37 protein-coding genes are annotated in these 41,869 nt (G+C 73.9%); 16 read left to right on the top strand and 21 right to left on the bottom strand.

The window, feature by feature from the left end:
- Positions 1-79 precede the first annotated feature (79 nt).
- Entirely contained in the window at positions 80-283 is a 204-nt protein-coding gene (locus ACFVS6_RS25660) for a cold-shock protein (RefSeq protein WP_030228921.1), read from the bottom strand.
- A 227-nt stretch (positions 284-510) separates the two neighbouring features.
- Positions 511-1,173, bottom strand: a complete 663-nt coding sequence (locus tag ACFVS6_RS25655) for an NADPH-dependent F420 reductase (RefSeq protein WP_389707242.1) — start codon at positions 1,171-1,173, stop codon at positions 511-513.
- Between the two features lie 220 nt (positions 1,174-1,393).
- Between ACFVS6_RS25655 and ACFVS6_RS25650 the strand changes: the two genes are divergently transcribed.
- The gene (locus tag ACFVS6_RS25650; RefSeq protein WP_389707240.1) at positions 1,394-1,852 is read left to right on the top strand and encodes a hypothetical protein; all 459 of its coding nucleotides are present in this window, start codon (positions 1,394-1,396) and stop codon (positions 1,850-1,852) included.
- A gap of 122 nt (positions 1,853-1,974) precedes the next feature.
- Here the strand turns inward: ACFVS6_RS25650 and ACFVS6_RS25645 are convergent, their stop codons facing one another.
- The 4 genes from ACFVS6_RS25645 to ACFVS6_RS25630 form a co-directional block, all read right to left on the bottom strand.
- Positions 1,975-3,336 (bottom strand): FAD-dependent oxidoreductase, encoded by a 1,362-nt coding sequence (locus tag ACFVS6_RS25645; RefSeq protein ID WP_389707238.1) that lies wholly within the window; start codon positions 3,334-3,336, stop codon positions 1,975-1,977.
- Positions 3,337-3,441: 105 nt separating this feature from the next.
- Positions 3,442-4,626, bottom strand: a complete 1,185-nt coding sequence (locus ACFVS6_RS25640) for a YncE family protein (RefSeq protein ID WP_389707236.1) — start codon at positions 4,624-4,626, stop codon at positions 3,442-3,444.
- On the bottom strand, positions 4,623-5,261 hold the full coding sequence (locus ACFVS6_RS25635; RefSeq protein ID WP_389707234.1) for an ankyrin repeat domain-containing protein: 639 nt from the start codon (positions 5,259-5,261) through the stop codon (positions 4,623-4,625). The genes ACFVS6_RS25640 and ACFVS6_RS25635 overlap by 4 nt, the downstream gene beginning before the upstream one ends.
- Before the next feature lie 158 nt (positions 5,262-5,419).
- Complete coding sequence (locus ACFVS6_RS25630) at positions 5,420-5,953, bottom strand: GNAT family N-acetyltransferase (RefSeq protein WP_389707232.1); 534 nt, start codon at positions 5,951-5,953, stop codon at positions 5,420-5,422.
- 153 nt (positions 5,954-6,106) lie between these two features.
- Between ACFVS6_RS25630 and ACFVS6_RS25625 the strand changes: the two genes are divergently transcribed.
- Positions 6,107-7,393: a sulfite oxidase gene (locus tag ACFVS6_RS25625; protein WP_389707230.1), complete on the top strand. Its 1,287-nt coding sequence runs from the start codon at positions 6,107-6,109 to the stop codon at positions 7,391-7,393.
- A 23-nt stretch (positions 7,394-7,416) separates the two neighbouring features.
- Here ACFVS6_RS25625 and ACFVS6_RS25620 read toward each other — a convergent pair whose 3' ends face one another.
- The 3 genes from ACFVS6_RS25620 to ACFVS6_RS25610 form a co-directional block, all read right to left on the bottom strand.
- Positions 7,417-8,595, bottom strand: coding sequence for an alpha/beta hydrolase family protein (locus ACFVS6_RS25620; RefSeq protein ID WP_389707228.1), 1,179 nt, complete (start codon positions 8,593-8,595; stop codon positions 7,417-7,419).
- A 121-nt stretch (positions 8,596-8,716) separates the two neighbouring features.
- Positions 8,717-9,682 carry an isopenicillin N synthase family dioxygenase gene (locus ACFVS6_RS25615; protein ID WP_389707226.1) on the bottom strand — a complete coding sequence of 322 codons (966 nt, stop codon included), beginning with the start codon at positions 9,680-9,682 and terminating at the stop codon, positions 8,717-8,719.
- A gap of 141 nt (positions 9,683-9,823) precedes the next feature.
- Positions 9,824-10,360, bottom strand: a complete 537-nt coding sequence (locus ACFVS6_RS25610; protein ID WP_389707225.1) for a cupin domain-containing protein — start codon at positions 10,358-10,360, stop codon at positions 9,824-9,826.
- 329 nt (positions 10,361-10,689) lie between these two features.
- Here ACFVS6_RS25610 and ACFVS6_RS25605 point away from each other — a divergent pair, with 329 nt between their 5' ends.
- Together ACFVS6_RS25605 and ACFVS6_RS25600 are read left to right on the top strand one after the other, a co-directional pair.
- Positions 10,690-11,259: an HPP family protein gene (locus ACFVS6_RS25605; protein WP_389707223.1), complete on the top strand. Its 570-nt coding sequence runs from the start codon at positions 10,690-10,692 to the stop codon at positions 11,257-11,259.
- A gap of 96 nt (positions 11,260-11,355) precedes the next feature.
- A complete protein-coding gene (locus tag ACFVS6_RS25600) occupies positions 11,356-12,144 on the top strand; it encodes a VOC family protein (protein ID WP_389707221.1) in 789 nt (262 codons plus the stop codon).
- Between the two features lie 72 nt (positions 12,145-12,216).
- Here ACFVS6_RS25600 and ACFVS6_RS25595 read toward each other — a convergent pair whose 3' ends face one another.
- A complete protein-coding gene (locus ACFVS6_RS25595; RefSeq protein ID WP_385691140.1) occupies positions 12,217-13,056 on the bottom strand; it encodes a class II glutamine amidotransferase in 840 nt (279 codons plus the stop codon).
- A gap of 98 nt (positions 13,057-13,154) precedes the next feature.
- Between ACFVS6_RS25595 and ACFVS6_RS25590 the strand changes: the two genes are divergently transcribed.
- Positions 13,155-14,192, top strand: a complete 1,038-nt coding sequence (locus ACFVS6_RS25590) for a PHP domain-containing protein (protein ID WP_389707219.1) — start codon at positions 13,155-13,157, stop codon at positions 14,190-14,192.
- A 34-nt stretch (positions 14,193-14,226) separates the two neighbouring features.
- On the opposite strand, the gene ACFVS6_RS25585 is transcribed toward ACFVS6_RS25590, so the two are convergent.
- Positions 14,227-15,165, bottom strand: coding sequence for a UbiA family prenyltransferase (locus ACFVS6_RS25585; RefSeq protein WP_389707217.1), 939 nt, complete (start codon positions 15,163-15,165; stop codon positions 14,227-14,229).
- 88 nt (positions 15,166-15,253) lie between these two features.
- Between ACFVS6_RS25585 and ACFVS6_RS25580 the strand changes: the two genes are divergently transcribed.
- Genes ACFVS6_RS25580 through ACFVS6_RS25570 form a run of 3 tightly spaced genes read left to right on the top strand, consistent with a single transcriptional unit; the run spans position 15,254 to position 17,902 of the window.
- Positions 15,254-16,315 carry a type III polyketide synthase gene (locus ACFVS6_RS25580; RefSeq protein WP_389707215.1) on the top strand — a complete coding sequence of 354 codons (1,062 nt, stop codon included), beginning with the start codon at positions 15,254-15,256 and terminating at the stop codon, positions 16,313-16,315.
- Between the two features lie 13 nt (positions 16,316-16,328).
- Positions 16,329-16,877 carry an isoprenylcysteine carboxyl methyltransferase family protein gene (locus ACFVS6_RS25575; RefSeq protein WP_389707213.1) on the top strand — a complete coding sequence of 183 codons (549 nt, stop codon included), beginning with the start codon at positions 16,329-16,331 and terminating at the stop codon, positions 16,875-16,877.
- Positions 16,874-17,902 carry an NAD(P)/FAD-dependent oxidoreductase gene (locus tag ACFVS6_RS25570; RefSeq protein ID WP_389707211.1) on the top strand — a complete coding sequence of 343 codons (1,029 nt, stop codon included), beginning with the start codon at positions 16,874-16,876 and terminating at the stop codon, positions 17,900-17,902. The genes ACFVS6_RS25575 and ACFVS6_RS25570 overlap by 4 nt, the downstream gene beginning before the upstream one ends.
- A 78-nt stretch (positions 17,903-17,980) precedes the next feature.
- Here ACFVS6_RS25570 and ACFVS6_RS25565 read toward each other — a convergent pair whose 3' ends face one another.
- On the bottom strand, positions 17,981-19,192 hold the full coding sequence (locus ACFVS6_RS25565; protein ID WP_389707209.1) for a hypothetical protein: 1,212 nt from the start codon (positions 19,190-19,192) through the stop codon (positions 17,981-17,983).
- Positions 19,193-19,420: 228 nt separating this feature from the next.
- On the opposite strand from ACFVS6_RS25565, the gene ACFVS6_RS25560 reads away from it, so the two are divergent.
- Positions 19,421-21,163, top strand: a complete 1,743-nt coding sequence (locus tag ACFVS6_RS25560) for a carboxylesterase/lipase family protein (protein WP_389707207.1) — start codon at positions 19,421-19,423, stop codon at positions 21,161-21,163.
- A gap of 4 nt (positions 21,164-21,167) precedes the next feature.
- Positions 21,168-22,322: a serine hydrolase domain-containing protein gene (locus ACFVS6_RS25555; RefSeq protein ID WP_389707205.1), complete on the top strand. Its 1,155-nt coding sequence runs from the start codon at positions 21,168-21,170 to the stop codon at positions 22,320-22,322.
- 22 nt (positions 22,323-22,344) lie between these two features.
- Here the strand turns inward: ACFVS6_RS25555 and ACFVS6_RS25550 are convergent, their stop codons facing one another.
- Positions 22,345-23,694 carry a M64 family metallopeptidase gene (locus tag ACFVS6_RS25550; RefSeq protein WP_389707204.1) on the bottom strand — a complete coding sequence of 450 codons (1,350 nt, stop codon included), beginning with the start codon at positions 23,692-23,694 and terminating at the stop codon, positions 22,345-22,347.
- Between the two features lie 151 nt (positions 23,695-23,845).
- Here ACFVS6_RS25550 and ACFVS6_RS25545 point away from each other — a divergent pair, with 151 nt between their 5' ends.
- On the top strand, positions 23,846-25,222 hold the full coding sequence (locus ACFVS6_RS25545; protein ID WP_389707202.1) for a tetratricopeptide repeat protein: 1,377 nt from the start codon (positions 23,846-23,848) through the stop codon (positions 25,220-25,222).
- Positions 25,223-25,249: 27 nt separating this feature from the next.
- Here ACFVS6_RS25545 and ACFVS6_RS25540 read toward each other — a convergent pair whose 3' ends face one another.
- A complete protein-coding gene (locus ACFVS6_RS25540; protein ID WP_389707200.1) occupies positions 25,250-26,908 on the bottom strand; it encodes an MFS transporter in 1,659 nt (552 codons plus the stop codon).
- A gap of 108 nt (positions 26,909-27,016) precedes the next feature.
- Between ACFVS6_RS25540 and rpmG the strand changes: the two genes are divergently transcribed.
- Positions 27,017-27,181 carry a 50S ribosomal protein L33 gene (gene rpmG, locus ACFVS6_RS25535; protein ID WP_389707199.1) on the top strand — a complete coding sequence of 55 codons (165 nt, stop codon included), beginning with the start codon at positions 27,017-27,019 and terminating at the stop codon, positions 27,179-27,181.
- Positions 27,182-27,289: 108 nt separating this feature from the next.
- Here rpmG and ACFVS6_RS25530 read toward each other — a convergent pair whose 3' ends face one another.
- Both ACFVS6_RS25530 and ACFVS6_RS25525 read right to left on the bottom strand, forming a co-directional pair.
- Positions 27,290-27,532 carry a DUF6158 family protein gene (locus ACFVS6_RS25530; RefSeq protein WP_389707197.1) on the bottom strand — a complete coding sequence of 81 codons (243 nt, stop codon included), beginning with the start codon at positions 27,530-27,532 and terminating at the stop codon, positions 27,290-27,292.
- A 66-nt stretch (positions 27,533-27,598) separates the two neighbouring features.
- Positions 27,599-28,669 carry an AI-2E family transporter gene (locus ACFVS6_RS25525; RefSeq protein WP_389707195.1) on the bottom strand — a complete coding sequence of 357 codons (1,071 nt, stop codon included), beginning with the start codon at positions 28,667-28,669 and terminating at the stop codon, positions 27,599-27,601.
- A gap of 112 nt (positions 28,670-28,781) precedes the next feature.
- Between ACFVS6_RS25525 and ACFVS6_RS25520 the strand changes: the two genes are divergently transcribed.
- The gene (locus tag ACFVS6_RS25520) at positions 28,782-30,089 is read left to right on the top strand and encodes an MFS transporter (RefSeq protein WP_389707193.1); all 1,308 of its coding nucleotides are present in this window, start codon (positions 28,782-28,784) and stop codon (positions 30,087-30,089) included.
- A gap of 22 nt (positions 30,090-30,111) precedes the next feature.
- On the opposite strand, the gene ACFVS6_RS25515 is transcribed toward ACFVS6_RS25520, so the two are convergent.
- A complete protein-coding gene (locus ACFVS6_RS25515; RefSeq protein WP_389707192.1) occupies positions 30,112-33,516 on the bottom strand; it encodes a CARDB domain-containing protein in 3,405 nt (1,134 codons plus the stop codon).
- Between the two features lie 208 nt (positions 33,517-33,724).
- Here ACFVS6_RS25515 and ACFVS6_RS25510 point away from each other — a divergent pair, with 208 nt between their 5' ends.
- On the top strand, positions 33,725-34,462 hold the full coding sequence (locus ACFVS6_RS25510; RefSeq protein WP_389707191.1) for a hypothetical protein: 738 nt from the start codon (positions 33,725-33,727) through the stop codon (positions 34,460-34,462).
- Between the two features lie 60 nt (positions 34,463-34,522).
- Here ACFVS6_RS25510 and ACFVS6_RS25505 read toward each other — a convergent pair whose 3' ends face one another.
- Positions 34,523-34,864, bottom strand: a complete 342-nt coding sequence (locus ACFVS6_RS25505) for a hypothetical protein (protein WP_389707189.1) — start codon at positions 34,862-34,864, stop codon at positions 34,523-34,525.
- A gap of 143 nt (positions 34,865-35,007) precedes the next feature.
- Between ACFVS6_RS25505 and ligA the strand changes: the two genes are divergently transcribed.
- Entirely contained in the window at positions 35,008-37,095 is a 2,088-nt protein-coding gene (gene ligA / locus ACFVS6_RS25500; RefSeq protein WP_389707187.1) for an NAD-dependent DNA ligase LigA, read from the top strand.
- Here the strand turns inward: ligA and ACFVS6_RS25495 are convergent.
- From ACFVS6_RS25495 to ACFVS6_RS25485, 3 genes are all read right to left on the bottom strand, one after another.
- Positions 37,085-37,315, bottom strand: a complete 231-nt coding sequence (locus ACFVS6_RS25495; protein ID WP_389707185.1) for a hypothetical protein — start codon at positions 37,313-37,315, stop codon at positions 37,085-37,087. The genes ligA and ACFVS6_RS25495 overlap by 11 nt on opposite strands.
- A gap of 141 nt (positions 37,316-37,456) precedes the next feature.
- Positions 37,457-38,125 carry a response regulator gene (locus ACFVS6_RS25490; RefSeq protein ID WP_389707183.1) on the bottom strand — a complete coding sequence of 223 codons (669 nt, stop codon included), beginning with the start codon at positions 38,123-38,125 and terminating at the stop codon, positions 37,457-37,459.
- Entirely contained in the window at positions 38,122-39,339 is a 1,218-nt protein-coding gene (locus tag ACFVS6_RS25485; RefSeq protein ID WP_389707181.1) for a sensor histidine kinase, read from the bottom strand. The genes ACFVS6_RS25490 and ACFVS6_RS25485 overlap by 4 nt, the downstream gene beginning before the upstream one ends.
- Before the next feature lie 277 nt (positions 39,340-39,616).
- Between ACFVS6_RS25485 and ACFVS6_RS25480 the strand changes: the two genes are divergently transcribed.
- Complete coding sequence (locus ACFVS6_RS25480) at positions 39,617-41,815, top strand: MMPL family transporter (protein ID WP_389707179.1); 2,199 nt, start codon at positions 39,617-39,619, stop codon at positions 41,813-41,815.
- Positions 41,816-41,869: the final 54 nt, after the last annotated feature.

Below are 41,869 nucleotides of genomic sequence, written 5' to 3'. Positions count from 1 at the left end.
TCCCGGTACGGACCGCGACGCGCGGGGGGCCCGCACCGATGGTGCGGGCCCCCGGCCCTCGTGCCGCGCGTCCCGGAGGTCAGGCGGGAACGATGTTCTCCGCCTGCGGGCCCTTCTGGCCCTGCGTGACGTCGAAGTTGACCTTCTGGCCTTCCTGGAGCTCACGGAAGCCCTGGGTGGCGATGTTCGAGTAGTGGGCGAACACGTCGGCGCCGCCGCCGTCCTGCTCGATGAAGCCGAAACCCTTTTCCGCGTTGAACCACTTCACGGTGCCGGATGCCATTTGGATTCTCCTTCGGGGCTGTGCCGGGGGCCGCACCGTGCGGACACCGGAGTCGACGTGATGTTTGACCCGTCCGAAAAGCATCCGGAAATAAAAAGTGCGCCCCCCGGCAATCCGGAAGGAGCACTTGAAATATTTGGGAACCACACCCGCAACTGGACTGCACCGTAGCACAGAGAGCCCTGGTGAAAGCGGAGAGTTACCACGTCCGGAGTACGCCGTCGGGCTCAGGCGCGGAATTCTTCGCTGCGGGTCGGGGAGGCCTCGGCCAGTGCGGTGGCGACGTCGTCGGCCCCCGCGCGCAGTCCGTAGACGGGGGTGTTGGGCTGCTGGCGCCAGGAGTCGTCGATCCCGCCGGCGTCGACGGTGTCGAAACCGAGTTCGTCGATGAGGTTCCGGACGGTCTTCTTGGCGTCGTCGTCGTCCCCGGCGACGGGCAGGGCGATGCGCTCGGGGTCGCCGGCGGGCCGGGGCCGCGCGAGGAGGTCCTCGGCGTAGGTCCCGTTGAAGGCCTTGATGACGGGGTGGCCGAGGTGCCCCTCGGTCCAGCGGCTCTCGGTCAGGCCGTCGTCCTCGATGGCCGCGATGCGGCCGTCGCGCTGCTTCGGGTAGTAGTTGCCGGTGTCGATGACGACGAAGCCCTCGGCTGCTCCGGCGAAGAGGCCGGACGGCAGGTCGGGCACGTTCTTGAGGGGGACGGTGACCACCACGACCTCGGCGTCGCGGGCCGCCTCGGCGACGGTGACCGGGGTGGCGCCGGTCTCCTCGGCCAGGGCGGTCAGCGTCTCGGGACCGCGGGAGTTCGCGACGGCGACGTGGTGCCCAAGGGTGGTGAGCCTGCGGGTGAGATTGCCGCCGATGTTGCCGGCGCCGATGATGCCGATCTTCATGAGCTCTCCAGTGCGTACCGGTTCCAATATGACGTCCGTTCGAACCGCGCGGGGATCCCGCGCATTCCTCCCGGGCGGCCTTCCTTTTCCCCGCATCGCCCGAACGAGCGAATTTCGGCCATTTCCCCGGCGGCACGAACCGACGGGTGCGAGTGCCCGTCATCAAGGACAGTGCGGTGACCGCATCGGCACGCACCCGGCACGGGGAAAGGCACCGACCATGTCCATGCTTTCGAAGAAGCGCGTCACTTCCGTCGCCGTCGCCGCCACCGCGGGCGCGGCCGCCCTGGTGTTCGCGGTCGCCACCGGTACGTCGGCGACCGCATCGGCACCCCAGTCCGTCTCGGGCAGCCCGGAGGGGGCCTTCACCCGGATCGCCGACTTCTACGGCTCGTACATCGACGCGGTGTACGAGGGCGACGGGAGGACGGCCGACCAGCTGCGCGCCTTCTACCTCTCCGAGCCCCTCCAGCAGGAGTTGAAGCGGTGGGAGGACGCCAACCACGCCAACGGCGTGCTGCGCGCGCAGAACGTGCCGGCCCGCTGGAAGGTCACGTCCACGGGCAGCGGGACGGGCAAGACCAACGCGACGGTCAGCCTCACCTGGGGCAGCGATACCACCGAGATCCACGTCCGGGCCGACCTGAGGACGAAGAAGATCGTCTCCATCGAGGACTGACCCGACCGCGGGCGACCGAACCGACGGCGGGCGGCCGAACCGCCCACATGTCACAGGACGACAGTGGGGCCCGCCGACGGCGGGCCCCACTGTCGCGCGCCGGGCCCGGGGCCCGGCGGAGGTTACGCGCCGCTCGCGTCGAGCATGCCCTCGCGCTCCACGATCTTCACGCGCTCGCGGCCCTCGGCCTCGCCGAGCGCCTTCTCGGCCGCGTCCAGCCTGTACCAGCCCTCCCAGGTGGTGAAGCGGACCTGGCGCTCCGTCAGGAAGGTCTCCACCGCTGCCGGTTCGGGCGTGGACGGGGTGAGCAGCCGGCCTTCCGCGTGGTCGACCAGCAGGTTGGCGACGGTCTCGTTCGCATCACCCTTGGTGTGGCCGATCAGGCCGATCGGGCCGCGTCGGATCCAGCCGGTCACGTACGTCGAGGCGAGGTGGGCGCCGTTCTCGATGACCCGGCCGCCCTCGTCGGGGACGGTGCCCGACTCGACGTCCCAGGGGAGCTTGGGGAGCTCGTCCGAGAGGTAGCCGACCGCGCGGTACACCGACTGGACGTCCCAGGTGGTGAACTCGCCGGTGCCCTTGACGTTGCCGGTGCCGTCGAGCTCGGTGCGCTCGGTGCGCAGGCCCACGACCTTGCCGTCCTCGCCGACGATCTCGGCGGGGGACTCGAAGAAGTGCAGGAAGAGCTTGTGCGGGCGGTCGCCGATGTCGCGGATCGCCCAGTTCTCCAGGGTCTTGGCGACCATGTCCGCCTGCTTGTTGCCGCGGCGGGTGGTGATCGAGCCCTCGTCGTAGTCGATGTCCTCGGGGTTGACGATGACCTCGATGTTGGGCGAGTGGTCGAGCTCGCGCAGCTCCATCGGGCTGAACTTGGCCTGCGCCGGGCCGCGGCGGCCGAAGACGTGGACCTCGAGGGCCTTGTTGGCCTTCAGGCCGTCGTACACGTTGGCCGGGATCTCGGTGGGCAGCAGCTCGTCGGCGGTCTTCGCGAGGATGCGGGCCACGTCGAGGGCGACGTTGCCGACGCCGAGGACGGCGACCTTCTCGGCCTCGAGCGGCCAGGTGCGCGGGACGTCGGGGTGGCCGTCGTACCAGGAGACGAAGTCCGCCGCGCCGTAGGAGCCATCGAGCTCGACGCCCGGGATGCTCAGGGCGCGGTCGGCGGTGGCACCGGTGGAGAAGATCACCGCGTCGTAGAACGAGTGCAGTTCGTCGAGCGAGATGTCGTTCGGGTAGTCGACGTTGCCGAACAGGCGGACCTGGGGCTTGTCGAGCACCTGGTGCAGGGCGGTGATGATGCCCTTGATGCGGGGGTGGTCGGGTGCCACTCCGTAGCGGATGAGGCCGAAGGGCGCCGGCATCCGCTCGAAGATGTCGATGGACACGCCGGGAGCGGCAGCCGCCTCGGACTTCAGCAGCGCGTCGGCGGCGTAGATGCCGGCGGGGCCGGCACCGACGATTGCTACCCGCAGGGAGCGAGGCATGACTGGGTTCCCTTCGACCGAAAATCAGACTGATCAAGGCAAACCCTAAACTAAGGCCACCCTAACCCAACACCCGCCCCCGGTTTATGACCCCATAAGCCGGGCCTATGGCTTACCAAAGTCTGACTTTGGGCTGACGGTGCCGTCGACGACGGCACCGGTTCGGAGCACGGCGATGCCCAGGGGGCGGTTGCCCGCGGGGAGCCGTCGGGACTCCCCCGTGTCCAGGTCGACGACGGTGATGCCGTTCCAGTGGCCGTCACGGGTGAAGCCGCCGGTCACGTAGGCGGTCCTCCCGTCGCGGGAGACGGCCACGTCCTCGTGCGGGCCCCGCAGCGGGTGGACCCGCTCGGTCCCGTCCGGGGAGCGGACCGTGAGGGAGGGGCCCCGCCCCTCGGACGGATCGACCGCTCCCGTGCCGACGACCAGGAGACGGCCGTCCGGGGTGACCGCGGCCCCGTGCTGGTGGGTGTCGGCCGTCATGGGCTCGACGGTGACGCGACCGGTCCGGGGATCGACCACGGCCAACCGCTCCCCCTCGAAGGGGAGCAGCAACATGCCGTCCGTCGGGCGGACCGCGGTGTAGTGCGGCTTCAACCACGCCCCGAGGCCGCCCTCGGTGCCGTACGGTGCCACCTCGATCCGGCGTGGCCGCAGCGAGCCCGTATCGACGACGGTGACGTCGAAGGAGTCGTGGTTGGTGACGTAGACGGCGCCGCCGTCACCGGAGACGTCCACGTCGAAGGGCCGGCGGCCGACCGGGACGGCCGCGGTGACCGCGCCCGCGGCGGTGTCCACGACCTCCATGACGCCCGGGCCGCCGGGCACGTTGACCCCCACGTACGCGTGCGCGCCGTCCGGGGAGAGCGCGATGCCCATGCCGCCGCCGCGGTACTCGCCGTCCCTGACCGGGCCGGTGTCGGTCCGGTACGGGATCAGCGCGGTCCGGGTGCGGGCCCGGGTGTCGACGACGGCGACGCCCTCGGCGGTGGCCACCCAGGCCCGGCCGTCCGCCCCGACGGCCAGGCCGTACGGGGCCCGGCCGACGGGGACGGAGGCGATCGGGCCGCGCGCGGGGTCCACGAAGGTGACGCTGCCCGCGCCGAAGTCCGCCACGAGGAGGGTGCCCGCCGGCGTCGGGGACGCGGCGGGGAGCGGGGCCGACACCGGGGCCGGCGGTGCCGTCCGGCCGGGGTCCAGGCCGGGGTCCGCGCCGGCGCACGCGCCGAGCAACAGGGCCGCGCCGAGCACGGTGAGGACCGTACGGGGTGTGCGTGCGGGGCGCCTCACCGGCCGGCCCCCGGCTCCGGCCGCGGCCGGGTGTCCGGCGCGGCGGCCGCGGCGAGGAGGCGGGCCATGCCGTCGAAGCCGCGCCGGACGGCGTGCTGGTGGGCGGTGACCCCGGCCAGGTCGGCCAGGGCGGGGTCCGCGCCCGCCGTGAGCAACAACCGGACGATCTCCTCGTGGCGCGGGCCTCCGTCGCCGAGGATGACCGCCTCCAGCAGGGCCGTCCAGCCGAGCCGGTTGACGTGGTTCACGTCGATGGCGGTCTCCGCCAGCAGGGCCCGGACGTAGCCGGTGTGGCCGCGTTCGGCGGCCGGGATGAGGGAGATGCCGCCGAAGCGGTTGAGCTGCTTCAGGTCGGGGTCCGCCGTCAGCAGCAGCCGCATCATGCGCACGCTGCCGGTGACGCCGGTGACCAGCCAGGGGCTGTCCGCGCGGGCGTCGGCCGCGTCCGGATCGGCCCCGGCCGCGAGCAGCGGGCGGGCCGCTTCGAGGTGGTCGCCGATCACGGCGAGGAGCAGCGCGGTGCGCAGTTGGTCGTCTCGCGCGTCCACGGCGGCTCCGGCGGCGAGGGCGGCGCTCACCGCGGCCCCGTCGCCGCGGGCGGCGGCGTCCAGCAACGTTCGGTCGTGCGGGTTCATGGTGTCCTTCCGGCTCCGGGGCGGGAGGTGCTCGTGCCCGTCCCCGGTTCCATGCTGGTCCCGCTCCACCGCTGCGACGGTCCGCCCGGTGGAGGCGGCCTCCCCGCTCTCCGGTGGACCCCAGGGTCATCCGATCGGTCGATGCGCCGCCGGGCGGCTCAGGCCTCGTACTCGGTGAGGTCGATGCTGTGGAGGGAGAGCAGCGCCCCGGACTCGGGGTGGTTGAGGGTTCCGTCCTCGGCCATGCCGAGCTTGCGGATCACGTTCTCCGAGTCCTCGTTGCCCGCGCGGTTGACGCAGATCACCCGGTCGAGACCGCGGTCCTGGAGGGCGAATTCGAGGGTGGCCTGGGCTGCCTCGGAGGCGTAGCCCTGGCCCCAGTAGGAGCGTCCGAGGCGCCAGGTGATCTCGACGGCGGGCATCACCTGGGGCAGGTGTTCGGGAACGGACAGGCCGACGGCCCCGATCAGTTCGCCGGAGGCGAGGAGCTCGACGGCGAAGAGACCGAAGCCCTCCTCGTCCCACTCGTCCTCCCAGCGCTCGATGGCTTCGGCGGTCGCGTCCAGGTCGAGGGTGGAGCCGTCGTCGATCCAGCGCATCACCTCCGGGTCGGCGTGGATCTCCGAAAGGGGGACGAGGTCGTCGTCGCTCCAGCGGCGCAGGATGAGGCGGGGGGTACGGATCTCGGTCATGCCCACATCCTGCCGAACGCGGCCGACCAGCGGTAATCGGGTCCTTCATTGCGGCCGTATTGCGGGTTCGTGGCCATCCGCGGGTGTTCTCCCGCGGGCCCGTGCGGGGTCCTACGGTGCGTGGGGAAACCGTCACGAAGGAGTGTCCCGCCCATGTCCCTCGACGTCTCGGACGAGAGCCGGTACGACCGTACGCGCCTGCGGCAGTGGGCGCGCGGACGCGCCCGTTCCGCCGGAGTGGACCGCCGTCACCTGCTGAAGCTGTTCGCCGCCGGTGCCGCCGCCGCGGGACCGCTCGGACTCGGGGCCGGAGCGGGTACGGCCGGGGCCGCCGAGGCCTCGGGGGCGGCGGGGGCGGCGGCGCCGGGCATCGTCAAGGCCTTGCCGCCCGAGCTGTTCACCGTACGGGGCACCAACGCCGAGACGAACTTCGCGGCCCTTCGGGGTACCGGGCCGCTCACCCCCATCGACCGTTTCTTCGTCCGCAACCACACCTCCACGCCCCGGCCGGCGGCGCGTGACTGGACGTTGCGGGTGTGGGGCGACGGCCTCGCCGGCGGGCCGGTGGAGTTCTCGTACGAGCGGCTGCGCGCGCTCCCGGCGGTCGAGCGGACCCTGTTCATCGAGTGCGCGGGAAACGGCCGGAGCTTCTACACCAGCCAGCAGGGTCGGCCGGTCAGCGGCACGGCATGGACGCTCGGCGCGATCGGGGTCGCGCACTGGCGGGGCGCGCGGCTGTCCGACGTCCTGCGGCGGGCCGGCATACGCCGGGACGCGGTCGACGTCCTGCCGCGCGGGCTGGACGACGAGGTGGTGACGAACGGGGTGAACCTCGGGCGGGTGCGGCGGCCGCTGCCCGTCCCGAAGGCGCTGGACGACGTGATCCTCGCGTACGAGATGAACGGGCAGCCGTTGCCCGCGGACCACGGGGCACCCGTGCGCGTCGTGGTGCCGAACTGGATCGGGATCTCCTCGATCAAATGGGTCGGGGACATCGAGGTCAGCAGCACCCCGCTCTACACCCCGTGGAACACGGACCTGTACCGGCTGTTCGGGCCGGAGCACCCAGCGGAGGGCAGTGCCCCGCTGACCCGGCAGACCCTCAAGAGCGCCTTCGAGCTGGAGCTCGGCGCGAGCGTCCCGGTCCACCGGACGCGGCTGCTGACCGGGCGGTCCTGGTCGGGCGCCGCACCCGTGCACCGGGTGGAGGTGAGCACGGACGGCGGGATCCGCTGGCAGCGCGCCCGGCTGCACGACACCCCGCGCCGGGGCAGTTGGGTCCGCTGGTCGGTGCCGTGGACCCCGCGCACCGCGGGGCCGACGGCCCTGCTGGCCCGGGCGACGGACGCCACGGGCCGTACGCAGCCCGCGACGGCGGTCCACAACACGCAGGGGTACCTGTTCGACGCGGTGGTGCGCCACCCCGTGACGGTGGTCTGACCGGGGCCCGGCCGGCGGGCCGGTCAGGGCCGGTGGAAGCGCACCTCCGGGGCGTCGGCTGCCGGGCCGTCGAGGACCGGCCGGGGCCGGCCCTTGAGGTGCTGGTCGAAGAAGGCGCCGACGTACCGCCGGGTCAGCTCGACCGACCGGGCGCCGGGCAGCGGCGTCCCGGGGTCGGGGATGCCCAGCTCGTCGCCGAGGTGGGGGAAGTCGGTGAAGGTGAAGTGGCCCGAGTCGGCGAAGGTGATCCAGCGCTTCCAGCCGTCGAGCAGGGGCCAGTCCCGGTCCCAGGTGGAGTCCTTGCCGGGTGTCCGGTCCGCCTTGCCGATCAACATGAAGGGCCGACCGCCGAGCCCGGTGGCGGGTACGGGTGTCGCCAGGCCGCCGTCCATGTCGACACCGGCCCGGACCCGGCCGTCGGCCGCCATGGCCGCCGCAGCGGAGGCGCCGCCGATGGAGTGACCGGCCATGGCGATGCGGTGCGGGTCGATCAGCCCGGCGCGGTGCCAGGCCGGGTCGCGTCCGGTGAGCCGGTCCAGCAGGAAGGACACGTCACGGGCGCGGCCGTCGCTGACCGCCTTGTAGCCGGCGTCGCCGCCGGTCTTCTCGCAGGCGAGGCACTGCAACACGCGTCCTCCCGGGAAGGCCGTGCCCGCGCTCTCGTGGGCGTGGTCCACGGCGGCGACGACGTAGCCCCGCGAGGCCAGGTCCTCGGCGAGGGAGGTGAGGGTGGCCCGGGGTACGGAGAATCCGGGCGAGAGCACGATCAGCGGGTACCGGCCGGCTGCGGGGCGGGCCCCGGACCGGGAGTGCGACGCGGTGTCCGCGAGGGTCCGCGGGGACACCAGCCCGTCCAACCCCCGGTCGACGAGCAGCAGTCGGGCCTCCTCCTCGGTGAGGTAGCGCACCGGTCCGCCGGTGCCGCGCAGGGCCGGGTAGCGCATGGTCACCATCAGTTCGCGCGGTCCGGACCCCGACCAGTGGTCGGTACGGGAGCGGTCGACGAGGTGGAGGGTGTCCTGACCGACGGCGAACCGGCCGGTGGGGCGCGGGAGTTCGGGGGCCTTCCGGGGAGTCTGCGCGGCGGCGGGCGCGACCGCCGCGGACGACCCGGCGGCGACCGCGGTACCGGAGGCGACCGGCAACAACGGGAGGACGAGGGTGAGCAGGACCAGGGAGGCGGCGGTTCGACGGCGTGTCATACGGGCGAACCTATGCCGGTGGTCGGTCGCCGGTCGTCCGCTGCACGGACGACCGGCGACCGGCCTCAAGTCGTAGGCACCGGGCCGGAGATCATCCTTGATGGGGACACCTGACCCCGGGTCACCCGACGGTGATCGCGTCGAGTTTCGCCCGCAGGTAGGCGTGCGAGTCCACCGGCGGGTACGCCACCCGGCCGAGCGGCGCGGGCAGGGACTCCACGCGGGTCCCCGCGTCGCACTCGTAGAAGTAGACGAGCGAGACCAGTTCCTCGGCCGGGGCGTGGGCGGGCGGCGGCAGCACCCGGTGGCGGCCCGCCCGCCAGCGGTCCCCGGTCCAACGGGCCAGCAGGTCACCGATGTTGACGGTCAGCGCGGCCGGGTCGTACGGCGCGTCCTGCCAGCCGCCGGCGTCCGTGTGGATCTGCAGGCCGCCCGCGCCGGGCTCGCGGTCCAGGACGGTGACCGTCCCGAAGTCGGTGTGCGCCCCGATGCGGAACTGTCCGGGCAGCGGCTGCCCGACCGTCTCCGTACCGGGGTACCAGTTCAGGTTGAACCCCCAGGTGGGATGGCCGGTGTGCCGGGTGAAGTGGTCGGCGGGCAGGTCGAGGGCGGTCGCGAGGAGTTCCAGCAGCTCGTCACTGAGAGCCCTCATCCGCGCCAGGTACCGGCGCGCCCGCGGTCCGAGTTCCGGCGTCTCGGCGGGCCAGACGTTCGGCCGGAACCACTCGGCGTCCACCGCGGGGTCTCCCGTCGGGTCCTCGGCCGCGCAGGACCATGACTCCTTCAGGTCGGGCGGGGACGCGGCACCCTCCGCGTAGCTGTTGGCCTCGGCGCCGGGTCCGAGCCAGCCGCGCCCGCCGACGCGGACGGCGTACGGCCGCTTGACCGAGGCCGGCAGCCGGAAGAAGGAGCGGGCCTCCTCCCGGATCCGGGCGGGCAGCGCGGGATGCACGCCGTGGCCGGTGACCAGGAGGAACCCGGCCTCCTGGAGGGCCCCGTCGACACGGGCGGCGATGCGGGCCCGGGTGGCGGCGTCGCCCGCCCGCCACGCTCCGAGATCGATCACGGGGACGGGGGAACCGGTCATGCGGGACCTGCCTTCCGGACGGTGGAGGGGCATCCGGGGAAAGCGTAGGGCCGTCCGGGCCGACACGTGGGCGGGCCGGGCCGGCACGTGGGCGGGCCGGGCCGGCACCCCGACCGGTGGGTCGGGCGGCCGGGGCGGCGGTCAGTCCGGAAGTCGCTCCCCGCAGCGCGAGCAGTAGCGGGCGGCGGACTCGGTGGCGGGACGCCCGCAGTCGGCGCAGACGCGGTGGAGCAGGCAGGCAGGCTCCCCGCCCTCCGGCGCCGGGAGGGCGGCGGGCATGGGAGCGGGCCGGTCGGCGGGCGCGCCCGCGGCGGCGGTGCCGATCCCGAGGCCGGGGCGGCGGGTGTGGACGGTCAGGTACGTCAGCCCGTCCGGTCCGGCGGTCAGCGAGCGACGGGCGTTCCGCGCGAGCCACACCGCGGAGTGGGGCCGCAGGTCGAGCGGGCCGTCGTCGGTGTCCATCCGGCCGCCGCCCTCGACGACGACGAGCAGGACGTCGAGCGCCGGCTCCGCGTGCTCCCCGATGACCGCGCGGGGGCGCAACCGGATGAGGTTCGAGTCCAGGCCGCGGCCGCTGCCGGTCAGCCGCCACAGCGCCCCGGTCGCGTCGGCCGGGGCATCGGCGATCACCGCGTCGAGGTCCGTGAGGACCCCGGCGAGGTGGGGGTGCGTCGTCATGCTGGTCCTTCCCTGCCTGCTGCGCGTGCCTTCGCAGTCATACACGATCACGAGCGGTCGTTCGGGCCCGATCGGCGCATTGTTCCTCCACGGTCTCACCCCCACCACGGGGTTCGTACGCGTGCCCGATAAAGTCGTCGGCGGATCGCGTCGGCCCGACCCGGCACGGAGCGCGAAGTCCGGCAGGCGGTGACCACCGCCACCGGCCCTCCTGCCCGTCCCCTCGTCCGCCGCCCCGCCTTCCCACCCCCTTCCCGCCTTACCGCCTGCCCAGCGCGGTCCCGCCCGCCGCACCCGCACCCGCACCCGCACCGGAAACCTGCCCCCGTATGAGTCCCAGCACCACCACCGTCACCGCCGCTCCCCCGCATCCCGACCCGGGTGCGACGGGCCCGCGACCCCGCTCCCGGCTGATGGCGGCCAAGGCCCCCGCCCGCCCCAGCGCGGCCGCCGCCCTCCACAGCGTGAGCGCGGCGACGACCGTCCTGCTGGCCCTGGTCGGCATCGGCGCCATGATCCACGAACCGGTCCTGATACCCCCGCTGGCCGCCAGCGCCGCCCTCGTGCACAGTGCGCCCACCCTGCCCCTCGCGCAGCCGCGCGGCGTCGTCATCGGGCACATGGTGGGGGCCGCCGTCGGATACGCGGCCCTCGCGGTGGCGGGCAGCAGCGCCTGGACGGCGGCCGTGGCGGCCGGACTGACCCTGGCGCTGCTCACCGTCGCCCGCACCCCGCACTCGCCGGCCGTCGCCACCGCCGTCGTCACGGTGCTCCAGACCCCCGCGCCCGCCCGCTTCGTGCCGCTTCTCCTCGGCTCGACCGTACTCCTCGTACTCACCGGGTACGCCGGTTCCCGCATCCGCCGCAAGGCCCCGAGGTACCCCGCCTACTGGTGGTGACCTGCGGGCGCGCCTGCACTGGCCGAGGGGGCCCGGGCGCTACTTCTTGTCCTGGGACGGCGCAGTGGCAGTGGTGGCGGACGAGAGGCGGCACACATGGCGGAGATGACGACGAAGGACGTGTTCGGGGCGCCCTGTTGGGTGAACCTCATGGCCCGTGACATGGCCGGCGCGCAGCGCTTCTACGGCGCGGTCGTGGGCTGGGAGTTCCGCCCGGCCCGTCTCGGCGGCGAGTTCTCGGTGGCCGTGCTGGACGGGGTACCGGTGGCGGGCATCGGGGCCCTCGCCTCCGACCTCGGGGTGGCGGTCGCCTGGACCCCTTACTTCGCCGTCGATGACGTGGACGTGGCGGCGAGCCGGATCCGCGAGCGCAGCGGCACCGTCGCCGTCGGGCCGGTCTCCTTCCCCTCGGGCGGGCGGGCCGCGCTCGTCGCCGATCTGGAGGGCGCGGTCTTCGGGATCTGGGACGGTCCCGTCTCGTCCGGCTGGCGCGTCGGCGTGGGCCCGGCGCCCGCCTGGTTGGAACTGCGCACGCGCAACGCGTTCGACGCGGCGCTCTTCTACGGCGAGGTGCTGGAGTGGGCGACCGGTCGCGCGGGGTGCTGCGAGGTCTCGTACGAGCAGGACCAGGTGGTGCTGCGGCAGGGCGGCGAGCCGGTCGCCCGCTTGAACAGCGGGCCCGTGGAGATGGCCGCCTACACCCCGCACACCCGGCCCCGCTGGCACGTGCACTTCCGCGTCCCGGTGCTGGAGCCGGCCGTCGAGGCGGCGGTCTCCCTCGGCGGGCGCGCCGTCTCCGAGGTCGCCTCGGCCGGCCACGAACGCTCGGTCACCCTGCGCGACCCGGACGGAGCGCTGTTCACGCTGACGACCGCCGTCGAATGACGGCGGCCGTGCCTCCCCGGCGGCGGCGACTGTGGGTGGCTCCGGGCATCACCGCGGCTCACGACATCACGATCACGGCGGTTCGGGGAAGAACGGCAGGTAGTCCTGCCCCGGATCGGAGGGAATGACGGCGTAGCTCGCCTCGGGCAGTTCGTTCCACACCCCGGGCAGGTCGCCGAGCGGTTCCGACACCACCAGCCGGGAGGCGTCGGACAGGTCGCGCAGGAAGTCGATCTCCGGGTGGAGCTGGCGCACGGTCTCGGCCCTGGCGCTGTAGAACAGCGAACGGGACCTGCCCTCGCTGGAGTAGCGGAACGCCCAGACGCGTTCGCCGTCGCTGACGGCGACGGTCATCTGGAGCGGATCGGGCACGCCGTGCTCCTTGCCGAGGCGTTCCACGAGGCCCGCCATCCGTGCCACCGCGCCGGGGACGTCCTGGTCGAGGCCGAAGGTGACGGCCAGGTAGAACATCACCTCCGAGTCGGTCGAGCCCTCGATGGACGGGAAGAGCGCGGGGTCGACGGCCATGCACAGGTCGCGCTGGAGGCGCTGGAAGTCGGTGATCGCCCCGTTGTGCATCCACAGCCAGCGTCCGTGCCGGAACGGATGGCAGTTGGTCTGCTGGATCGCCGACCCGGTGGAGGCCCGGACGTGCGCGAAGAACAGCGACGAGCGGACGTGGCCGGCCAGTTCCTGGAGGTTTCGGTTGTTCCAGGCCGGTCCGATGTCACGGAAGACCGCCGGCGTGCCGTCCCCGTCCGGGCTGTACCAGCCGATGCCGAATCCGTCGCCGTTGGTGGACTCCACCCCCATGCGGGCGTGCAGGCTCTGGTTGATGAGCGAGTGCTCGGGGCGGTAGAGAACGGCGTCGAGCAGCATGGGCGAGCCGGAATAGGCAAGCCAGCGACACATGGGCATCATCCCTTTCACAGCCAGTACCGAGCCTAACGCGGCAGCGGTCGCCGGGCCCCGGTGGCCTTGCGACACTGGGCCCGGGAGGAGGTACGCGCATGGACCCGGTGGCGGCGCTGGACCGGATCGCCTTCCTGCTGGAGCGGGCCCAGGCGCCCACGTACCGGGTCAAGGCCTTCCGTACGGCGTCGGCCGCGCTCGTGCGCATGGGCGGGTCGGAGGTCGCCGAGCGGGCCGCGGCCGGCTCGCTGGAAGCGGTCAGGGGCATCGGCCCCAAGACGGCGCAGGTGGTCCTGGAAGCGCTCGGCGGGGCCGTTCCGCAGTACCTGAGCGCCTTGGAGGACGAGGCGGCCGCGCTCCCCGAAGGTCCGCCGCCCTCCCCCGCGGCCGTGGCGCTGCGCGCCGCCCTGCGCGGGGACTGCCACCTGCATTCGGACTGGTCGGACGGCGGCAGCCCGATCGAGGCCATGGGACGGGCGTCCGCCGCGCTGGGGCACGAGTGGGCGGTGCTCACCGACCATTCGCCGCGGCTGACGGTCGCCCGGGGGCTCTCGCCGGAGCGGCTGCGCGAACAACTGCTGGTGGTGGCGGAACTGAACGCGGCGTGGGCGCCGTTCCGGCTGCTCACCGGGATCGAGTGCGACATCCTGGCGGACGGTTCGCTGGACCAGGAGCCGGAGTTGTTGGAGGAGCTCGACCTCGTCGTCGGCTCGGTCCACTCGAAGCTGCGGATGGAGTCCTCCGCGATGACGCGGCGGCTCCTGAAGGCGGTGGGCAACCCGCTGATGGACGTACTCGGGCACTGCACGGGCCGGCTGGTGACCGGCCGTACCCGCCCGGAGTCCGAGTTCGACGCCGGCGCCGTCTTCGCGGCGTGCGCCGCGTCCGGGACCGCCGTGGAGATCAACAGCCGGCCGGAGCGGCTGGACCCGCCCCGCCGGCTGCTGAGGGAGGCGGTGTCGGCGGGAGTGTTCTTCGCCATCGACACCGACGCGCACGCGCCGGGCCAGCTCGACTGGCAGGTACTGGGCTGCGGGCGGGCCGCGGAGTGCGGGGTGCCGGCCGAGCGGGTGATCAACACCTGGGCAGCGGAGGACCTCCTCGCCTGGACCCGGACCCGGCGCCCGCCCGCGTAGCGGCCCGCGCCGGCGGAGGCCTCCCGCGACGGGCTCACGGTGGTCCCGCGCCGTGCAGCAGGAGCAGCAGGACGTCGGCGCCCGCGACCGCCATCGAGCCCGCGAAGGGGATCCGGCCGTGCGCGCGGGCCGTGGCGGCCAGCAGCCCGGCGGTGACGGCGAGCAGCGTCCAGCCGTGCGGGGTGATCCGTCCCGGCGGTCCGGCGACCAGGCACACCGTCGACGCGGCGACCAGCAGGGCGGCCGCCGCTGCCGACCACCGGGCGCCGAGCCGTTGCGGCAGGCCGCGGATGCCGGTGGCCAGGTCGTCGGCGATGTCGGGCAGTACGTTGGCGAAGTGCGCCCCGGCGCCCAGCAGGGCGGCCGCGCAGGTCAGCCACGGCGGCGGCCAGGGCGCACCGGGCAGGCCCAGCGTCACGAAGGCGGGGAGCAGGCCGAAGGCGAGGGCGTAGGGGAGCCAGGACGCGGCCGTGGCCTTGAGGCGGAGGTTGTACGCCCAGGCGGCCGCCACCCCGACGAGGTGCGCCGCGGCGGCCCCGGGCCCGCAGGCGACGGAGAGCGCGACGCAGCAGAGCAGCGCGGCGAGCGCGGCGGCGCTCACCTCGGCGGGCCGTACCCGGCCGGTCGTCAGGGGTTTGTCGCGGCGGCCGGTGGCCAGGTCACGGCTCAGGTCGGCCCGGTCGTTGCACCAGCCCACCGAGAGCTGCCCCGCGGCCACCGCGCCCGCGGTGAGCGCGGAGCCCGCGGCCCCGCGGCCGGAGGCCGCCGCGAGCGCGGCGGCGAACAGGGTCACGGCGGCGGCCGGCACGGGATGGCAGGCGCGCAGCAGCCCGCCCGCCACGGCGCCGGGCGCGAACCCGGACCGGACGGGCGCGGCGCGGACGGGACCGGAGGGTTCGGGACGGGCGGGCTCGGGACGGGCGGGCTCGGGACGGGCCGAGTCGACTCGGGCAGGTCGGGCACGGGCGGACACCGTTTCACGCTACGCCGTGGCGGCACGTCGGGCCCGCACACCCCGCGTCATTCGTGATGCGGCGTCAGTTCTTCCCTATGTTGGGCCAATGACACGTGTCCTGGCAGTGAGCAGCGTGTTCCCGCCGCACCTGTACCGGCAGTCGCAGATCACGGAGGCGCTCGCCGGGTTCCTCCCGCCGGGCGCCGACGCAGCGTTGCTGCGCCGGGTCCACGCATCGGTACGCGTGGGCTCCCGCCACCTCGCGCTCCCCCTGGAGCGCTACGGCCCGGACCCCTCCTTCGGGGAGACGAACTCCGTCTTCGTCCGCACCGCCCTGGACCTCGGCGCCCTGGCCGTCTCCCGCGCCCTCACCCGGAGCACGCTCGGGGCCGGGGAGCTCGACCTGGTCATGTCGACCACGGTGACCGGGCTCGCCACCCCCTCCCTGGAGGCCCGTCTCGCCTCCCGCGCCGGGCTGCGGCCCGACGTACGGCGGGTGCCGCTCTTCGGCCTCGGCTGCGCGGCGGGCGCCGCCGGGCTGGGGCGGCTGCACGACCACCTGACGGGCCGACCCGCCGACGCGGCCCTGCTGCTGTCGACGGAGTTGTGCTCGCTCACCCTCCAGCCGAAGGACACCTCGATGGCCAACCTGGTGGCCGGGGCGCTCTTCGGGGACGGGGCCGGGGCCCTGATCGCGGTGGGCCACGGGCATCCCCTGCACGGGAGCGGTGCCGGCCCTTCGGTGGTGGCCTCCCGCAGCCGCCTCTACCCGGGCACCGAGCACCTGCTCGGGTGGGACATCGGCGACTGGGGCTTCCGCATGGTCCTGGGACGCGAACTGCCGGAGCTGGTCCGGCTGCACGTGGCGGAGGAGATCGAGTCGTTCCTGGCCTGCCACGACCTCAAACCGGCGGACGTCGACGCCTGGATCTGCCACCCGGGCGGTCCGAAGATCCTCGACGTGCTGAGCGGGGCCCTCGGCCTGCCTGAGCGCGCCTTCGCGGCGAGCCGCCGCTCCCTGGCCGCCGTCGGCAACCTGTCCTCCGCGTCCGTGCTGCACATCCTCGGCGACGTCCAGGCCGCCGGGCCGCCCGCACCCGGATCGGTGGGCCTGATGCTGGCCTTCGGACCGGGCTTCGCCTCCGAACTCGTCCTGCTGCGCTGGTGAGGTACCGATGCCGATGACCCCGTACACCCTGTACCTGATCCTCCTCGCGCTCGTGGCGGCCGAGCGGATCGCCGAGCTCGTCACCGCCCGTCGCAACGCCGCGTGGAGCCTGGAGCGCGGCGGCCGGGAGTACGGCCGCGGCCACTATCCGGCCATGGTCGCCCTGCACACCGCCCTGTTGGCGGGGTGCGCGGTGGAGCCCTGGCTGGCCGGTCGGCCCTTCCTCCCGGCCCTCGGCTGGACGGCCCTCGCCGCCGCCCTCGCCGCGCAGGGGTTGCGCTGGTGGTGCGTCACCACGCTCGGCCCGCGCTGGAACACGCGGGTGATCGTGGTGCCGGAGCTGCCGCTGGTGGCCTCGGGGCCGTACCGGCTGCTGCGCCACCCGAACTACGTGGCGGTCGTGGTCGAGGGGTTCGCCCTGCCTCTGGTGCACTCGGCCTGGTGGACGGCGGTCGCGTTCACCGCGGCGAACGCCGTGCTCCTGCGGGTGCGGATCCGCTGCGAGGACACGGCGCTCGCGGATTCCCGCACGGGGGCACCGCTCGTGGGCGCGGCACCGTGATCGACCTGCTCGTCGCGGGCGGTGGTCCGGCCGGGCTGGCGACCGCGATCCACGCCGCGTTGGCGGGGCTGGAGGCCGTCGTCGTCGAGCCGCGCCCCACACCCGTCGACAAGGCCTGCGGCGAGGGGCTGATGCCGGGTGCCGTGCGCCGCTTCGAGGAACTGGGCGTGGCGGTGGGCGGCCGGGAGTTCCACGGGATCGGGTACGTCGACGCCGGGACGGGCCTGCGGGCGCAGGGGTTGTTCCGGTCCGGCCCCGGGCGCGGCACCCGGCGCACCGATCTCCAGGCGGCCCTCGCGGACCGGGCGGCGGCGCTCGGCGTGCGGACGGTGGCGCGGCGCGTCGGCGAGGTCCACCAGGACGGCGCCGGGGTGCGGGCGGCCGGGCTCACCGCCCGCTACCTCGTCGCGGCGGACGGCCTGCACTCGCCGGTCCGGCGCGCGCTGGGCCTCACCGCGCCGACCGCCCCGGGCGCGCCGGCCCGCTACGGGCTGCGCCGGCACTACGCCGTGGCGCCGTGGAGCGACCTGGTCGAGGTGCACTGGTCGCACGGGTCGGAGGCCTACGTGACCCCGCTGGGGTCCGACCGGATCGGCGTGGCCGTACTGACCTCGGAGCAGGGGCCGTACGACCTCCAGTTGGCCCGTTTCCCGCTGCTGGCCGAACGGTTGGCGACCGGTCGGGCCGGCCCGGTGCGCGGGGCGGGCCCGCTGCGGCAGGGGGCGCGGACCCGGGTGGCGGGCCGGGTCCTGCTCGTGGGCGACGCCGCCGGATACGTCGACGCGCTGACCGGTGAGGGGCTCACGCTGGCGGTGACGGCGGCCCGGGAGCTCGTCCGGTGCGTGTGCGCCGGCCGTCCGCAGGAGTACGAACGGGCTTGGCGGCGACTGTCGTTCGGCTACCGCACCCTGACGGGGTCGCTGTTGTGGGCCCGGCGCCGAGCGCCGCTCGCGGGGCGGATCGTCCCGGCGGCGGTCCGCCTGCCCCGGGTGTTCACGGGGGCGGTGAACCTGCTCGCGCGGTGAGCCGGGCGTGTCCGGCCGGGCGGGCGCGGGAGGGCCCCGGGCGCGCGCGAACGCGCCCGGGGCCCGATGTGCTCCCGGTCAGGTGCCCGGCTCGGAGCGGGCCCGGTCCGGCCGGTACCGCAGGGCCAGCCCGGCGAGGAGCGCTCCGGCGCCGGCGCAGAGCACCGTCGCGATGCCCGCCCAGGTGTGGGGCCCGCCGAGCGCGCCCTCCAGCGGGTCGTAGAGGACGACGCCGCCGACCACGTGGAGCGTGACCACGGTCAGCGCGGTCACGGCCGCGAGCCGCCACACCAGGACGGTGTCGCGCACCGCCAGCAGGGCTCCGACGCCCAGGCAGAGCAGGGAGACCGCGAGGGGCAGCAGGTCACCGGCGGCCGGGGCGGGCCGGTCCGCCAGGTCGCCCGGCAGGTGGACCACGCCGCACAGCAGCAGGGCCGCGGCCGCCGGCCAGCGCAGCAGGTGGCGCAGCGGCCCCTGCGGGCGCTCGGGGGCTCGGACGGGCGCCGGGCGGGGGGCGGTGGGGCGCGGATTGCGTTCGCGCTTCACCTGTTCACCCCACCCGCGTTCCTGCGGGGGCGGCGGGGCCGCCTCCTGCGGACGGTCCGTCCGGGGGGTGCCGTCGGGGCCCAGGATGCTGACCAGCAGGGCCACGTCCTCGATGGACCGGCCGACTGCCGCGGCCCGCAGCGTGATGTCGGCCTCGCCCTCCTCGTGGGGGTGCTCGCCGAGCAGGGCGACCATGTGCCGGACCTCGTGGACGGGCCGGGACACGGCGGCCGCGCGGAGCGCCTCGTGTCCGGGGTTGGGGAGTTGCCCGGTCTGCCTGAGGAGGTTCACCAGCGCGGTGACCTCTTCGACGGGACGGCAGGTGGCCGCGGTCTCCAGCAGGGTCCGTATGGGCTCGGTGTGCGGATCGTCGGCGGGGACGGTGGGATCACCGCTCGGCGGGACGGGGGCGACCGGTGCGGCCCCGGTGGCCGGTGCGACGCTCGGGGGCGCCTCGACCGGCGTGACCGGAGCCACCGGCAGCGCCGGGGTGACGGGGGTGATGGGGGTGACCGGGGCGGGCGCCGCGGGCTGGGAGGTCGGCAGGGGCACCGGCGGTGTCGGCTGCGCCGTCGGCAGCGGACCCGCCGCCACCGCGTCGAGCGGCGGCATGGTGGCCGGAGTCGGATCGGGCAGCCCGGACGGGGCCGCGGCAGCGGGCGGTCCGGTGGTCGGGATCGGTGCGGGGGGAGGCCCGTCGCGGTCGTCGTGTGCCGTCGTCGCGAGGGTGCTGGGGTCATTCATGGAAAGCTCCGTTCGCCGACACGCGGGTCTACACATCGCGCGCCGGTCATCGTGCGTCATGGGAAGCGCACGCTTTGTTACATTCAGCCGGACGTCCGCGCACTGCGCCATTCGGGGCGGGCAAACGGGGGGCCGGCGGCCCGCCGGCGGGACACGCCGCCGGCGACGGGGCCCGGCGACGGGGCTCGCGCAGAGTGGGCGGAGCACCAGCTCGGGAGGGAACCAGTCATGCCGCAGCCCGGAACCGTCCGACCGACGGCCGTCCTCCGGTCGGGGCTGCCGGCAGTGGCGCTGGCCGCGGCGCTGCTGCTCGGCGCCGGCGCGGCCGGTCCCTCCGCCGCACTGGCCCGGGACGCGGACCGGCCCGTCGTCGACACCGCCGAGGGGCCCGTTCGGGGACGCGCCCACGGGTCGTACGACACCTTCGAGGCGATTCCGTACGCCGCCCCGCCGACCGGCCCGCTGCGCTGGCGACTGCCGCGCCCGGCGCCCCGCAGGGCGGGCGTGCTCGATGCCGGGGCGCCCGGCTCGGCGTGCGTGCAACTCCCGCCGCTGGGCCCGGCGACGCCGATCGGCTCGGAGGACTGCCTGTTCCTGAACGTCACCGCCCCGGCGGGCCGGGGGCGGGAGCGGCCGGTCATGGTCTGGTTCCACCCCGGTGGTTTCCGCGACGGGTCGGGGGCCGCCCACCTGCCGGAGCCGCTCGTCGTACGGGGCGACGTGCTGGTGGTCACGGTGAATTACCGGCTCGGTGTCTTCGGCCTCTTCGGGCATCCGGAGCTCGGTGGCGCCCCGAATTTCGCCCTCGCCGACCAGCAGGCCGCGCTGCGCTGGGTCCGGGCGAACGCGGGCGCCTTCGGCGGTGATCCGGACCGGGTCACCGTGTTCGGGGTGTCGGCGGGCGGTCTCGGCGTCTGCGCGCACCTGGTGTCCCCCGCCTCGGCCGGACTGTTCGGGCGGGCCGTCGCCCAGAGCGGGTCCTGCTCCACCACGATGCCCCCGTACGCGCTGCTGCCGACGCAGGGCGCCTACGAGCCGTTCGTCCCGGAGCGGCGCACGGTGGCGGCCGGCGCGGCGGCGGCGCGGGATCTGGGCTGCGGCGCCGGGCCGTCGACCTCCGCGCTCGACTGCCTGCGCGGCCTGGACGCGACCCGACTGGCGACGCCCGCGCTGATGGAGCGGTTCTCCCTCCTGTCGTACGGGAACGGGTCGTTGCCGCGGTCGCCGCGCCGGGCGTTGGAGTCCGGACGGTTCCACCGGGTGCCGGTGGTGCAGGGGACCGCGCAGGACGAGATGCGGCTCTTCCTGTCCCAGGTCCTGCCGTCGTATCCGGTCCCCGACGAACGGACCTACCGTGAGCGGCTCGTGAGGTCCTTCGGCCCGTCGGCACCGGCCGTCGGGGAGGCGTACCCGGCGGACCGGTACCCGACGGCCGCGCTCGCCTGGGCCGCGCTGCTCTCGGACGCCTCGTTCACCTGCCCCGCGCTGCGGGACAGCAGGGCGTTGGCCCGGCACGTGCCGACGTACGGCTACCGGTTCAGCGACCGCGACGCGCCGGTCTTCGTACCGCTGCCGCAGGCCCCGGAGTTCCCGTTCGGCGCGACCCACGGCTTCGAACTCCCCTACCTCTTCCGGGTCGTGGACCTGGCCCCGGCGCAGCGGGCGCTGTCGGAGCGGATGACGGAGTACTGGACGCGCTTCGCCCGCACGGGCTCGCCGAACGGGATCGGCGGGGCCTCCTCCGGCCCCTGGTGGCCCCGCGTGGCCCCCGCCTCCTCCCCCGCTCCGGCGTCCGTGCTGTCCCTGGCCGCGGGGCCGGGCGGGATCCGGCCGGTGGACGCGCGGGCCGAGCACCACTGCGCCCTGTGGGACTCCTTGCCGCCGTTCGGCGGCCCCGACGACGCGCAGGCCCCCGAGGTTCCCGAAAGCTCCGACGGCCCCGGCATCTCCGAGGCCCCCGAAGGAAGGTGATCCCGTGACCGGACTGCGCGAGGTCCTGGAGGCGCACGTGCGCGGCGGGGAACTGCCGGGCGCGGTGGCGCTGGTGGCCCGGGAGAGCCGCACCGAATGCGTCGCGGTCGGTGACGCCGAGGCCGGTGGCGCGACCCCGATGGCCCGGGACTCCCTCTTCCGGATCGCGTCGCTGACGAAGCCGGTGACGGCCGCGGCGGTCATGCTGCTCGTCGAGGAGGGCCGGCTGGAGCTGGACGCCGCGGTGCGGCGCTGGCTCCCCGAGCTCGCGTCGCCGGTGGTCGTGCGCACCCCGCGGTCGCCGGTCGACGAGGTGGTGCCGGCCGTGCGTCCCGTCACCGTGGAGGACCTGCTCACCTTCCGCGCGGGGTACGGGTTCCCGTCGGACTTCTCGCTGCCGGCGGTCGGCCCGCTGTTCGGCGAGCTGAAACAGGGCCCTCCCCAGCCGCAGCACGTACCGCCGCCCGACGAGTGGATGGCGGCGCTGGCCCGCGTCCCGATGCTGTACCAACCGGGTGAGGCGTGGCTCTACCACACCTGTTCCGACATCCTGGGTGTGCTGATCGCCCGGGTTTCGGGGCAGTCCCTGCCGGAGTTCCTGGCCGAACGGATCTTCGTGCCGCTGGGGATGGGCGACACCGGGTTCGTGGTGACCGGGGACCGCCTGGACCGGTTCACGGGCTACTACCGCGGCGGCCCGGACGGCGGCCCGCCGGAGCTGGTCGACGCCCCGGACGGGCAGTGGAGCCGTCCCGTGGCGTTCCCGTCGGGCGGGGGCGGGTTGGTCTCCACCGCCGACGACTGGTGCGCGTTCGGGCGGATGCTGCTCGCCGGGGGCCGGGCCGCGGACGGGCGGGCGCTGCTGACGCCCGGCTCGGTGCGGCAGATGATGACCGACCGGTTGACGCCCGCTCAGCGGGCGGGCGGGGAACTGTTCCTGGAGGGGCAGGGCTGGGGGTTCGGCGGCTCGGTCGACGTCGAACGGCGGGACCCGTGGAACGTGCCCGGGCGCTACGGCTGGATCGGTGGGACGGGCACGGCCGCGCACGTCGTCCCGTCCACCGGGACGGTCGCCGTCCTGCTGACCCAGCTGGAGCTGGGCGGGCCGACCCCGCCCGCCCTGATGCGCGACTTCTGGGCGTACGCGGCCGGCGCCTGACGGCCCGTGCGGTGGATCCGGTTCAGAGGCGTACGTCCCAGGTGGCGGTGGAGGTCAGGGTCCGGGCGATCGCGGGGTCGCGCACGGAGTCGGTGCGGTCCGTGGCGGTCACCGACAGCTTGTGTCGGCGCAGGTCGAACAGCCACAGCTCGGCGACCCGGACCTGGGTGCGGCCCGCGAAGCGGCGCAGTTCCCGGCCGTCCAGGTACCAGCGGACCTCGATCCGACGGCCGTCGCCGGTGGCGAGGTCCGGCACGGAGACCCGTGCGGTGTGGCCCAGGCGCAGGGTGCGGCCGGTCGGCGTGAGCGGGGTGACGACGTTCGCGTGGCGGTGGAAGCCGGCGATCATCGCCTCGACGCCGGGCAGGTTGAAGGGTTTGCCGAGGATCCTCATCAGCGAGTTGTCGGTGGGGCGGTTGAGTCCGGTGGCGAAGTAGCCGCCGCCCTCGTACGTGCCGACGGTGCCGCCGTCGGGTGAGGTCTCGCCGAGCCATCGGTACCACTTGGCGCCCTGGTCCTTCATGCGGACGGCGTCGAGCGTGGAGGTGTTGGGGTCGGTGGGTTCGGGGCCGGTGTACCGCTCGTAGTCGGGGACTCCGGGGTAGAAGTACTCGTCGGCGAGCTTGCCGAGGGAGTGGCCGGTCTCGTGGATGGCGACCTGGCCGGACTTGGGGTGGCCGGCGGAGGCGGTGGAGATGCCCTCGTAGCCGAGGGTGGGGCTGGGTTCGTTGTAACCGGCCCCACCGTACTTGGCGCTGTTCGCCAGGACGATGACCAGGTCCGCCTCGGGGGCCGCGGCGACGTACGCGTCCACCTTCGGCTGGTCGACGCACAGCAGCCGTTCGATGTCCTCGCACCAGAAGCGGCTGCCGAGCGCGGTGTCGCGGACGGAGCCGGGGTCGGGGTCGCCGGAGACCCCCGACTGGGTGGACACGGCGTCCACCGTCCACACGTTGAAGAGGGTCCGGTAGGTGGCGTAGGGCTCGACGGCCTCGACCTCGGCCCATTTGGCCCGGGCGTCGGCGTGGAACGCGTCGAGTTGGTCGGCGGTGTAGCCATCGCCGACGACGACCACGTCGAGCCGGTCCGCGGTGGGGCCGTTGTCGATCATCTTGGTGACCCGTCCGTCCTTGTCGGCGGCCCGCGCCGACGGGGACCGCCGGGGCGCCGCCGGGGCGGGTCCCGCGGCGGGTACGAGGACGTGGCCGGATCCGGCTTCGTCGCCGTGTTCGGGCCCGGGTATCTCGACCTCGACCCGCCCGGGGCGGGGCGGTTCGGCGGCCTGGGCGGGCGCCGGAGCGGTCAGCAGGACGGCGCCGGCGCAGGCTGCGGCGAGGGCCGCCCGCAGGGTCGACCGGACGGCTGTTCTCATCAAGTCCTCCACGGCAAAAGGGAGTTAAGCGAAAAGGTAAATGGACTGAACCGGTTGCTTAAATTAGGTGGCGCGCGGGGCGTGCGCAATGGTCCACAACGGCTGAATACTGGTGCTCGCCCGACAACACGACGTACAGCAGGGGGCTTTCATGGACCAACCGGCCGAGATCGGGCGCCGCGTACAGCGAATGCGCGCGGAACGCGGTTTGACCCAGCGGCAGTTGGCGGAGCCTTCCTACACTCCCGCGTACGTGTCGACCCTGGAGGCCGGCAAGGTCCGGCCCTCGGAGGCCGCCCTGCGCTTCCTCGCCGGGCGGCTCGGCACCTCGTACGAGGAGTTGGCGACGGGTCGCCCGGCGCGACTGGCGACCGAACTGCGGCTGGCCCTCACGGACGCCCAGCGGACCCTGGCCACCGGGTCCGCGGAGGAGGCCGCCGGCCACTACCGGCGGCTGCTGGCCGAGGCGGAGGAGCTGGACCTGGTCGACGAGCGGGCCGAGGCGCTGCTGGGGCTCGGGGACTGCGCGCTGGAGGCGGGTCGGCTGCCGCAGGCCATCGCCCGGTTCGAGGAGGCGGAGGCGCTGCTGGCCGACCAGCCGCTCCCCCGCCGGGCGCGTCCGATCCGGGGCCGGGCCGTCGCGCACCTGCTGGCGGGCGAGCTGCGTTACGCCTGCTACCTGCTGGAGTCGGCCATCGACGCGTTGAACTCGGAGGGGCTCGCCGATCCCGAGGCGTTGCTGCTGCTCCACTCGGCGGTGATCGGGCCGTACATCGACATGGGCGCCCACGCCCGGGCCGCGCACGCGGCAGAGTTGGCGCTGGCGTTGGCCCCCCAGGTCGGGGATCCGGCGCTGGTGGCGGGCCTGCACCGGCAGGTCGCGCGGACCTTCCTGGCGGAGGGGCGGGTGGCGGAAGCGGACGCCTCCCTCGCGAAGGCCCAGGCGGTCTACCGGCAGCTGCGGCTGCGGACGGATCTGGCGCACTGCCACTGGATGCGCGGCTACGTCCAGGCGCAGCACGGGGACCTGGAGTCGGCCGAGCGGGAGCTGCGGACGGCTCGGGAGATGCTGACGGCCAAACGGGCGGCCCTGTACGCCTCGCAGGTGGAGGTCGAGCTCGCCGACGTGCTGCGCCGGCTGGGCCGGTACGCGGAGGCGACCGAGCTGGTGTCGGCGCTGTTGGCGCCGGGCGGCGGACCGGTGGCGGGGCCCGGGAGCGTGCACGCGGGCGGGGCGCACCGGCTGCTCGGCCTGATCGCGGAGGAGCGGGGGCTGACGGAGGAGGCGGAGGAACACTACGTGCGGGCGCTCGCCCTGCTGGAGCGCAGCGGTGCGGGCGGGGACCTCGCCGACCTGTGCCGCCTGTTGGGCGATCTGCTGCGGCGCACGGGGCGGATGGAGGCGGCCCTGGACGCGTACCGCACCGGGCTCGGGCACCGGGCGGCTCCGGGGACGACCACGTTGGGGCCGGCGCCGGCCACGCCCGCGTTCCGCCCGTCGACGACGACGCTCCCGGCGCCGCGGTGAGGCGGCGACGGGAGCATGCGGGGCCGGTCAGTGGTTGTCGGTGGGCCGCAGGTCGCGCGGGATCATCGCCCAGGTGGTGGCGGCCGCGGCGACGGCCAGGGCTCCGGCCATGAGGAACGCCGGGGTGATGGCCAGGGTGTAGGCCTGCGAGGCGGTGTTCATGAGGGCCTCGCCGACGGCGCCGCCGAGCCGTTCGGCGGTGTGCGCCGCTTCGCCGACGGAGTCCCGTACGGTGCTCGCGGTGGGGCCGTCGAGGTCGAGGACGGGCAGGTTGCCGCGGTAGAGGGCGGCGGCCGTGCTGCCGAGGACGGCGACGCCCATCGCGGAGCCCAGTTCGTAGCAGGTCTCCTCGATGGCGGCGGCGCTGGAGACCTGGTCGGCGGGTGCGGCGGAGACCAGGGTGACGGAGGCGACGGTGGTGGCGATGCCCGCGCCGACCCCCATCACGGTCAGCGCGACCGCGAAGGCGGGGTAGCCGAGGCCGGTGAACTGCTGGACGGTCCAGGGCAGCGCCATGCCGGCGGCCAGGACGAGCAGTCCGGCGCCGAGCACGTGCCGGATCGGGAACCGCTGCATGAGGGTGGGCGCCACCATCGAGGCGCAGATCAGGGCGAGGGGGGCGGGCAGGAGGCGCAGTCCGGCCTCCAGCGGGGTGTAGCCCTGGCCGTACTGGAACCACTGGGTGACCAGGAACAGGATCGCGCCCATGCCCACCATCGGCAGGAAGATCGCGGTCGCGGCGACGCTGAAGGCGGGCTTGGCGAACAGCCGGACCTGGAGCAGCGGGTCGTCCAGGCGGAGCTGGCGGCGCACGAACACGGTGAGCGCGACGGCGGCGAGGATCAGCAGGGCCCAGGGCAGCGGATCGGCGACGCCGCTCTTGCCGAGCTGCTTGATGCCGCCCGCGAGGGCGAGCATGCCGACGATCGACTGGCCGACGCCCCACCAGTCCCAGCGGCCCGCTCCGCGCGGAGCGCGCGATTCGGGGAGGTAGCGCAGTCCGGCGGCGACGATGACGGCGGCGACGGGGAGGTTCAGGAGGAACGCGGAGTGCCAGCCGTGGTCCTGGACCAGGAAGCCGCCGACGACGGGTCCGAAGGCCATGCCGCCACCGAACACGGCGGCCCAGACGGCGAGGGCGAAGGCGCGCTCCTTGGCGTCGGTGAAGACGCTGCGCAGGATGGAGAGCGTGGACGGCATGATGGCCGCGCCGCCCATGCCTAGCAGGGCGCGGGCCGCGATGACGTGCCAGGCCTCGGTGGAGAACACGGCGATGAGCGAAGCCACGGAGAAGATGCCGAAGCCCGCCATCAGCAGCCGCTTGCGGCCCCAGCGGTCGCCCAGGGCGCCCGCGGTGACGAGCAGTCCGGACAGGGCCAGCGCGTAGATGTCGATGATCCACAGCTGCTGGACGGCGCCGGGCCGGAGGTCGGCGACCAGCGAGGGGAAGGCCACGTTGAGGATCGTGGTGTCCATCGATATGAGCAGGAGACTGCCGGAGAGGATCGCCAGGACGATCCAGCGACGCGGGTCCGGCGTGGGGGTGCGCATGGGGTTCCGTTCGGTGTGGTGCACGGGTCGGCGGCGGGCGGTGCGGGAGGCGGGCTCAGGGCCCGGGCCGGAGGTGCGGTCGCTCGCGAGTGCTCGCGCCGGAGCGTCCTCCAGTAGCCGTTCTTCATTCACCATGATGAGCCTCCTTCGCCTCGGATGATACAAATTTGTCTCACTCGATGCAAAGGAGGCTCAATTTTGGGAGTTTATTGAAAACGACATCCATTGCCATATACTCGTGGCATGGCTCGCAACGAAATTCGCCCGATCATCAAGCTGCGCTCGACCGCGGGGACCGGCTTCACCTACGTCACCCGCAAGAACCGCCGCAACGACCCCGACCGGATGACCCTGCGCAAGTACGACCCCGTGACCCGCCGGCACGTCGACTTCCGCGAGGAACGCTGACCCCCGGATCCCTCCCCGGCCCGTCCCGGGGCCGATGGTTTGCGCGCGTCCCCGACGGGCACAAGCCGACTGCCGCCCCGCGCATTCGCGGGGCGGACCAGTTTCCGCTCAGTCCTCCGCGGTCCGGGCCCGGGCGCCCGAACGGGTGCGGCCCGCTGTCGGAGCCCGCTGCGGATGACGGCGCAGGTACTCGTCCTCCAGCTCCTTGAGCCGCTGCGTGTGCGTGGCGAGCGCGTCGTCCGACCCGTGCAGCAGCGTCTCGTGGCGCGTGCGGTGGATCGTCTCCAGCTCCTTCAGCAGCCTGCCGTCCTCCAGCTCGCGTGCCGCTGGTCCACCGCCGTGCTCGGCCATCACGACCACCTCCACGTCTTACGGTAGGGAGTCACCCGCCCCCGCGCGCGCGGGCCCGGGCACCGTTCAGCCGCCCTTCCCCGCCGTCGGGGCCGGGTTGAGCGCGGCGTGCGCACGCAGGGCCGTACGCACCGACCAGAGCACGGAGACCAGCGGAACCGCGACCACCGCGCCGACCACCCCGGCGGCGATGGCCCCTGCGACCACGGAGACGGCCACCACCAGCGGATGCAACCGGACCGCCCGGCTCATGACGAGCGGGTGCAGCAGGTGGCCCTCGATCTGGCCGATGACCACGATCAGCGCGACCACCAGGGCAGCGACGAACGGCCCCTTCGCCGCCAGGGCGACCACCGCGGCGACCCCCAGCGCGACCGGCGACCCGACGAGGGGGATGAACGCGGCGAAGAACTCCAGCAACGCGAGCGGCACCGCCAGCGGAACCCCGAGGAAGTACAGCGCCACCCCGACGAGCACCGCGTTCGTCGCGGCGACCAGCACGATCCCGTGGGTGTACCCGGTGAAGGTGCGCCAGGCGGCGCGCCCCGCGACGCCCACCCGCTCGCGCGCCGGCTCGGGGAGCTGCGAGCAGAACCACGACCACTGCCGGTCCCCGCCGTGCAGGAAGAACACCGACGAGAACGCGGCGAGGGCCAGCACCGTCAGCACCTGCACCAGGTGCCCGGCCCCGCTGACCGCGGTGCTGAGCAGCGTCGAACGGTGGCTGGACAGGAACGCGCCGACCTTGGACTGGATGTCGGAGAGCGCCTCGGGGTTCAACCGGAAGGGCGGCCGCTCCAGCCACTCCTCGATGCTGTCCAGGCCGTCGCGGAACTCGCGGACCAAGGTGGTGCTCTCCCCCGCCACCGCCTCGCCGACCAGCGCGAGCACCCCCATGAGCAGCACGAGGGTGCCGACCAGCGTGACGGCGACGGCGACCGGGCCGGGCAGGAAGCGCGTGAGGCCGCGGGTGGGCGGCCCGAGCAGCGCGGTGAGGATCAATCCGAGGAACAGCGCCACGGCGATCTCGTGGAAACGGCCCAGCAGGGCGAAGACCGCGTACACGGCCGCGCCGACGACCAGCAGGCGCCAGGCGTAGGACGCGACCGTACGCAGGAGCGGGGACACCGTCGGCATGGTTCATGGGTGCCACGCGGAACGGAGGCTGCCACGCGGAGACGGCCGATTTCGCCCGTCCGGGGAGAAAATGCGTTGCCGCCGCGCGTCGGGACACGGACGATGGCACGTCGTGAGTACTTCCCGTCTGACCGCCGTGTTGCCCGATCTCGCCCCCTGGCGGTCCAGCCGCGACTTCCGGCTGCTCTTCTACCAGGGCACCGTCACGTTCTTCGGTTCGTTCATGGCGATGATCGCGCTGCCGCTCCAGATCAAGCACCTGACGGACTCGCCGCTCGCGGTCGGCGCCATGGGCGCGGTCGAGCTGGTTCCACTGGTGGTCTGCGGCCTGTACGGGGGTGCCCTGGCCGACGCCGTCGACCGGCGGAGGCTGATCCTGCTGACCGAGGCCGGACTGGGGCTGCTGGCCCTGATCCTGCTGGTCAACGCGCTGCTGCCGGATCCGCTGCTGTGGCCGCTGTACGTGGTGGCGGCCGGCGTGTCGGCGCTGACGGGGCTCCAGCGGCCGGCGCTGGATTCACTGATGGCACGGATCGTGCCGCACGACCAGCTGTCCGCCGCCGCCGCGCTCAACGGGCTCCGCTACCAGTTCGGGGCGATCGCCGGGCCGGCGCTGGCCGGTGTGGTCGTCGCCTGGGCCGGCTACGCCCCCGCGTACGCGGTCACGGTGGCGGGCTTCCTCGTTTCGGTGCTGCTGTGCCTGCGGCTGCGGCCGGCGCCCCCGGTTGGGGGCGCAGTACGGCCGTCGCTGCGCGCCATCGGGGAGGGCGCGCGGTACGCGTGGAGCCGGCCGGTGCTGCTCGGCACGTACGCGGTGGACCTGGCGGCGATGTTCTTCGCCTTCCCGAACGCGATCCTTCCCTTCCTCGCCGACGAGCTCGACGCGGTCTGGGCGCTCGGTCTGATGTACGCGGCCGGCGCCGTGGGCTCGCTGCTGCTGGGCATGACCAGCGGCTGGGTCTCGCGGGTGCGCCGGCACGGGCTGCTGGTGGTCTTCGGCGCCGCCGTCTGGGGGCTGGCCATCGCCGCGGCGGGCTGGTTCTCCGGCATCTGGATCGTGCTGGCCTGCCTGGCCGTGGCCGGCGCGGGCGACATGCTGAGCGGGCTGGGCCGGGCCACGATCTGGAACCAGACGATCCCCGAGGAGCTGCGGGGGCGGCTCGCCGGGATCGAGGTGCTCTCGTACAGCGTCGGTCCGCAGCTGGGCCAGGTCCGGGCGGGCACCATGGCCGGCTGGACCGGGACCCGGCCCGCCTTCTGGAGCGGTGGGCTCGCCTGCGTGGCGTCGGTGGCCGTGCTGGCCGCGTTGCTGCCCAAGCTGATCTCGTACGACGCCGAGACCGACGAGGACGCGCTGCGCCGCCGGGCCGCCCGCGAAGGGGCGGCCCGGCGGGAGGACCCGAGCGGCGCGGTGGCCTGACCCGGGTCCCGTGCGGCGTCCGCTACCCGGCCGAGCCGCGGATCACGAACTGTGATCCCGGCTCGACCAGGACGTCGCCGTCGGCCGATCCGGTGATGGTCACTCCGGTGAGGGTGGCGCTGCCGCGGGCGCCGCCGTGGGCCCGGATGCCGGCCCCGTTGTTCGACCGGTCGATGCGGACGTCGTCGATCACGGCGTTCGGCACGCTGCCGCCGCCGGACTTGAACTGGATGCCGTCGTAGGTGGAGTCGCTGATGTCGGTGTCGCGGATGGTCACCCCGGGGATGTCCTGGCCCGAGGCGAAGAGGGTGATCGCGCCGAACTCCTGGGCCTCGCCCCAGAAGGCGCCGCCCGTGCGGTGGAGGCCGTTGTTCGCGATCAGGGTCTGACCGGAGAACGGCAGCGGGTCGTGGTCGGTGGCGAGCATGATGCCCGGGTAGTTCATGGTGTCGGAGACCAGGTTGTTCTCGATCGTGTTGCCGTGGCCGCCGTAGACGGCGATCCCGTTGGCCCGCCAGGGCAGCTGGACGGTGTTGTTGCGGAAGTGGTTGTCGTGGCCGATGTCGACGGCCGTGTTCTTCACGTAGCGGCTGGACCACACGGCGAGGGCGTCGTCGCCGGTGTTGCGGAACGAGGAGTTGAAGACGGTGGAGTTCTTCGTTCCGTTGGCGAGGTTCACCCCGTCCGCGTACGTGTCGCGGATCCGGACGCCGTTGAACTCGACGCCGTCGCCCGGTCCCCACAGCTCGGGGATGTTGTCGTAGTCCCGGCCGACCCAGGCCCCCACGTTGGCGTGCTCGATCCACACGTTCGTGATCCTGGTGTTCTTGCCGAAGCGGCCGTTGAGGGCCACGCCGCCCTCGGCGTTGCCGTCGCCGCCGCGGATGGTGCCGGAACCGAAGATGGCGATGTCGGAGATACGGGTGTTGTCGTCGATGTCGAAGCCGAAGTTGCCCTCGTGCGGGTGGTTGATGCCGCCCGCCTGGTGGGGCGGGGTGAGCGTGTACAGCTGGGAGTGCCACATGCCGGCGCCGCGCACGGTGACGTCACGGATGCCGACCTGGTTGAACTGGCCCCGGTTCAGCGGGTCGTCGGTGAGGATCTTCTGTTCCTGGCGCCACTGACCGGCCGGGATCCACACGCATTCGATGCGGCCGTCCTGATCGTCGGTGACGGCGCGCTGGAGGGCGTCGGTGTCGTCGATGCCGTCGTTGGGGACGGCCCCGTAGGCGGTGATCGAGGTGCACTCGGCGGGCTTGGCGGCAGGCGGCGCCACCTGTTCCAGGTCGATCAGGTCGACGATCTGGTAGGCGGCGGCGTCGCCGGCGTCCCGTTGGAGCCGGAACTTCGTCCCCGGCGGGTAGCTGCGTTCCAGCAGGGCGTGGGACTCGTCGAACAGTCGGCGCGCGTCGCCCTGGGGCGTGTTCGTGAGGCCTTCCGGGCCGTCCGTGGTGCCGTAGAGCCAGCTGTGCTTGGACGACAGGTCCAGCTTCCGGACGAAGGTCCCGTCGGCGTAGAGGCTGAGGGTGGCCGTGGCCCCGCCGCCGCCCGGGGCGTCGGGCACGGAGTTGCGCACGACGATGGAGTTCGCCTGGTTGGTGGAGGTGAACTCCACGTACTGGCCGGTCGCGGAGAGCCGCACCGAGGCGCGCCCGGAGGATTCGGTGGCGAAGTTGGTGTGGCCGAAGGTCCGCTCGGGGTCGCTCTGCAGCAGGGTGCCCGTGTACCGGGCGGCCTCCGCCTCGTATTCGGTGTACGGGACGGCGGCGCCGCGACCGGCCACGATCGAGCGGGAGTGGACGTTGTTGTTCTCGTTGGTCTCGGTCACGACCCCCGTGGCGTCGGCGGTGGCGGTCAGGGTGGCGCCGCCGCCGGTCGCGGTCCAGCTGCCGTCGAGCGCGACGGTGACGGTCGCGCCGGCGGGTACGGCCGGGGTGTTCCCGTTCAGGGTGACGGCTCCGGCGGTGAGCCGGGTGACGCTGGCGGGCGCCGGCGCGGTGCCGCGGTTGTGCACGGTCGCGGTGAAGGTCACCTTGGCTCCGACGGCCGGCGTGGCCGGGTCGGGGGTGATTCCGGTGACTTCCAGGTCGGGCCCGGGGCTCTGGCCGACCACCAGCGGGCCTGCGCCGCTGCGGCTGTTGTTGGTGTCGTCCGACTCGGCGACGGTGTTCTCGGGGTCGACGGCGGCGGACACCGTCCAGCGGCCTACGGGACGCCTGCCGACGGCGACCGGCACCGTCGCGGAGGCGCCCGCCGCCAGCGCGGCGACCGGGGCGCTGCCGGCGACGACGCCCTCCAGACTGACCCGTACGGTGGTCGCGGCGGCGGGGGCGTTGCCCGCGTTGCGGACGGTGGCGTTCACCGTGACCGCGTCGGTCTCGGAGGGGGCCGACGGTGACCAGGTCAGATCGGTGAGGGTCAGATCGGGGTTGGGGGCTCCCGTTCCGACGACCTGGAGCTCGGCGACCTGGGCGCCGGGCGCGCCGGTGTTGCCGTGGAACCTCACCTGGACGTCCGCGACGCGGCCGCCGACCGGCACGGTCACGGTGTTGCCGTTCGCCCCGGGGCTGAAGAGGTGGTCGGCGCGGGCGCGCAGGGTGGTGAACGCGGAGGCGGCCTGCTCACGGCCGAGGACCTCGAAGTTCTGGGTCCGTGCCGCCCATGCCGCATCGGGATCGAGCCGGACGACGACCGCGGCGAGGTCGGCGTTGGCGCCCAGGTGGACGGTCAACGAGGAGCTCTGGCCGGCGGCTTCCCAGTAGGTGCTCAGGTTGTCGTCGTTCGCGTTCGGGGCGACGTAGGACTGGGTGGTGGAGGTGGCCTCGATGGGCTTGCCCCGGGCCAGGTTGGTTCCGGTCGGGGGCGGGTCGCCGGGATCGCCCGGATCGCCGGGACCGGTCGCCCCGTAGATCTCGAACTCGGATATCTGGGCGGCGTTCCAACCGCTGTTGGCGGCGACGTTCACCCGCAGGTGGCGGACGGCGGCGGAGCCGAGCCCGAGGGTCACCCTGTTGGCCTGAGCGGGGTCGAAGACCTTGGGGGCGGTGGCGGCGAGCGTGGTGAAGGTGGTGCCGTCGGCGCTTCCCTGGAGGCTCAGCGTCTGGGTGCGCCGCTCCCACGCCGAGGGCAGTTTCAACACGACCTCGTCGACGGTGGCGACGGCTCCGAGGTCGACCTGGAGCCACTGGGGGAAGGCGCCCGCGGGTCCCTCCCAGTACGTCTGTTGGCTGCCGTCGGTGACGGCGGTCGCGGGGTAGCCGCCGAGGGAGCCGCCCGCGGTGGCGGTTCGGCCCAGGGCGAGGTTGACGGTGCCGGCGGCCGGGGCCGAGGGTCCGGCCGCGGCTCCGGTGGGGGTCAGGCCGAGGGCGGTCAGGGCGGTGAGGACCAGGCCGCCTACGAGCGCGCGGCCATGTCGTTTCCATCTCATGGGGGCCTCTGTTCCGGAAGGGTGGGGCGAGGACCTGCCGATTAATCTCGATCTCTGCGCAAGATTTTGAGGAATCCAGTTGATTCTTTGCGTGGATCAGGGTCACAGGTTTCTATCAGGTCACCGGTTTGTCAACGGTCCTCACACGGCGCGCCCGAACGGCGGCTTCCGCGATGCGGGCGCGGACGGGTCCCGGGAGGGTGACGGCATGGGTGACTGGTGGTACCGAAACATCCTCGAACCGGGCAAGCTGCCCCTGCTGCTGGCGTTGTCCGCCTTCGTCCTGACGTTCGCGATCACGCGCGTCATCACCCGGATGATCCGGGCCGGCAAGGGCCCGTTCCGCAACGTCACACCGGGCGGGCTGCACGTGCACCACGCCGTTCCCGGGGTCGTGCTGATGACGGTCGGCGGGTTCACCGCGATCGGGGGCGGCCGCGCGGGCTGGGGGTCGGCGCTGGCCGCCGTGCTCTTCGGGATGGGGACCGGACTGGTCCTGGACGAGTTCGCGCTGATCCTGCACCTGAGCGACGTCTACTGGAGCAAGGAGGGCACGATCAGCATCGAGGTGGTCATCCTGACCACGGCCCTCGCCTCGCTGCTGCTCTGCGGGTTCCTGCCGCTCGGCGTGGACGGACTGACTCCGGACGAGGAACAGAGCCGCATGACCCTGGTGACCACCGTGGTGTTCAACCTGCTGCTGGCCGGGGTGGCGCTCTTCAAGGGAAAGCCCCGCATGGCCGTGCTCGGGGCGGTGGTACCGCTGATCGCCCTCGTCGCGGCGATGCGGTTGGCCCGCCCCGTCTCCCCGTGGGCCCGCCGCTTCTACCGGCGCCGCCCGAAGGCGCGGGCCCGCTCGATGAGGCGCTCGTACCGCCACGACCGGCGCTGGAGCGGTATGCGACGCCGCGTCGACTACCTGATCGGCGGCGCCCCCAGCCAGTGACGGCACTCATGACGGGACCCCCGCACGCCGTGGCGTGCGGGGGTCCTCGCGCGCGGCGCCTCAGGCCTGTGCGGGGGCCCCGTCGAGCTCCCAGGCGTGCCGCTTGAACTCGCGGCGGAAGTCGGCGTGGTCCTCCCACTGCCGGGCGATGCCGCGCAGCACGTCCCAGTGGTGCTCCACCGACTGGTCGATGACGGTGCGGACCCGCGGCTCGGCCGTCGCCCGCGTCTCGATGAGGCCCTTCACCGCGGAGGCCTCCAGGACGCTGTTGCGCAGGGCGCGCAGGGCCCGGGAGGTGTCGTCCATCGCGAATCCGCGCTCACTTCCGGTCTCCGCGTCGAACAGCGGCGTCAGCCGCGCCTCGATGAACGCGGTGATCCGCTCGAAGTGCTGCACGTCCATCAGGGGTTCTCCGTCTCCTGCCGCGCCGGTGAGCGGCTCGGGTACACGATACGAGGGCCCGGTCCGCTCCGCGGACCAGGGGGACCGCGGCGCCCCCGGACCGCGCCGGGTCGATTGTCAGACCCCTGCGCCACCATCACGGCATGACGATCACCACCGCTCCCGCCCTGGCCGACCGTGACGAGTACGCCGACGCCATCGCCACGGCCGTCCGGGCCGCCGCCGCCTACTACGGCTCGGGCGAATCCCCGCTCGACGACGCCTCCTTCGACCTGCTCGTGTCCCTGATCCAGGCCTACGAGGCCGACTACCCGGAGCACACCGACCCGGCCTCCCCGACCGGGAAGGTGGCGGGCGGCGCGGTGCCCGCGGGGGACGTCGTCCACACCACGGCGATGCTCTCCCTGGCCAACGCCTTCGCCCCGCAGGACCTCCTCGACTGGGAGGCCTCGCTCGTCAGACGCCTCGGCGGTCCCGTCACCGGCGGGTACGCCGTGGAGCCCAAGCTCGACGGCGCCTCGCTGGCGGCGCGTTACCGGGCGGGGCGTCTGGTCCAACTGGTCACCCGGGGCAACGGGACGGGCGGGGAGGACGTGTCGCACGCCATCGGCACCATCGCGGGACTCCCCCTGGAGCTGAACACCCGGGACTCCTTCGAGGTGCGCGGCGAGGTGCTGCTGACGGCCGAGCAGTTCGAACGGGCGAACGCGGTACGGGTGGCGCACGGCGCGGCCCCGTTCTCCAATCCCCGCAACGGCGCGGCCGGCACGCTGCGGGCGAAGGGACGCGCGTACACGGTGGAGATGACGTTCTGGGCGTTCGGCGCGGTGGAGCTCGACGGCGGCGCGGCGCTGCCGGGCGGCGCGCACTCCGAGGTGATGGCGTTCCTGGCGGCGACGGGGATCCGCACGGCCGCCGACACGGCCGCCGGGCTGACGGTGGTGGACACCGTCGCGGGGGCGCAGGAGCAGGTCGACCGGATCTCGAAGCTCCGTTCCGCGTTGCCCTTCGGGATCGACGGGATCGTCGTCAAGCTGGACTCGTTGGCGGAGCAGGCGGCGGCCGGGAACGGTTCGCGCCACCCGCACTGGGCGACCGCGTACAAGCTGCCGGCGGTGGAGCGCCGCACCCGGCTGTTGGAGGTGACCTGGTCGGTGGGCCGTACCGGGGTGCTGGCGCCGACGGCGGTGCTGGAGCCGGTGGAGATCGACGGTTCGGTGATCCGGCACGCCACGCTGCACAACCCGGCCGACATCGAGCGGCGCGGTCTGCGCCTCGGTGACACGGTGACGGTCCGCAAGGCCGGCGACGTCATTCCGCGCGTCGAGGCGCCGGTGGTGGAGCTGCGGACCGGCGAGGAGCGGGCGATCGAGTTCCCGTCCGTGTGCCCGGGCTGCCAGGGCGCCGTCGACCGGTCCCAGGAGCGTTGGCGCTGCGGACGGCCCGCCGACTGCGGTCGGATCGCGGCGATCCTGTACGCGGCCGGGCGCGACCAGCTCGACATCGACGGGCTGGGCGAGCGGTACGTCCGCGCCCTGGTCGAGGAGGAGGGGGTGCGCGACGTGGCGGACCTGTTCACCCTGGACGAGGCGGCGTTGGCGCGGGCGGCCGGGAGCGAGAAGCGCGGGCTGAAGCTCGCGGAGCAGATCGCGGGCGCGAAGGACCGTCCGTTGTCGCGGGTGTTCTGCGCGCTCGGGGTCGTCGGCACCGGGCGGGGCATGTCCCGGCGGATCGCCCGGCACTTCGGGACGATGGAGGCGATCCGGGCGGCCGACGCCGAGGCCATGACCGGGGTGGAACTGGTCGGCGCCGCCAAGGCTGCGGCGATCGTCGCTCAGGTCGCCGAGCTGGGAGCGGTCGTCGACAAGCTGGTGGCGGCCGGGGTCAACCTCGTCGAGCCGCAGGTTCCGGGCCGGGCGACGGTCCCCGCCGACGGCGGCGCGGGTGACAGCCTCGGGGGTGACGTCACCGCCGGACCGCTGGCCGGTGAGACGGTGGTGATCACGGGAAAAATGACCGGCGCCTTGTCCGCCTACGGCACCCGCACCGCGCTGTTGGAGCTCGTCGAGCGGGCCGGCGGGAAGTCGGCGAGCAGTGTGTCGGGGCGTACGACGCTCCTCGTGGCGGGTGAGAAGGCGGGCAGCAAGGTCGCCAAGGCCGAGGCGGCGGGCATCACGATCCTCGGGGAGGAGGAGTTCGCGCTGCGGATCGCCGTCGTGCTCAGTGCGTGAGCGGCGGGGGCGGGGTGACGGCGAGGAGGGGCGGCGCCGGCGAGGTGTGGCGGTGTCCGCAGGGCTCGAAGACCAGGACGACCGGTTCGCCGGGCCGTTGGCGCCAGGAGATGCGCTCCGGCGCGACGACGCACACCGGGCAGTCGGGCAGCGGGCCCGGCCCGCTCCGGTCCTCGGGCGCGGCCGTGAGGACCGACGGCATGGGGTGAGGGTCACGCATGGCGGCTCCCTGGTGCGGCGGCTGTGCTCCTGGCACTGTGCCATGCGCGGCCCCTCCGCCGCACGGGCGAATCGTCCAGTGTTTTCGCTGGTCAGCGGTTCGGACGCCGGACGGATTCGGGTCCTGCGGGGCACATGGTGATCAAGTGGCCCTCCGGTCGGGCTCGACCAGCCCCGACTCGTAGGCGGCGATCACCGCCTGGGCGCGGTCGCGGACGCCCAGCTTGCCGAAGATGCCGGTGATGTGGTTCTTGACCGTGGAGACGCTGATGTCCAGTTCGACCGCTATCGCGGCGTTGTCGAGGCCTCCGGCGAGCAGGCGCCAGATCTCCAGCTCGCGTGGGGTCAGTCCGGTGGGTGACTCGGGGACCGGGCGGCGTTCGCGCGCGGGTGCGCGCACGTAGGTGGAGATGAGCCGGGTGAGGAGCCGGGGGGCGACGGCGGCCTCGCCCGCGTGGACGGTGCGGACCGCCGCGATCAGCTCTTCCGGGGACACGTCCTTGGGAAGGAAGCCGTGGGCGCCGGCGCGCAGGGCGGCGACCACGTACTCGTCCATGTCGAAGGTGCTCAGGGCCAGGACCCGGGAGCCGGGCAGGGCGGTGGCCAGCCGTTCGGTGGCCTGTACGCCGTCGAGCACCGGCATCCGGATGTCCATGACGACCACGTCGGGCTCCAGCCGCAGGGCCAGTTCGACGGCCTCGGCGCCGTTGCCGGCCTCGCCGACGACCTCGACGTCCGGGTGCGGGGCCAGGATCAGGGCCAGGCCCCGCCGCACCAGCGGCTGGTCGTCGGCGATGAGCACGCGGATCATCGGTGGTGTTCCTCTCCATCGGCGGTGCCCGCTCCCGGTGCCACCGGGAGCCGCGCCGCGACCCGGAACCCGCCCTCCCTCAGCGGGGCGGCCTCCAGGGTGCCGCCCTGCAGGGCGACGCGTTCACGCATTCCGATCAGACCGTACCCGCCGCGGGCCGGGGCCCGCGAAGCCGCGGTGCGCCTGCCGGATCCGGCGCCCTCGGCGTCGCCCCGCGCCTCGCCCGTGCGGCGGCCCGTTCCGTCGTCGCGGACCTCGACGGTGACCTCGTCGGGGTGGTAGGTCAGCCGTACCCGGGCCGCGGAATCCCCGGCGTGCTTGCGGGCGTTGGTCAGGGCCTCCTGGACGACCCGGAACACGGTCAGGCCGACGGTCGGCGGCAGCGGGCGTACGGTTCCGTCGACGGTGAGCTCGGTGTCCATGCCGGCGAGGCGGCTCTCGGTGACGATCCTGGCCAGGTCCTCGGGCCCCGGCTGCGGCGCCGGCGGGTTCGCCTCCGGTTCCTCACCGGCCCTCAGGACGTCGAGCAACTGGCGCATTTCGCTCAGGGCCATCCGCCCGGAGCCTTCCAGGGTGACGAGGGCCTCGCGGGCGGCCTCGGGGTCGTGCGCGAGGTTGGCCCGTGCTCCGCCGGCCATCAGCTGCATGGTGGTGATGTGGTGGGCGACGATGTCGTGCAGTTCCCGGGCGATGCGGCGGCGTTCCTCGGCGAGCGCCCGCTCGGCGTGGAGCGTGCGGTTGGCCTCGGACTCCCGTTGCCGGTGGTTCATCGCCAGGGCGGCCCCGACGACGATCGCGGCGGCGGCCGCGTTGGCGAGGAGCCCCCAACCTCCGGGGAGCAGCATGCCGCCCTGGCCGACGGAGGGCAGCGGGACCGCCGCCAGGCCCGCGACGGCCGCCACGACGGGCCGGCAGCTGCGGACCACCGTGTACAGGGCGATGACCAGGCTGAGACCGAAGTGCGGTGAGACCGGGCCGGCCGTGTTCACCACCACGCCGAGCGCCAGGACCGCCGCGAGGACGAGGGTCGGGCGACGGTGACGGACGATCAGCGTCAGTCCCCCGAGGACCAGGGCGAACGCTGCGGGGATCCCCAGCGGGTTGCCGTCGAACTGGCTGGTGACGGAAAAGCCCAGCAGGTCGGCCGCCGCCGCCCCGACCGCCACCAGGGCGTCGTTGCGCGTCCACGCCGGTTTGTCGGTGCTCCTGCTCATCTGGCCGGTCCTCCCCCACGGGCCGCCGGGCCCGGCCGGTGCCGGGACCGCCCGCGGCCGGAATCCGTGGATCCATTCTGGCACCGGCCGGGGACCCGGCCACCGGCCCGTGGTCGGGTCCGGGACCGGGACCGGAGTCCTGGTCACGGCGGTCGGCGTGACCCTGGTCCCGGTGGGGAGATCCTCCTGCGCCCGGACGCCGGCGGCCCGGTCCGCTGATGGTCTTGGGGGGACCGCCGGGGTACTCCGGCGCCATCGCACGGACCGGAGGAGAAAAGTGATCCGCGCCCTGACGGGATGCTCGACGAGGAATCCGTGGAAGGTGATAGCCCTGTGGGCGGTGCTGGGCATCGCGCTGACCATCATGGGCCAGGCGTTCGTCTTCCGCGCGACCCAGACGGGCAACGGCGACTTCCTGCCCGCGCACTACGATTCGGCCGCCGCGCTGAAGATCGCCGAGGAGAGTTTCGGGGTGCGCCCGGACTCCGATCCGCTGACGGTGCTGGTCGCCCGGAGCGACGGGGCCGCGCTCTCCCCCGCCGACGAGCGGCGAGTCGACGAGGTGACGGACCGGTTGGCGGGCGAGCGGATCGTGATGCCCGTCACCAAGAACACCATGCCGCTGGCCCAGGACCATTCCCAGGTACCCGTGTTCGGCGGGCGCCTGACGGCGCCGGACCGTGCCTTCCGGTTGCTGTCGGTGGAACTGAAGGGCAATCCGGCGGACCCGGGGGTGCAGGACACCTACCGGGCCTTCCGGGACCACACCCGCGAGGCCTTCCGGGAGGCGGGCCTGCGCACCGGGTTCACCGGCGGGCCGGCCACCGGCGTGGACACCGTCGACGCCGAGAAGACCCGTACGGCGGTCGTCGGGGCGGTGATGACGGGGCTGATCGTGCTGCTCCACGTGCTGGTGTTCCGCAGCCTGGCGGCCGCGCTGCTACCGCTGGTCGCGGTGGCCGTCATCGGGGGTGCGGCGACGGGCGTGGTCGTCGGCGCGTCCTTGCTGACGGGCATCCAACTGGCCGCCTCCACCCCGGGGCTGATCAACGTGGTGCTGGTGGGCATCGGGGTGGACTACTTCCTCTTCCTCCTGTTCCGGTTCCGCGAGCGGTTGCGGACGCACCCGACCGAGTCGGGCCGGGACGCGGCGCGGGAGGTCGCGGGCCGGGTGGGCACGGCCGTCACCTCGGCGGCGCTGACGATCGTGGCCGCGTTCGCCACGCTCGGGATCGCCTCCTTCGGCCAGTTCCGGGTACTGGGCCCGGCCATCGCGGTGTCCGTCCTGGTGATGCTGCTGGGCAGCCTGACGCTGATGCCCGCGCTGCTCGCGGTCACCGGGCGCGGAATGTTCTGGCCGTCCCGTTCCCTGAGGCACGAACCCCCCGCCGGCGCGGCCGGCCGGCTGGGCGCGCTGGTGGCGCGGCGTCCGACGGCGCTGGTGATCGCCTCGGTGGCACTGCTCGGGGCACTCGCGGCGGGCCTGACCGGGATGCGCATGGACTACGGGCAGGGCGGCGCGGGCGGCGAGCGTACGGCCGCCGTGGAGACGGCGGAGGAGATCGCCCGGTCGCTGCCCGCCGGGGTCTCGGATCCGACGGGCGTGTTCGTCTCGGCCGAGGACGGCGCACCCTTGAGCGCCGAGCGGCTGGCCGGTCTCGCCGGGGCGCTGGCCGAGGTGCCGGGTGTGGGTCGGGTCGTCCCGACCGTGTTGAGCGAGGACCGCGGCGCCGCGCGCATCGACCTGTTGCTGACGGCCGGATCGGGTACTCAGCAGGCCCGTGACCTGGTCTCGGGTCCGGTCCGGGAGACGGTACGGGCGAACCTGCCGGTGGGCACCGAGGTGCACGTCGGGGGCACGGCCGCGGTGTTCGCCGACATCTCGGTGGCGGTGGACGAGGACCTGAAGGTGATCTTCCCGGTGGCGGCGGTCCTGATCGGGATCATCCTGCTCGTGCTGTTGCGGAGCCTGCCGGCACCGCTCGTGCTGATGGTCGCGGTCGGACTGGGCTTCGCGGCCACCCTGGGCGCCTCGACGCTGGTGTTCCAGCACGGACTCGGCCGTCCGGGCGTCGACTTCACCCTGCCGTTGGTGTTGTTCCTGTTCGTGGTGGCGCTCGGCACCGACTACAACATCCTGATCGGCGACCGGATCCGGGAGGAGATGGGACGGCCCGGCTCCGCCCGCGATGCGGTGGCCCGCGCCGTGCGGCACACCGCTCCGGCCGTCGCCACGGCGGGTCTGGTGCTGGCCGCCTCCTTCGGGAGCCTGGCCGTGAGCCCGCAGCCCGGTACGCAGCAGATCGGCTTCGCCACGGCGGTGGGGATCCTGTTGTCCGCGTTCGTCCTGTCGATCGTGCTGGTGCCGGCCGTGATCGCGCTCCTGGGCCGGTCCACCTGGTGGCCGGTGAAGCCGGGATCCGCCGCCGGGCGGGCGGAGGCCGCCCCGCCGGCGGACCGGGTCCCGGTGGGCTGAGGAGGACGCGGCCCGACGTGGAAGGGCGCCGGCGCGCGGGGACGTTACGGTCCC

The sequence above is a fragment of the Streptomyces sp. NPDC057939 genome, assembly GCF_042887545.1.
GTDB lineage: Bacteria > Actinomycetota > Actinomycetes > Streptomycetales > Streptomycetaceae > Streptomyces.
Note: the sequence above shows the minus strand (reverse complement) of the source record. Positions and strands in the feature narration are given on the sequence as shown.

Coding starts and splice junctions, on each gene's coding strand:
- ACFVS6_RS25660 (WP_030228921.1), bottom strand. CDS start 283: ATGGCATCCGGCACCGTGAAGTGGTTCAACGCGGAAAAGGGTTTCGGC.
- ACFVS6_RS25655 (WP_389707242.1), bottom strand. CDS start 1,173: ATGAAGATCGGCATCATCGGCGCCGGCAACATCGGCGGCAATCTCACC.
- ACFVS6_RS25650 (WP_389707240.1), top strand. CDS start 1,394: ATGTCCATGCTTTCGAAGAAGCGCGTCACTTCCGTCGCCGTCGCCGCC.
- ACFVS6_RS25645 (WP_389707238.1), bottom strand. CDS start 3,336: ATGCCTCGCTCCCTGCGGGTAGCAATCGTCGGTGCCGGCCCCGCCGGC.
- ACFVS6_RS25635 (WP_389707234.1), bottom strand. CDS start 5,261: ATGAACCCGCACGACCGAACGTTGCTGGACGCCGCCGCCCGCGGCGAC.
- ACFVS6_RS25630 (WP_389707232.1), bottom strand. CDS start 5,953: ATGACCGAGATCCGTACCCCCCGCCTCATCCTGCGCCGCTGGAGCGAC.
- ACFVS6_RS25625 (WP_389707230.1), top strand. CDS start 6,107: ATGTCCCTCGACGTCTCGGACGAGAGCCGGTACGACCGTACGCGCCTG.
- ACFVS6_RS25620 (WP_389707228.1), bottom strand. CDS start 8,595: ATGACACGCCGTCGAACCGCCGCCTCCCTGGTCCTGCTCACCCTCGTC.
- ACFVS6_RS25615 (WP_389707226.1), bottom strand. CDS start 9,682: ATGACCGGTTCCCCCGTCCCCGTGATCGATCTCGGAGCGTGGCGGGCG.
- ACFVS6_RS25610 (WP_389707225.1), bottom strand. CDS start 10,360: ATGACGACGCACCCCCACCTCGCCGGGGTCCTCACGGACCTCGACGCG.
- ACFVS6_RS25605 (WP_389707223.1), top strand. CDS start 10,690: ATGAGTCCCAGCACCACCACCGTCACCGCCGCTCCCCCGCATCCCGAC.
- ACFVS6_RS25600 (WP_389707221.1), top strand. CDS start 11,356: ATGGCGGAGATGACGACGAAGGACGTGTTCGGGGCGCCCTGTTGGGTG.
- ACFVS6_RS25595 (WP_385691140.1), bottom strand. CDS start 13,056: ATGTGTCGCTGGCTTGCCTATTCCGGCTCGCCCATGCTGCTCGACGCC.
- ACFVS6_RS25590 (WP_389707219.1), top strand. CDS start 13,155: ATGGACCCGGTGGCGGCGCTGGACCGGATCGCCTTCCTGCTGGAGCGG.
- ACFVS6_RS25580 (WP_389707215.1), top strand. CDS start 15,254: ATGACACGTGTCCTGGCAGTGAGCAGCGTGTTCCCGCCGCACCTGTAC.
- ACFVS6_RS25575 (WP_389707213.1), top strand. CDS start 16,329: ATGACCCCGTACACCCTGTACCTGATCCTCCTCGCGCTCGTGGCGGCC.
- ACFVS6_RS25565 (WP_389707209.1), bottom strand. CDS start 19,192: ATGAATGACCCCAGCACCCTCGCGACGACGGCACACGACGACCGCGAC.
- ACFVS6_RS25560 (WP_389707207.1), top strand. CDS start 19,421: ATGCCGCAGCCCGGAACCGTCCGACCGACGGCCGTCCTCCGGTCGGGG.
- ACFVS6_RS25550 (WP_389707204.1), bottom strand. CDS start 23,694: ATGAGAACAGCCGTCCGGTCGACCCTGCGGGCGGCCCTCGCCGCAGCC.
- ACFVS6_RS25545 (WP_389707202.1), top strand. CDS start 23,846: ATGGACCAACCGGCCGAGATCGGGCGCCGCGTACAGCGAATGCGCGCG.
- ACFVS6_RS25540 (WP_389707200.1), bottom strand. CDS start 26,908: ATGGTGAATGAAGAACGGCTACTGGAGGACGCTCCGGCGCGAGCACTC.
- rpmG (WP_389707199.1), top strand. CDS start 27,017: ATGGCTCGCAACGAAATTCGCCCGATCATCAAGCTGCGCTCGACCGCG.
- ACFVS6_RS25530 (WP_389707197.1), bottom strand. CDS start 27,532: ATGGCCGAGCACGGCGGTGGACCAGCGGCACGCGAGCTGGAGGACGGC.
- ACFVS6_RS25525 (WP_389707195.1), bottom strand. CDS start 28,669: ATGCCGACGGTGTCCCCGCTCCTGCGTACGGTCGCGTCCTACGCCTGG.
- ACFVS6_RS25515 (WP_389707192.1), bottom strand. CDS start 33,516: ATGAGATGGAAACGACATGGCCGCGCGCTCGTAGGCGGCCTGGTCCTC.
- ACFVS6_RS25510 (WP_389707191.1), top strand. CDS start 33,725: ATGGGTGACTGGTGGTACCGAAACATCCTCGAACCGGGCAAGCTGCCC.
- ACFVS6_RS25505 (WP_389707189.1), bottom strand. CDS start 34,864: ATGGACGTGCAGCACTTCGAGCGGATCACCGCGTTCATCGAGGCGCGG.
- ligA (WP_389707187.1), top strand. CDS start 35,008: ATGACGATCACCACCGCTCCCGCCCTGGCCGACCGTGACGAGTACGCC.
- ACFVS6_RS25495 (WP_389707185.1), bottom strand. CDS start 37,315: ATGCGTGACCCTCACCCCATGCCGTCGGTCCTCACGGCCGCGCCCGAG.
- ACFVS6_RS25490 (WP_389707183.1), bottom strand. CDS start 38,125: ATGATCCGCGTGCTCATCGCCGACGACCAGCCGCTGGTGCGGCGGGGC.
- ACFVS6_RS25485 (WP_389707181.1), bottom strand. CDS start 39,339: ATGAGCAGGAGCACCGACAAACCGGCGTGGACGCGCAACGACGCCCTG.